The following is a 57,671-nucleotide window of genomic DNA, read 5'->3' as shown; positions in this document are numbered from 1 at the left end:
GGCGCCCACGGAAATATCGATGCCGCGCGTGGCGATCACCAGGGTCATGCCCAGCGCCGCCAGCATCAGGGGTGCGGCGCGGTTGACGATGTCGATCACGCTGCCGTACAGGTGGCCGTCGCGGATTTCCAAGTGAAAAAAGCCGGGGATGGCAAAGAAATCGACCAGCAGCAGCAAGAACAGCGCGGCCAGAGGCCGGCTCAGGGGGTGATGCAAGACACTGTGCAACATGGAAGCATTCGTAAGGGAAGCCGCACGCGCCAGTGGCGCGTTCGATGGCGTGGATAAACTCATGTGGCGTCTCCGGCGATCACTTGCAGCACGGAACTGTCGTCGAGCTCGCCGCGCGCATAGTCGCCGCAGGCTTTGCGGTCGCGCATGACCAGGATACGGTCGCTGCAGCGCAGCACTTCCGGCAATTCCGACGAGATGAACAGAATCGCCATGCCCTTGCGGCAGAGTTTGCTCACATAGCTCATGATTTCCTGCTTGGCGCGCACGTCGATGCCGCGCGTCGGTTCGTCCAGAATCAGCATGGCCGGCGAGGTCACCAGCCAGCGCGCCAGCAAGGCTTTCTGTTGATTGCCGCCCGACAAGCTGCCAATCGGCGTTTCGATGCTGGCCGTCTTGATGCCGAGCGCCTTGACGTACTCGTCGGCCAGCGCCTGCTGGCGTTTGAACGGGATGGCGCGCAGCAAGCCCGTGCGGGCCTGCAAGGCCAAGATGATGTTTTCGCGCACGGACAGCGACAAAATCGCGCCCTCGTGCTTGCGGTCTTCCGAGCAAAAGCCGATATCCTGGGCGATCGCATCGCGCGGCACGTTGAACTGGCGTATCTTGCCTTGCATGACGATGCTGCCGGAGTCGGCCTTGTCGGCGCCGAACAGCAAACGCGCCAGTTCCGTGCGGCCCGAACCGAGCAAGCCGGCCAGGCCCAGCAATTCACCCTGGCGTATCTGGAAATCCATGGGCAGCAAGGCGCCCTTGCGGCCCAGTCCCTGCGCTTCAAGCACAGTCGGACCAAAGCTGGCGGCGCCCGCTTCTTGCGCCAGATCCAGCGCCTGTTCCTGCGTGTCGGCCGCCACGCCGATCATTTTATTCACCAGCGCCAGGCGCGACAGTTCGCTGCACGCATACTCTCCCTCGCGCTCGCCATTGCGCATGACGGTGATGCGGTCGGAAATGGCGTAGGTCTGGTCGAGGAAGTGGGTCACAAACAGAATCGCCATGCCCTGCTCGCGCAGGCGGCGCAGCACGGAAAACAGCAGATTGACTTCCGCCTCGTCCAGGCTGGACGTGGGTTCGTCGAGGATCAGCACGCGGGCCGAAATGTTCAGCGCGCGCGAAATGGCCACCATTTGCTGGATGGCCAGCGGAAAGCTGGACAATTGCGCCGTGACATCGATATCGATCTGCAACTGCTGCAGCAAGGCACGCGCCTGTTGCTGCATGGAACGCCAATCGATGGCCCCGAAGCGGCGCGGATAGCGGCCGATAAAGATGTTTTCCGCCACCGACAGGTTCGGGCACAGATTAACTTCCTGGTACACGGTGCTGATGCCGAGCAACTGCGCATCCGAGGTGGATGCGGGGGCGATGGGCTTGCCATCGAGCAGAATCTGGCCGCTGTCGGGCGTGTAGACACCCGTCAGCACCTTGATCAGCGTCGATTTCCCGGCGCCATTTTGTCCCATCAGGGTGTGCACTTCGCCCGGATACAGGCGCAGGGCAACGTCGCTGAGAGCTTTGACGCCAGGAAAGGATTTGCTGATGCCGCGCAACTCCAGCAAGGGAGCTGGCGCGGCATTGTGTTGCGCTTGCGTATTCATCATGCGGCAAGCTTAGTACTTACGGTTCGGGAATTCCTTGGCGGCCACCTCGGCAGGGAACACGCCTTCCACCGTCGTGATGCGCGCTGGCACGGGTTTACCGGCCACGACGTCGCGGGCAATCGACATCAGTTGCGGGCCCAGCAGCGGGCTGCACTCGACGGTGACGTTCAGCTTGCCAGCGATCATGGCTTCGAACGCGCCTTTGACGCCATCGATCGAGATGATGATGATGTCCTTGCCCGGTTTCATGCCCGCTTCTTCGATGGCCTGGATGGCGCCGATGGCCATGTCGTCATTGTGCGCATACAACACGTTGATCTTCTTGCCCTCGGCCTTCAGGAACGCTTCCATCACTTCCTTGCCCTTGGCGCGTGTAAAGTCGCCCGTTTGCGAACGGATGATCTTCAGCTTCGGGTTCTTGCCGATGACTTCCTGGAAACCTTCCTTGCGGTCGATGGCTGGCGCCGAACCGACCGTGCCTTGCAGCTCGACGATGTTCAGTTGCGCGTCCGGGGTTTTCTTGGCGTGCTCGAGCAGCCATTGGCCGGCGCGGCGGCCCTCTTCCACGAAATCGGAACCGATAAAGGTCACGTACAGCGATTTGTCGGCCACGTTGACGGCGCGGTCCGTCAGGATGACGGGAATCTTGGCAGCCTTGGCTTCGCGCAAGACGGTATCCCAACCGGACTCAACGACCGGCGAGAAGGCGATCACGTCGACCTTTTGCGCGATGAACGAGCGCAGCGCCTTGACCTGGTTTTCCTGCTTTTGCTGCGCATCGGCAAATTTCAAGGTGACGCCATCTTTCTTGGCCGCATCCTTGATGGAGACGGTATTGGCGGTGCGCCATTCGCTTTCGGCGCCCACCTGCGAAAAGCCCATGACGAGGGGCTTGGCGGCAAAAGCGGAAGAAGTAGCGGACAGTGCGAGCAGCATGGCGCTGGCGAGGAGTGTGCGGCGTGTCAATTTCATTCTTGTCTCCAGTTTTTTTTGGAATACCATCACAGCCGGATGCCGGATGGGCGGTTTTTTATGAACCCATGGTAGGAGAAAGCAACATAGCCATCCAATCAATTCTTTTTCGCTTGCGATACCGATTTGCGTATCGGTAGAACAAGCAAAGTCGCCTCTTCCCTCAGCGCAGCAGGCGCAAGCCGTACAAGCCGCCCGCCACGGAATCCTTGCCGGCGACAAATTTCACGGTCAATTTGCCCTTGGCGGCCGCTACCAACGCCGCAGGCACGGCAATATCGACCGTATGCAGCTCTTGCGGCGCATCGGCCGCCACGGCGACTGCGTCAACCTTGACCCCGTTGAGCAAGACGTCGAAGACGCGGCCCGCATCCAGGGTGGACAGGGTCAGGCGCAATATCTTCGCTTCGGCTTGCGGGTCGCTCAGTTCATAGCTGAACCAGCCTGTGGCATGGCGCCAATGCCTGCCCTTGTTGACACCGTTTTCTCCACCTTCGGCCTGGAAGAAATGATCGGATTCCGGCTGCTGTTGTCCCGGCGCCACCTGGTCGATGGTTTGCGCATCGAGCGCCAGCCGCTGCGCTTCGGCTTGCCGTGTGGTTTCCTGCAGCTGCGCCAGCCTGGCCGGCGTGGACACGGGCCAGTACAGCATGTAGCGAGAGTCATGCAGGCGGAAGAACGGGATCAGTTTGATCTTCGCCGCATCCTTGCCCTGGATCAGCCCGGGCGCCGTAAACGTCAGCGGCTGGCCCTTCACGGGTTTGATCTTGTGCATGAACTCTTTTGTGTCGCTGACGAACAGCGGTGACGATTCCAGCGGACACACTTGCCCCTGCGCGATATGGCCCATGCGCGAGTCGTCGGCAAAATAGTTCAAGGCTTCGTTGGCGAACGGCTGCGTCCTGGCCGCCAGCACGATGGGGCCATGCAGCACGGCATAGTAATTCGACTGGTCCGGCATCTGTTCCAGACGCGTCGTCATGGGTAGCGTGACATCGACGGAGTCGCCGGACTTCCAGGCGCGCGTGATGGTCACATAGTCGCCCGGTGCGCCGTTCACACGCAGGGCCTTGCCATTGAGTTTGACGCGCAGCTTGCCCTTGGCTACCCACTGGGGATAGCGTATCTTCATGCTGAAGGTTTTATTTCCCTGCACTTTGATGCGCGTCGTGTCCTGGTCGGGAAACCGGGTCGATTGCACGATCTTGACGCCCCGCTCTGCCCAGTCCAGGGTGGACGCCATGAACAGGTTCACGTACAGGGCGTCGCCGTCATGCGCATAGATGAACTCGCCATACTTGGCCTGGCTTTCGATGCCGGAACCCACGCAGCACCACATGCCCTTGTCCACTTGCGAATATACGCGGTAGTGGTTCGGGCGCATGGGCGTGAAATACACGAAGCCGCCCGTGCCCGGGCGCTGCGACGACAGGATATGGTTGTACAGGGCGCGCTCGTAGTAATCCGCGTAGCGCACTTGCTCGTCACGCTTGAACAATTGCTCGGTGAGCTTGAGCATATTGTAGGTATTGCAGGTTTCCGGCCCTTCGACCTCTTCCACCATCGACGAAAAATCGTGTTCGTCGTGGAAATGCTCCTTGACGCTATTGCCGCCGATGGCCACCGTGCGCTTGTCGTGCACGGTTTGCCAAAAGAATTGCGCCGCCTGCTGCCAGTCGTGCCGGCCCGTCAGCGCACCGATGCGCTCGAAACCGATCACCTTTGGAATTTGCGTATTCGCATGCAAGCCCGTCAGCTTGTCCTGTTGCTCCACCAGCGGCTGCAATACCGCCTGGTGCGAGAAGCGCACGGCCAGGTCCAAGTAGCGCTGTTCGCCCGTCATCGCGTAGACGTCGGCCAGCACTTCGTTCATGCCGCCGTGCTCGGCGCGCAGCATGGCTTGCATCTGTGCGTCGCTCAAGGACCCCGACAGTTTCACGGCCCAGTCCGACAAGGCGATCAGCATGGCTTTCGCTTCAAGATTGCCAGCGTAGCGATAGGCGTCGCGCAAGCCCGCAAACACCTTGTGCAGGTTGTACCACGGCACCCATTTACCGTTGACGGAGAAGGTGTCCGCCTGCAACTCTCCCTTGGCGATAGCTTGCCAGGCCGCATTGCCATCGGGGATGCCGCCCAGATAACCATTGCCATTGGCGTCCTGGCATTTTTTCAGTTCCGCCACCACATAGTTCAGGCGTTCGCGCGCCTGCGCGTCGCCCGTGGACGCCACCATCAGCGCCAGCGCGGACACATAATGCCCGCCCATGTGACCATCGAGCCCTGTCGATTCCCAGTTGCCATAGCTGGGCTGCACCTGCGGCAAGCCCGCCTCGCGGCGAAACGGCGCCAGCAATTTTTCCGGTTCGAAGGCCAGCAGATAGTGCAAGTCCGTCGTTTGCGCGTCGAGGAATGGCCCCGCTTTCAAGCGCACGGACGAGAGGGGAAACAGCTCGGCTGCCTGCAGGACAGGCGTGGCAAGGCCGCTGGCGGCCAGCGCCAGCGTCAACAAGGTCTTGTGCATGGCGCGCCCTTAGGGTTTTGCGGCCGGCAATTGGCGGCTTTGATAGCGGTTCAAGTCGCGCGCATCGACCTGCGGCCAGCCATCCTTGTCCCACGTCATCGGCAGGATCTTGAGCTTCTGCAAATAATTGTCCGCCGTCTCATACGCGTGCAGCACCAGGTAATCCTTGCCGTCAAAGCTGTAGGCGCTGTTGTGGCCCAGGCCTTGCCAATCCTTGTCGCCTTTCAGCAGCACCGTGCCGCCGCCCTGCGCCATGTCGCGGCCATCCTTGTCCAGATACGGACCCGTCACGCTCTTGGACCGTCCCACGGCCAGGTGATAGGTGCTTTTTTCCTTCTGGCAGCACAAGCCCCAGGAAACGAAGAGGAAGTAATCGCTGCCGCGCTGGAAGATGAAGGGCGCCTCGATTTCCTCGGGCGCGGGCTTGAATTCGCCAGCCCTTGGCGGCAGCGGCACGCGGCGCGCGAGGGAGTGCCACTCTTGCGGTTCCGCAATGCGGGTCCAGTCTTTGTTGAGTTTCACCAGCTTGATGCCGTTCCAGAACGAGCCGAACGACATCCATGGCGTGCCCTTGGCATCGGTGATGATGTTCGAGTCGATGGCGTTCCACTCGTCGCGCTCGGGCACGGATTGCAGCAGCATGCCCTGGTCGACCCAGCGGTAATCGGGCGAGCGGGGGTTCAAGGTCGTGTTCACGGTCACGCCGATGCCGGACGTATTCTTGCCGAAACCGGACACCGAGTAATACAGGTAATATTTTCCGTCGTGAAATTGCACGTCGGGCGCCCAGATATGGTCGTCAAAGCTGGGGGCAGCTGTTTTTGCCCACGTGGGCTGGCCCGCGAAGACGCGCCCTTCCGGCTGCCAGTCGACCATGTTTTTCGAACTGTAAAAGGTGATGCCGGGACCTGTGCTGTACAAATAATACGTGTCGCCTTCCTTGGCCATCACGGGGTCGTGCACGCTGACCTGGGCCGCCTGGACGGAGCTGAAGGCAAGCATGGCCGCCAAGGCCATCGTTATCGAAAATCGCATCGTGTTCTCCACATGACCAGCCGGCCCGTCATGCGGGCCGGCTGGATACATCAACATCGGCAGGTTTATTCGACCGCCACCACCACAACGGCCTTGGCGGGCACCGACACGGTCAGCTTGCCGCCTTGCGCCTTGGCATTGAACGCCACCGGCTGCACGGCTTGCGGTTGCGCAAAGCTGTTGACGGCGTCCATCTTGCCTGCGGTCAGCACGCGGCCCGTCACGCTGGCCACTTGCTTGCCCGCCAGCGCCACGCTCACGTCGACGGCCTTGTGCGGGTTCGTGTTGACCAGCGACAGATACACCTTGCCATCCTTGGCGCGCGCGGCCGAGGCGCTCACTTCCGGAATGCTGACCTTGCCCAGGCTGTATTTGCCATTACCCTGGATGGCGACCGGCAGCGAGGTGGCGTCCTGGAAGGGCACATACATTTCAAACGCGTGATACGTGGGCGTGAGGAAATATTTGTCCTTGTCCGTGATGATCATCGCCTGCAGCACGTTGACCATTTGCGCGATATTCGTCATGCGCACGCGGTCCGCGTGGGCATGGAAAATATTGAAGTTCAGGGCGGCGACGAGCGCGTCGCGCAAGCTGTTTTGCTGGAACAAAAAGCCCGTGTTGGTGCCCGGCTCGACGTCGTACCAGGTGCCCCATTCATCGACGTACAAGCCCGTCTTTTTCGAGGGGTCGTTCTTGTCGATGGCGGCGATATTGTTCTTAATCAAGCTATCGATGCGCAAGGTGCGGCTCAGGGTGGAAATCCACTCATTTTCGCCAAAACCCGTGGCCGCGCCCTTCTTTTCCCACACGCCGGTCGGCACCGTGTAGTAGTGGAAACTGATGGCGTCCATCATGTTCGGCTTGATTTCGCGGCTCAGGGTGCTGGACCAGCTGATGTCGTCGTCATTGCCGCCGCTGGCGATGAATTTCGGGCGCGCGCTTTCCGGCGTTTTCATGAAGGTGTGATAGTGCTTGTACAGGTCGGCATAGTACTGCGGGCGCATATTGCCGCCGCAACCCCAGGCTTCATTGCCGATGCCAAAGTAATCGACTTTATACGGCTGGGCGCGGCCATTCTTGCGGCGCAGCTCGGCCAGGGTCGATTTGCTGTCCGAGGTCATGTATTCGAGCCATTCGGACATTTCCTGCGGCGTGCCGGAACCGAGGTTGCCGTTGATGTAGGTCTGCGCACCCAAGAGTTCGGCCAGGTCGAAGAATTCATGCGTGCCGACGGCGTTCGATTCTTCCACGCCGCCCCAGTTGGTGTTGACCTTGGTCGGACGCTGGGCGCGCGCGCCGATGCCGTCCTTCCAGTGGTATTCATCGGCAAAACAGCCGCCCGGCCAGCGCACCAGGGGCACGTGCAACTGTTTCAGCGCGCCCAGCACGTCATTGCGCCAGCCTTTGGTATTCGGAATGCTGGACTCCGGCCCCACCCACATGCCTTCATAGATACCGGTACCCAGATGCTCGGCGAACTGGCCGTACACGTTCTTGTTGATCACGGAACCGGGCTTGGCCACGTCGATGGTGACGCTGACGGGCGCGGCAAAGGCGCTGCCGGCCATGGCCAGGCTGAGGGCCACGATGCTGGTATGGATGAATTTCATGCTGTCTCCTGTTTTTGAGTGAAAAGCAAGGGCCGGGATCAACCCGGCGATGGAATGGCGAGGCCTCTCCTGCCGCGGGGTTGGGGCGGCAAGAGGGTATTTCTAGATCGGAGGTGCCGGTCAGTCCCGGCGCGGATTGAACGATGCGCTAAGGCTTAGATCCAGCCGGCATCCACAATGAATTCCTGGGAGGAACACATAGCACCATCGTCCGAGGCAAGGAACAGCACCATGGCGGCGATGTCCTGTGGCATCAGCTTGCTTGGCAAGCATTGGCTTTTCTTGATTTCCACTTCGGCCGCGTCGTCGACCCACAGGTCGATCTGGCGCTGCGTCATGACCCAGCCCGGTGTGACGGTGTTGACGCGGATATTGTGGGCGCCATAATCGCGCGCCAGGCCCCGCGTGAGGCCCACGACGGCCGCCTTGGTGGTGGCATACACAGGGTAGCCGCCCGACTTCATGTGCCAGGAAATCGAGCTGACGTTGATGATGGAACCGCCACCCTTGCGCTTCATGCCCTCGAAAACGGCCTGGCAGGTGAAGAACATGGGACGTTGATTGATCGCAATGCGCTCATTCCAGTATTCCAGGGTGACGTCCTGCGCCTGGTGGCGCTGGTCGTTGGCGGCATTGTTGACGAGGATATCGAAGTCGCCCAGCTTGTCGGCCAGTTCGGCCATGACGGCTTGCAAGGAGGGAATATCCGTGATGTCGCAATGGCGGAACAATGGCGCCGTCAGGCCCGCTTCAGCCAGGCGGCGGCACAGGGCCTCGCTCGCTTCTACGGCGATATCGACAAACGCCACCAGCGCGCCCTGGGCGGCAAACTCCGCCACCAAAGATTCGCCGATGCCGCTGCCGCCACCCGTGATGAACACGCGCTTGCCCTGCAAGCTGCCATATTTCGCCAATTGCTTCATTCTCGTCTCCGCCTGTGTATTTTTATTTTTTGATGATTAAAGTTTGCCCAGCACGCCATCGTGACGGCGCCAAATCCCCAGCGGATTATCGTCGTGCAGCGACTCTGGCAGCAAGTCTTGCGGCAGGTTCTGGTAGGACACAGGACGCAGGAAACGGTTGATGGCCGCCGTACCGACCGAGGTGCTGCGGCCGTCCGAGGTGGCAGGGAACGGTCCGCCGTGCACCATGGCCGTCGACACTTCCACGCCCGTCGGGAAACCGTTGGCCAGGATGCGGCCCACGCGGCGTTCCAGCACGGGCAGCAAACGACGCGCATCTGCCACGTCACCGGCATCGAGCTGCAAGGTGGCCGTCAGCTGGCCTTCCAGGCTTTCCGTGATCGCCAACAATTGCTCGATGTCGCGGCAGGCGACCAGCAGCGAGGCCGGGCCGAAGACTTCGTCGCGCAGATCGTGCTTGGCCAAAAACGCCTCGCCCGAAGTGACGAACAGGGCGGCGGCGCCCTTGCCTTCGTCGCCCGTGTTTTGCACCAGCGGCGTCACATCGGCATGCTGCGCCAAGGCGGCAACGCCCTTGGCATAGCTGCTGGCGATACCGGCCGTCAACATGGTGGCGGCCGGCGCCGGCGCCAGCGCTTCGGCGGCAGCGGCGGCAAAGGCCGTAAAGTCAGCGCCTTCCAGGCCCAGCACGAGGCCCGGATTGGTGCAGAACTGGCCCACGCCCATGGTCAGCGAGGCGGCAAAACCGCTGGCGATCGCCGCGCCACGGGCGGCCAGCGCTTGCGGCAGCACGAACACAGGGTTGATGCTGCTCATTTCCGCATACACGGGAATTGGCTGTGGACGTTCCGCCGCCACCTTCATCAGGGCGATGCCGCCCGAACGCGAACCCGTAAAACCGACGGCCTGGATGGCGGGATGGGCGACCAGGGCCTGGCCGATGCCATTGCCCGTGCCCGTCAGCAAGGCGAACACGCCGGCCGGCAGCTTGCAGATGGCAATCGCTTTCACGATGGCGCGCGCCACCAGCTCCGACGTGCCCGGATGGGCCGAGTGGGCTTTCAGCACGACAGGGCAGCCGGCAGCCAGGGCCGAGGCCGTATCGCCACCGGCCACCGAGAAGGCCAGCGGGAAGTTACTGGCCGCAAACACGGCGACGGGGCCGAGGCCGATCATGCGCAAGCGCAAGTCAGGACGCGGTGGCGTGCGGTCAGGCAGCGGGCTGTCGATGCGCGCATCGGTCCAGGATCCTTCGCGCAGCAAGCCGGCGAACAGTTTCAATTGACCCACCGTGCGGCCACGTTCGCCTTCCAGGCGTGCGCGCGGCAAGCCGCTTTCCGTCATGGCGCGCACGATCAGGTCGTCGCCCAGTTCGCCGATTTGCGCGGCGATGGTGTCGAGAAAATCGGCGCGCTGCGCATCCGTGGTGGCGCGGAACGGGTCGAATGCGGCTTGCGCCAGGCGGCATGCCTCGTCGATTTGCGCTACGTCAACCATGTGGAAGGCGGGCGCGATGTGCGCGCGCGCGGCCGGGTCCCACGCTTCGAAGGAGCCGCCATTGCCCTTGACGGCGACGCCGCCGATCAATGCATCACCGGTGATATTGAAACTCATAATGTGCTCACTTTCGCAAATTCGGTTGGGAAGACATCGAGGCGGTTGCGCAAGGCAGGGCCAAAGGCCGGCGCTTCGATTTCAAAGGTTTCGCCCGGCGCCACGCTCACGCCATCGGCAAAGCTTAACGTTGCCGTGCCGAAGAAGTGCACGTGCACGTCGCCAGGGCGCTTGAACAGCGGATACTTGAAGTGATGGTGTTCCAGGTTGGCAATCGTGTGCGACATATTCTCTTCGCCGCTGACAAATGCCTTTTCCCAGCGCACATTGCCAGCCGCGTCCAGCACGCGCGAGGCGCCGGCGATATGCGCGGGCAATTCGCCCACCAGCAGGGCCGGGCCCACGCTGCAGGCGCGCAGTTTCGAGTGGGCCAGGTACAGATAGTTCTGGCGCTCCGTGATGTGGTCCGAGAATTCATTGCCGATGGCGTAGCCGACCCGGTAGGGCTGGCCGTCATCGCCGATCACGTACAGGCCGGCGATTTCCGGCTCTTCGCCGCCATCGAGGGCAAAGTCCGGCATGCGCAGCGGCTGGCCGCCGGCGCGCACGATGGAGCCGTCGCCTTTATAGAACCATTCGGGCTGGGCGCCGGCCGTGCCGTCAGCCGGCTTGCCGCCTTCCACGCCCAGGCGGAACATTTTCATCGAGTCGCTCAGCGACTCCGCATCGCCGCCTATCTTCTTGTGCATGGCGTCGCGCGCGCCGGCGCTGCCCAGGTGCGTCAGGCCCGTGCCCGTCACGTAGCAGTGTGCTTCATCGGCGTGGTCGAGCGGCGGCAGCACGCGGCCGGCAGCGGCCACTTCGGCATAGGAATGCGTGGTGTTGCCAACGGTGGCATTGACCAGGTCCGCCAGACTGACCTTTTTGCGGATGGCGTCTTGCGCCAGCGCATACGTCGTGTTGTAGCCTTCGATGACGCGGATGACGTCGTCTTGCAGCAGGCCGACGAGGCGCCCGCCGTGTTCATTCGTAAATTGCAGCAACAGCATGGGATTCTCCGCTTAATGTGAGTGGCGCGGCACGGCGGAACCGCGATTGCCGACCAGGAAGTCGAAATCGCAGCCTTCATCGGCTTGCAACACGTGTTCGATGTACAGCTGCTGGTAGCCGCTCTTCGGCCCGGGCGCGCTGCCCAGTTCGCGCTTCGCCAGGCGCTCGGCGATTTCCGCGTCGCTGATGTCGATGTTCAGGCTGCCGTTGTGGCAATCGAGGGCGATCATGTCGCCATCCCTGACGATGCCCAGCGGGCCGCCGGCCATGGCTTCCGGCGCCACGTGCAGGACGACGGTGCCGTAGGCCGTGCCGCTCATGCGCGCATCCGAGATGCGCACCATGTCGGTAATGCCTTGCGCCAGCAGTTTCGGCGGCAAGCCCATGTTGCCCACTTCGGCCATGCCGGGATAGCCTTTCGGGCCGCAATTTTTCATGACCAGCACGGAGTTCGCATCGACATCCAGATCCGGATCAACGATGCGCGCCTTGTAATGTTCAAAGTCTTCGAACACGACGGCCTTGCCGCGGTGCTGCATCAGATGTGGCGAAGCGGCCGACGGTTTCAGCACGGCGCCGCGTGGCGCCAGGTTACCGCGCAGCACGCAGATACCGCCATCGGCCAGCAATGGGTTGTCCAGCGTGCGTACCACCTCGTCGTTGTAGATCGGCGCTTCGACGCAGTTGTCCCACAGCGACTTGCCGTTGACAGTCAGCGCATTCTTGTGCGGCAACAAATCGCCCTCGCCCAGGCGGCGTATCACGGCCGGCAAGCCGCCCGCGTAGTAAAACTCTTCCATCAGGAAACGGCCCGACGGCAGCAAGTCGACGATGGTCGGCGTGCCGCGGCCTACCTTGGTCCAGTCTTCCAGCTCCAAAGGCACGCCAATGCGGCCGGCAATCGCTTTCAGGTGGATCACGGCATTGGTCGAACCGCCGATGGCGGCATTGACCTTGATGGCGTTTTCAAACGCTTCGCGCGTCAGCACTTTCGACAGGCGCAGGTCTTCGTGCACCATCTCGACAATGCGGATGCCCGACATGTGCGCCAGCACGTAGCGGCGCGAATCGACAGCGGGAATGGCCGCGTTGTGCGGCAGCGAGGTACCCAGCGCTTCAGCCATGCTGGCCATCGTCGAGGCCGTGCCCATGGTGTTGCAGGTGCCTGCCGAGCGCGACATGCCCGATTCGGCCGACATGAACTGGTGCAGGGTGATCGATCCCGCCTTCATCTGCTCGTGCAACTGCCACACGGCGGTGCCGGAACCGATGTCCTTGCCATTGAGTTTGCCGTTCAGCATGGGGCCGCCGCTGACGACGATGGTCGGGATGTCGACGCTGGCAGCACCCATCAGCAGCGCTGGCGTGGTCTTGTCGCAGCCGACCAGCAGCACGACGGCGTCCATCGGGTTGCCGCGGATCGATTCTTCCACGTCCATCGAGGCCAGGTTGCGCGTCAGCATGGCCGTCGGGCGCAAATTCGATTCGCCATTCGAGAAGACAGGGAATTCCACTGGGAAACCTCCCGCTTCCAGGATGCCGCGCTTGACGTGTTCGGCCAATTGGCGGAAATGCGCGTTGCAAGGGGTCAGTTCGGACCAGGTATTGCAGATGCCGATGATGGGCTTGCCATGAAATTCGTGGTCAGGTATGCCCTGGTTTTTCATCCAGCTGCGGTACATGAAGCCATTCTTGTCCTGCGAGCCGAACCACTCGGCAGAGCGCAGGGCAACCTTCTTTTTTGTCTCAGACATGCCATTCTCCTGGTTGTGCCATGCCGGATCTAAGGTCGTCGGCCCGGGCAGCGATGTTGGAATACTAAAGAATCCTGCCATGCCTTTCCAATCAATTTTTAATGCGTTCCGATATCGAAAACGATATCAGCAGGTCCCAATGAAAACGCCCTGCGAGCGCGTGGCGGCAGGGCGTGGAAGGTTTTCAGTCCGCGTTACCCCAGCAAAGGCCGGGGTCGTACCCTAAGGGTACGACCCCAGATTTCGTTTGGGGTTAAACGATTATTCTGCGGAAAACCGATATACCGTTTCCGTCTGATACACCTGACCCGGGCGCAAAATGGTGCTGGGGAAGTGCGGCTGATTCGGCGAATCCGGAAAATGCTGGGTTTCCAGGCATAGCGCGCTGCGATAACTGTTGGCGCACAGCTTGCCGGGCTGGCTGCCATCGAGGAAATTGCCCGAATAAAACTGGACACCGGGCTCCTGCGTGTACACCTGCATCACCCTGCCCGATTGCGGATCGCGCACGGTGGCGGCCAGGCTCAGCCCGTCATCTGCCTGATTATTGAGCACAAAGTTATGGTCGTAGCCGCAGCCGATGCGCAGTTGTTCATGCGGCAGGGCGATGTTGTCGCCGATGACGGTGCTCTGGCGCAAGTCGAACGGCGTGCCGGACACGTCCGCCAGTTCGCCCGTGGGTATCGACCCCGCGTCCACGGGCAGGTAGCGGTCGGCGTTGATGGACAACTCGTGGCCAAGGATAGTGCCCTGCCCCGCCAGATTGAAATAGCTGTGGTTGGTCAGGTTGATCGGCGTGGCCTGGTCCGTCACGGCGTGGTAACGCAAGCTCAGCGCATTGTCGTTGTCCAGTTCGTACACGACGGTGACGTCCAGCTTGCCCGGATAACCGTCTTCGCCGTGCGGGCTGCTGCGCGTGAATGTCACGCCGACGGCATCGTCCCGGGTGAACGGCTCGGCTTGCCACATGACCTGGTGAAAGCCCTGGTTTCCACCATGCAAGTGATTCGGCGCATTATTGACGGCCAACTGGTAATCCTTGCCGTCGAGGCTAAAACGTCCCTCGGCGATGCGGTTGCCGTAGCGGCCGATGACGGCGCCCAGGAAAGCGCCGTTGGCCAGATACGGCTCGATGCGCTCGAAACCGAGCACCACGTCGGCAAAGCTGCCATCGCGGTCAGGCACGTGAATTTCACTGATGATGGCGCCAAAGTCGAGCACCTTGACTTGCATGCCCTGGCGGTTCGTCAGGGTAAATACGCTGACGGGCTGGCCATCGGGCAGGATGCCAAACGGCGCTTGCGTCACTGAAACAGAGTCAACTGGGGTCATGGCGTCGGATCCAGGGTTTACAGGGTCGATGAACGGCCAAACACGGGCATGCCTTGCGCATCCCAGCGCAGCGGTTTGACAAACGTGTGGCGGTCCGGGTTCCACAAAGGGTCGCCAACGATTTCCGTGTAGGTGCGGGCATGGTACACCAGCAATACGCCATCGCCGTCGCCATCGCCGGCCGTGGTGAAACTGTTATGGCCGGGGCCATAGATGCCGTGCTCGTAGCAGGTGGCAAACACGGGCTCGGGCGACTTGGTCCACGCCGCTGGATCGAGCAAGTCGGCGGACTCGTCGGCCCACAGCAAGCCCATCGCGTAGTTTTCATCAGTGGCGCTGGCCGAATAGCTGATGAATATCTTGCCGTTGCGCTTTAGCACGGATGGCCCCTCGTTGACCCAGAAGCCGCGGATTTCCCAGTCGAATTCAGGTTTGCTCAGCATCACGGGCGGGCCGGCCAGCTGCCACGGCGTGGCCATCGGCGCGATGTACAGGTTCGAGTTGCCCTCGATGGCCACATCTTTCTGCGCCCACAGGTAGTACAGCACGCCGTCGTGCTCGAACGTGGTGGCGTCCAGGCAGAAAGTGTCGATGCCCGTGTCGACCTGGCCCATGAATTCCCACTCGCCCTCAAGCGGATTGGCATTCGTATTGCGGATCGCATACATACGGTGCTGAAACAACTTATGTTTGATCTCGCGGCTCGGCGCGGCGGCGAAATACACATACCAGGCGCCCTGGTTGAAGTGCAATTCCGGCGCCCACACCAGCTCGCTGTACGGCCCCGTCTCCGGCTTGTGCCACACGTCGACCGTTTGCGCGCCGGCCAGGCCGGCGATGCTGTCGGCACGGCGCAGTTCGATGCGGTCGTACTGGGGCACGGAGGCCGTAAAGTAATAGTAACCGTCGCTGTGACGGTAGATATGCGGGTCGGCGCGCTGTTCGATCAGCGGTTTCAAGATGTCAGCCATATTGCTTGCTCCATTCAATTATTCTTAGGCGGCCACGTAGCCGCGCTTGTGCATTTCCGACTTCACGCCGCTGTAGTATGTATCGCTGATGCGGTATTTGAACATCAGCAAGCCCATCAGCAAGTGGAAGAAGCCGGGGATGACCGACAGCATCAGGGCGATGCCGTTCAGGGCGAATTGCGTTTGCTCATGGTTGGGCTGGTAGTCGAAATACGCCAGCAGCATGCCGACCAAAAAGCCGGCGACCGCCATGCCGGCCTTCTGGCACACGGAGATGCCGCCAAAGGCGAAGCCGGAGACGCGCTTGCCCGTTTTCACTTGGCCATAGTCGATGGTCTCGGCGATGGCCGACCAGAACACGGGCGCATGCAAGTCGACCACAAAGGACAGCAGGAAATACAGGGCGAAGGCCAGCACGGTGTCGCTCGGTGTGACGAAGAAATAGATCGCCAGGCTGATCAGCGCGACGCCGATCTGCGTGTAGCGGAACAATTTTACCTTGCAATAAAACTTGGTGATCCAGGTCGAGGCGATCATCGCCAGGATGGCGGCCACCACGCCCGTGGTCAGAAAAGCGGCCACGGTTTCCGTGCTGCCACCCAAGTAATATTTCGCATAATAAATGGCGACGGAGCCGCGCACCACGTAGCCCACCGTGCCCGTGACGCACACGCCGCACAGCACCAGCCACTGGTCGTTCTGCAGCAGCACCTTCAATTGCGCCAGCAGCGATTGCTTCTCCACCACATGCACGACGCGCTCGGTGGTGGTGAAATAGCAGAACAGGAACAGGGCCACGCCCATCACCGCCATCACGGCCATGGCGGCCTGGTAGCCGACGGCCGGGTTGCCACCGCCCCAGCGCTGCGACAGGATCGGCACGACGATGGTCACCATGAAGGCGCCGATCTTGGCGAAGAACAAGCGGTAGCCATTGGCCGACAGGCGCTCATGCGGGTCGCTGGTCAGGCCGCTGATCAGCGAGATATAGGGAATGCCCACGCCGGCCGTCATGATGGTCATCAGGATATACGTGGAATATGCCCAGATCAGCTTGGCGTCATAGCCCCATTCCGGCGTGGTGAAGACGAAAAACACGCTAATGCCGAAGGGCACGGCCAGCCACAGCAGGTATGGGCGGTAGCGGCCCGAGGCGAAGCTGTAGCGGTCGGTGATCTGCCCCATGACGAGGTCGGCGATGGCGCCCACCACTTTCACGGCCACGAACAGCAGGGCCAGGTCGCTGGTTTTCAAGCCATAGATATCGGTATAGAAAAAGGTGATGATCAACATCATCGACGAGATGACGACATTGAGCGCCATGTCGCCGGCGCCGAAGCCGACCTTTTCAACGGTAGATAATTTTTGCGTCTCCATGCTTTCCGTCCATTCTTTTTATGATGAATCGTGCGTGACTGCCCAACTGACACGGGCGTTGCCGGCCGAAACCATGGCAACGCCCTTAATTTTTTACGATGCGATCAAGCTACATCTTCCAGCGCAGTGATACGCCAACTGTCCGGTCATAGCGGCGCGTATCGCGCGCATACACGCCCGGCTCGTTCCAGTAATCCTTGAACTTGGTGTCGAGCAAGTTATTCCCATCGAGGGTCACGGTGAACTGGTCGTTGATCTTGTACGACAGCGAACCGTCGAGCTGGGCCGTGGCCGCCACTTTCAAGTCCAGGCCAGGGCCGCCCTGGTTGTAGCTGTCGATGAATTTCGAGCGCCAGTTGTAGGCCAGGCGGCCCGACCAGGCGTCTTTTTCGTACAGCACGACCAGGTTGTAGGCATAGCGCGACACGCCCGTGATGGCATGGCTGCCCGTCTCGTCATCGGTAGTGCCGCTCATGTAGGTGCCGTTCGCTTGCAAGCCCAAGCCGCTCAACAGGCCCGGCAAGCCGTCATAAAACTGCTGGTAGCCAATTTCCAGGCCTTGCAGCTTGCCGGCGGCCGTGTTGTACGGGCGATCCACGTCATAGGTCTTGCCGGCGATGGTTTCGCTGGAAATGCGTTGCTGGATGTAGCCGTCGAATTTGTGGTGGAACACGGTGGCCGTCACGGAACCGGCTGGCGCGAAATACCATTCCAGCGCCGCGTCAACATTGTCGCCCGTCACCGGTTTCAAGTTCGGATTGCCGCCCGCGCCCGTCGCCTTCACCGTTTCCGTCGAGTTGACCAGAGCCACGCCAGGGTTCAGCTGGGAAAAGCCCGGACGGCTGATGGTGCGGCCCGCAGCGAAGCGGCCGACCAGGTCCGAACGCAGCTTGATTTTCAGAGCCACGCTCGGCAGCACGTCGGTGCTGGCCGTGTCGCTGATGACGGGCGTGTAGACGTCATCTTGCGAACTGTTGCCTTGCAAGCTTTGCTCGGTGCGCACGACGCGCACGCCCAGGGTGCCGTCGACGGGGTAGGCGCCCAGCTTGAAGGCGACCTTCGCCTTGGTATAGATGGAATACGTCTTTTCCGTATCCTTGAAGAAGGAGCCCGGATCCATGGCGCGCGCCGCACTGCTGCCCGTGACGGCTTCGCGGATGGTGCCCGTGTTATTGAGCAGGAAGCTGGCGCACGGCGTGTACCATTGCTTCAAGCCATAGTCGGGGCCGCCGCTGGACATCGGTTCCGACAGGCAATTCAAACCGGGAATCGACGTCACGCTCTGGCGGCTGAACGGAAACGCGGCGCCGGACACGTCCGGTGCTTCCGCATTGCCCTCGAAACTCTTGATCGATTCGGCTTCGCGCTTCACGCCGCGCAAGCCGACGCTGATTTCCTTGAAGATGCCGCCGGCACTCGGCGTGTACGCCAGGTCGGCGCGCACATCGTTCGAGCTGCCCTGATCCCGGCCGTAGCGGTCGAAAAAGCCCTTCAGATAGTAATTCGACGGGTCTTGCAAATCGACGCCCGTGTAGTCGACATGCAAGGTGCCGTTCTGATTGGTATTGATGCGGGCATTCGGCACGACGGTAATCGCATCGAGAATCGGGTTGCGCCAGGCATAGGTGCTTTTGGTGCTGGCCACTTCCGACGTGAAACGCCATTCCGGGTTGATATCCCACAAGCCACCCACGGCAAACTGATGCGTCTTCGTCTGGTTCTTGTTCGCCTGCGTCGACATGATGGTGTTGACATTGGTGGACGTGAGCGTTTGCAGCTGGTCGGTGCCGGGAATTTTTGTTGCCGACACGGGCGTGCCCCACCACGGCAAGCCGACGAAGTAATCGGACTCGGCATCGAGCAGGAAGCGCGTGGCCATGCCTTCCGCATACAGTTCGACGTCGGCGTCCGGGCGCCATTGCAGCACGGCATTGGCGGTCGTGCGGCGGCGGTCGCCCTTGATCGGGAGCAAGCCCACCTGGTCCGGCCCCGTCAAACCGGGCGCCAGGAAACTTTTATCCACGGGCGCCGTATTGAATGCGCGCTCTTCATGGTAGCGGTGCTGCTGTTGCGACAAGCCCAGCAGCGCGCCCACTTCGCCAATACCCGTCTTCCAGCGGTTCGACAGCATGCCGCTGATGTTCGGGTCGGTGGCTTTCGATTTATCGCTGTAGACGGCGCGCGTATTCACGCTGGCCGTGAAATCCTTGAAGTCGAACGGGCGATTCGTGCGCACGTCGATGATGCCGGCCACGCCGCCTTCGACCTGGTCCGCGCCCTGCGACTTATAGACGTCCACGCGCTGCAGCATCGTGGCGGGAATGTCGGCCAGATTGACGTAGCGGCCCGTGGTGGTGAACAGTTCGCGGCCATTGAGCAGGGTCGTGACATCGCGCAAGCCGCGGATCATGACGGCGCTCGCCTCGCCCGAATCGCGGCGGATCTGGATGCCGGAAATGCGCGCCAGGGTTTCGGCCACGTTGTTGTCAGGGAATTTGCCGATATCATCGGCCACGATGGAATCGATGACCTGGTCCGAGCGCATCTTGATCTGCTGGGAATTCTGGGCCGAGCGGCGCACGCCGCTGACGGTCACGACCGACACTTCCGCAGCCGGCTCGGCACTGGCATCGGCAGCCACCGCCTCCTGCGCCCACACTGAAGCCGTGCTCAGCAAGCCAATACCGGCCAGTGCCGCAACGGCTGCCTTCAAAGTGAATGGACGAGGGGAAGTGGCCGCGAGCGGGCCGGTGGCGTTGCGCATCATGAATCTCCAGATATTGTATTGATATTTTTTGTATCGCTTGCATGTCGTTCGCATGCTCGGCGTTTATCTTAGGGGCTGGGCGATAATCTCTCCAATCAATTTTTCCACTGTTTCGATATCAATTTTGATATCGGCGCTGGAAGGACTTTGGAGGTTGTAAAGCGACAACGGCAGGGGCGTCAGGGATGTTTCAGGCAGGATCATGCCTGAAAAAAAAGCCGTACAGGCTTCAGAAAAACGCAGGCATGTATTTCAAGGGTAGCAGCGGAGCGGTGGGAGCGGGCGCTAGAGCAAGGCAATCGCGGAACGCAGCAACTTGCCCAGTTGCGGCAAGCCTTGCGCTTCGTAAGTGGCAATCAGTTCGGCGGCGGATCTGGTTGGTTTTCGCAATCGCGCCCGGTTTTCCTTGACGACACTGAGCATGCGTATCGGCGCGAGTTCATACTGCGCTACCAGAAAATCATCGGGGTGCAAGACTTCAATGTTGTGCCCTCGCATGATCGCGTCCGGGAAGTCTTTGAGATTGAATGTGACGATAGCGTCTGCATGCCCCACGATGGCTGCCGCCAACACGTGCCGGTCATCGGCATCGGGCAAGACCAAGGCATCAATCAGATATTCGTATGACTCGATTACGCCGTCCTCCACTGCCTCGGCCATCAGCGCGCTGGTGCGCGCCAAGGCCGAAGGGTCCAGATCAGGCCGCTTGAGCAGCAAGTTGCGCTGCCACTCCTCCTGTATCTGCGCAGTCCAGCGTGCGCTGAAGATACCGTCCGCCGCCAAACTCAGCAATAAATCGCGCAAGGGTGCCGGGTACAACACACAGGCATCGAGGACGGCAGTGTAACGGTAGTATCCGGCCATCAGTACCCCAGTTCAAGCTCCTGCGCCTGATCTGCCAAGGCCTGCAAGGCCTGTTGCGAACGCCGTTTGCGCTCATCCTTGTATTGCACCACATCCTCAAAGCGCAACCGGCGGTGCGTACCCACCTTATGATGGGGAATCTTCCCAGCCTCGAGCAGCCGCACCAGATAAGGCCGCGACATATTCAAATACATCGCCGCTTCCTGCGTCGTCACATCATGTTCCTTCGGCATGACCGTCACGGCCTTACCTTGCGCCAGGGTACCCAGGACATCGGCAAACAGGCGCAACACATTCGGCGGCAAGCGCAGCAAGGGGGCATCGCCCAAGTCTTGCGCTCCCTCTTCCAGAACGGCAATCTGCACGGCACGCGAATGATCCAGCGCACTGACCAGACAGCGTTGCGCCGCTTTCGCCAGTTCCAGATCTTCTTTATTTTCCAGACGATCGATTACATTCGACATGGCATTCCTCCCTGCTTTTCATTCAAGCTTACGAGTCAAACGCAATAAACGCAACCAAAATAGTATAACAATGTGTGCAGGGACAAGCACGGGGCAAGCCATCAACTGCGAATAGAGGGGAAGAATAATTGAGGAAACGACGAGGGACATCTTGGTGCGGCTGGCGGGGATCGAACCCACGACCCTTGGCTTCGGAGGCCAATACTCTATCCACTGAGCTACAGCCGCGTAGGGGGAATTTCTGAAGTGATGCGAAGGATACCGTTTTTCTTTACCTACGTCTACGGAAACTGTCGTATCGCTGGCAATTGCATGTCACTGCTCAATTTTTGTGCCTATAATTGTGGGTTTCATAAAGGTTTACATCCAAGCATGTAAAAATGCTACCTTACACGGCCATCAGTTTCAAATCTGGACTAAGGACATCATGAGCGACGCACATAACGAACAACAATCAGCGATCAAAACGCCTAAACAATTGCTTGCCGCCGTAGCTGGCTTCTTCCTCATCACCGTCATCGGCATCATCCTGCTGGTGCAGTTCGTCACGGCGCAAAAACTGACGGGCGCCGGTACCGACAGCCAGTCGCCGGAAGCCATTGCCGAGCGCCTGAGTCCGGTGGCCAACGCCGGCTTTACCTTCAAGGATGCCAGCGGTCCGAAAGTGCTGCAAAGCGGCGAAGCCGTGTACACGGCGACCTGCGTGGCGTGCCATGGCGCCGGCGTGGCCGGTGCGCCGAAGTTTGGCGACGCGGGCGGCTGGTCGGCCCGTCTGGCCCAGGGTTACGATACGGTCCTGAAACACGCCATCGAAGGCTTGCGCGCGATGCCGGCCAAGGGCGGCAATCCAGACCTCGACGATGTGGAAGTGGCGCGCGCCGTCGTCTACATCGCCAACGCGTCGGGCGGCAAGTTCAAGGAACCGGAAGTGCCGGCACCTGCCGCTGCCGCTGATGGCGCAGCTCCTGCAGCCGAGCCTGCCAAATAATTCAGCCAGCGCGCTGAATCAGGAACCGCCCGGATGGGCGGTTTTTTTTTCGTCCGCAGTTTGTGCCAGATCACACGGCGTGAAAAAGCCGCCCGGCTTGATAGCGGGGCGGCCCGGTGCTAGCGCGTCAGCACTGCTGTTACCACATGATGACGCGGTCTTTCGGTGGCAGGTACATCTTGTCGCCCGGTTTCACGTCGAAGGCTTGGTAGAAGCCGGGCTGGTTGCGCATGGTGCCGTTGGCGCGGAACTGGCCTGGCGAGTGCGGGTCCGTTTTCAGCAAGACCAGTTGCTGCGCTTCACGCATCTTCATGCGCCATACCTGGGCAAAGCCCGCGTAGAAGCGTTGCTCGCCCGTGAAACCGTCGATGACGGGGGCTTTCTTGCCGTTCAGCGACAATTTATACGCTTTATACGCGATCGCCACGCCGGAATTGTCGGCGATGTTCTCGCCCAGGGTCAGTTCGCCGTTGACGAAGTGGTCCTTGACGGGGCTGAAGCTGTTGTACTGCGCCACCAGCTGCTTGGTTTTCTTGGCGAAGTTTTTATGGTCAGCCTTGGTCCACCAGTCGCGCAGGTTGCCGTCGCCGTCGTACTGGGCGCCCTGGTCGTCGAAGCCGTGGCTGATTTCATGACCGATGACGCCGCCGATGGCGCCATAGTTGACGGCGTCGTCCGCGTTGGCGTCGAAGAACGGCGCTTGCAGGATGGCGGCCGGGAAGACGATTTCGTTCAGTTCCGGGTTGTAATAGGCGTTCACGGTCTGTGGCGTCATGCCCCACTCGTCGCGGTCGATCGGCTGGCCCAGCTTGTTCAATTCACGGTTGTAGTTCAGCAAGTGCGAACGCTGGATGTTGCCGATCAAATCGTCCGGCGCCACCGTCAGGCCCGAGTAATCGCGCCATTTGTTCGGATAGCCGATCTTGGTGGTGAACTTGGCCAGCTTGATCTGCGCCTGTTTCTTGGTGACCGGGCTCATCCAGTCGAGCTTGTCGATGCTTTGCTGGTAGGCCGTCATCAGGTTTTTCACCAGCGCTTCCATGCGCACCTTGCGTTCGGCCGGGAAATATTGTTCCACGTACAGCTGGCCCACGGCTTCGCCCAGCGCGCCTTCGACGGCGCCCACGCCGCGTTTCCAGCGCGGGCGCATTTCCGTCACGCCCGTCAGGGTGGTGCCATAGAAAGCGAAGTTTTCATCGACATACGCTTTTGGCAGGTAGCCGGCGTTCGCGTGCAGCAAGTGCCACTGGAAGTATGCTTTCCACGTGTCCAGCGGCGTCTTGTTGGCGATCTCGGCAAAACCCTTCAGGTAGCTGGGCTGGCTGACGATCACGTAATTGACCTTGCCGGCGATGCCCGTGTCCTTCAGGTAACGGGCCCAGTCGTAGCCTGGCGCCACGCTGGCCAGTTTCGCCAATTCCACCTTGTTGTAGGTCTTGACGGGGTCGCGGTTCTGCACATTGCTCCATTGCGCCTTGGCCAGTTCCGTTTCCAGCGCCAGGATGGCCTTGGCATTGGCGGCGGCATTCGCGTCGCCAGCCAGGCTGAGCATTTTTTCCACGTGGGCCAGGTACTTGGCCCGCGTATCGGCCTTGCCCGCTTCCAGGTAATAATCGCGGTCAGGCAAGCCCAGGCCGCTTTGCACGATGTCGGCCACGTATTTGGTGGAATCCTTGGCGTCCTGGTGGATGCCGAAGTCGTAAGGCGAAGTCACGCCCAGCTTGCTGAAGTGGGCGATCACGGCCGGCAATTCCGCCTTGTCCTGCAGCGCGGCGATCTTCGCCAGCTCCGCGTTCAAGGGGCTCAAGCCCAGGCTTTCCAGCTTGGCTTCATCCATGAAGCTGTTATAGAAATCACCGATTTTCTGTGCATTCGAACCGGCTGCGCGGGCTTTGTCAGCGGCGGCGCCTTCGACGATGCCGCGCAGCTGCGTTTGCGTATCATCAGCCAGCTTGGCAAAGCTGCCCCAGCTCGACTTGTCGGCAGGAATCACGGTTTCCGCCAGCCATTTACCATTCAGGTGCTGGAACAGATCGTCCTGCGCGCGCACGGCAGGATCGACGTACTCGACGGCGATGCCGGACGTCAGCGCCGCGGCGGCGACGGCCGTGGCGGGAGCGGCTTTCTTGGCGCTATCAGCGGCGCCAGCCATGCCGGACACGCCGGCCAGCAAACTCAGGGTCAATGCACTTAACAAATAACGATTCACGGTTGTCCTCTATATTATATTGTGTGGAATATAAGGGTCAGAAGGCCCAAGGCTTCTGGCCCGGTTTTTGACTGTAGCATACCGGCCGAAACGACAGAAAGAACTTTGGCCAGAATGCAAAAAAGACCACGCAAGTGGTCTTTTTTTGTTGTGACAAGATAACGTTTACATGGATCTGACGTTTACCAGATGATCACGCGGTTTTCCGGGGCAACATACATCTTGTCGCCCGGTTTCACGCCAAACGCTTCATAGAAACCAGGCTGGTTGACCATGGTGCCATTCGCGCGGTACTGGCCCGGCGAATGCGGATCGGTCTTGATTTGCACGATTTGCTGCGCTTCGCGCATCTTGCTGCGCCACACCTGGCCAAAGCCCATGTAGAAGCGCTGGTCGCCTGTCAAGCCATCGAGCACGGGTGGCGGCTTGCCGCCCAGCGAGATTTTATAGGCTTTATACGCGATCGCCACGCCCGAATTGTCAGCGATGTTTTCGCCCAGGGTCAGGGCGCCGTTGACGTTGTAGCCCGGCAATGGGCTGTAGCCATCGTATTGCTTGGTCAGCGCGTCGGCCTTGGCGGCGAAATTCTTGCGGTCGGCCGGGGTCCACCAGTCGCGCAAGTTGCCGTCGCCATCGGACTGGCTGCCCTTGTCGTCGAAGCCGTGGCTGATTTCATGGCCGATGACGGCGCCGATGGCGCCATAGTTGACGGCGTCGTCCGCGTTGGCGTCAAAGAACGGCGGCTGCAGAATCGAGGCCGGGAAGACGATTTCATTCATCGTCGAGCTGTAATAGGCGTTCACCGTTTGCGGCGTCATGCCCCACTCTTCGCGGTCGATCGGCTTGCCCAGCTTGGCCACCTGGCGCGCCGAAGCGAAATTCGCCGCGCGCATCATGTTGCCCACCAGGTCACCCTGGACGATTTGCAGCTTCGTGTAATCGCGCCATTTGTTCGGATACGCGATCTTCGGCGTGAACTTGGCCAGCTTGGCTTGCGCTTCCTTCTTGGTTTCCGGGCTCATCCAGTCCAGAGTGTCGATGCTGTCCTTGTAGGCGGCCAGCACGTTTTTCACCAGTTCCTGCATGTGCGCCTTGCGCTCTGCCGGGAAATATTGCGCGACATACAATTTGCCGACGGCTTCGCCCAGCACGCCTTCGACGGCGCCCACGCCACGCTTCCAGCGCGGCTGGTTTTCCGTCACGCCACTGAGTACCGTGCCATAGAAGGCAAAGTTCTCGTCGACGAAGTTTTTCGACAGATAGCTGGCATAGCTGTTCAGCAACTGCCATTCGAAGTAGGCTTTCACGGTGTCCAGGTCGCTTGCGGCCAGTACCTTGTTGTAGCCGGCCAGGTAACTCGGCTGGTTGACGATGACGTAATCGACCTTGTTGGCGATGCCCAAGGCAGCCAGGCTGGACTTCAGGTCGTAGCCGGGGGTCAGCTCGTTAAGCTTGTTGATGTCGGTCTTGTTGTAGCGTTTGACGGGGTCGCGGTTCTCGACCTTGGTCCATTGCACTTCGGCCAGGGCCGTTTCCAGCGCAACAACAGCCTTGGCGCGGGCGGCGGCATTCTTGTCGCCGGCCATGGCCAGCATTTTTTCCACGTGCGCCTGGTATTTTTCTTTCACGCCAGCCTGCTTGGCTTCCAGGTAGTAATCGCGGTCAGGCATGCCCAGGCCACTTTGGCTCACATACACGGCGTATTTGGTGGAGGCGCGGGCATCCTGGCCCACATACACGGCGTACGGGGTCGACACGCGCGCCTGGCTCAGGTGGGCGATCAGGGCGGGTACGCCCTTCTTGTCGCGCAGCGAGCGGATGCGGTTCAGTTCGCCGGCCAGCGGCTTCGTGCCCAGCGCTTCGAGCTTGGCTTCATCCATGTAACTGGCGTAGAGGTCGCTGATTTTCTGCGCTTCGGAACCAGCTTTCTTGTTTTTGTCCTGTTGCGTAGCGACGATGATGCCGCGCAATTGCGGCGTCGTGTCATCGCGCAACTTGGCGAACGAACCCCAGCTCGACTTGTCGGCAGGAATCTCGGCCGTGGCCAGCCACTTGCCATTCAAATGGGTGAAGAAATCGTCCTGCACGCGCACGGCAGGGTCGATGTACTGCACGTCGATGCCGGAAACGACGCCAGCGGCGGCAGGTGCGGCGCTTGGAGCCACGGTCGGGGCGGCAGCGGCGGATACGGGTTCGGCGGCATGGGCAAACGCAGCCAACAGGGTCAGGGTCAGACTGCTCAAGAGATAGCGATTCACGGATTGTCCTTATGGGGCATGTCAAAAAGACCGGGCGGATAGCTTCGGGCGGATAGCCTGCCGCGCCAGGCGCTGCAGGAATGTAGCACGTGAGCATGCCATTTGGCCATCCTTGCCCCGGAATCGCCCCTCAGTTACCCATGCTCACGCCCGTGCCTCCCATGCGAGGTCATGCAGGCTCCGGATAAAAAAAAGCCTGCGTCCGTGGACGCAGGCAAAACCACTTCGGGTCGAGAATGCGAGTCCACTATAGGGCCGCGGCACACGCTTTTTTTCGACTCTTACAAATGCTTACTCCCCTCAAGAGTAACTATACATCGCATACAAAACCGCAACATATGGCAAGCTGGCAGCCCCGTTTTCGCGCGTAGACTGGGCCCAGGCACGCTTTTTCCATGGCCGGCCCACGCCGGCAGAGATTCAGGTCTATACTTTCAACAAAGCGCCGCTCCACGGGGACTGGCGCTTGTGCAAGACACGCTAGCTGCAAAGGTGCAATGATGGGCAAACTCAAAAATACCGGCTTGATCGGCCTGGGCGTGGTGGCCGGCGTCGCCGTGTCGCTGCAATTTTCCGCCATGGCGCAAAAAAACGTCGAGCCGCCCCTGCCGCTGGAAGAGTTGCGCCAGCTGGCCGATGTGTTTGGCCTGATCAAGTCCGATTACGTGGAACCCGTCGAAGACAAGAAACTGCTGGAAGACGCCATTTCCGGCATGGTTGCCTCGCTCGACCCCCATTCCGCCTACCTCGACAAGAAAGCCTACGCCGAACTGCGCGAAGGCTCCGAAGGCAAGTTCGTCGGCCTGGGCATTGAAATTGGCCTCAGCGAAGACGGCTACATCAAGATCGTCTCGCCCATCGAGGATTCGCCCGCCTACCGCGCCGGCATCAAGGCTGGCGACCTGATCACCCGCCTTGATGGCCAGCCCGTGAAAGGCGTCAGCCTGGACGACAACGTCAAGCGCATGCGCGGCGAACCGGGCACCAAGGTGTCGCTGACGATTGCCCGCAAGGATGAACCACAACCGCTGGCCTTTACCATCACGCGCGAGGAAATCCATCAAAAAAGCGTAAAGGCGAAGATGGTCGAGCCGGGCTACGCCTGGCTGCGCGTGTCGCAATTCCAGGAACCGACCGTCGACGACATGGCCGCACAGATCACGGCCCTATATAAACAAGATCCGAACATCAAGGGCATGGTGCTGGACCTGCGCAACGATCCGGGCGGCGTGCTGCAGGGCGCCATCGGCGTCTCGGCCGCCTTCCTGCCGAAAGACGCGGCCATCGTCTCGACGAATGGCCAGCTGCCGGACTCGAAACAGGTGTTTTATGGCCGCGCCGAATACTATACTTTCCGCTCGGAAGGCGACGCGCTGGCGAAATTGCCGGCCGCCATCAAGAAAGTGCCGCTGGTGGTGCTGGTCAACACGGGCTCGGCCTCGGCCTCGGAAATCGTCGCTGGCGCCCTGCAGGATTACAAGCGCGCCACCATCATCGGCACGCAAACCTTCGGCAAGGGTTCCGTGCAAACCATCCGCCAGCTGACAGCCGACACGGCCGTCAAGCTGACGACGGCCCGCTACTACACGCCGAACGGCCGCTCGATCCAGGCCAAGGGCATCGTGCCCGACCTGCTGGTCGATGAGAATGCGGACGGCGATGGCCTCAACGGCTTGCGCATCCGCGAAGCGGACCTGACCAAGCACCTGAGCAACGACCGCGACAAGGAAAGCACCAAAGCGGCCCCCGTCAACGACGAGATGGAAGAGCAATTGCGCATCATCGCGCTGGAAAAAACCCGCAAGCCGCTGGAATTTGGCAGCAAGGACGATTTCCAATTGCACCAGGCGCTGAACCACCTGAAAGGTTTGCCAGTGCAGCTGGCCAAGGCCGAACCGGTGGTGGTGCAGGCCGACGTCAAGAAAGAACAGAAGAAGTAAGCAGTTTGGGGTCAGACCCGGCGGGTCTGACCCCATCACACGCAATACCCCCAGCACCGCTCCACGCGACAAAAATCAATCTTCCGCCACACTTCCCCTGCCCCGCAACACGAAACTCTCTACAGTCGAGCCTGTTTGTGTAAAATTTGCTTCACTTATCGGCGCCACGTCGATTGCCAAATTTGAAAGTTTAACCATGAAACAAGTCGTCATCAGCGGTACCGGACTGTACACGCCGCCATTTTCGATCTCCAACGAAGAGCTGGTCACCTGCTTCAATGCCTACGCGGAAAAATTCAATGCCGACAACGCCGACGCGATCGCCGCGGGCACCGTGACGGCGCTGGACCTGTCGAGCGTGGCCTTCATCGAAAAGGCGTCCGGCATCAAGTCGCGCTTCGTGATGGAAAAGGAAGGCATCCTCGATCCGGCGCGCATGGTCTCGCGCATTGCGGAACGGGGCGATGACGAACTATCGCTGCAGGCGGAAATGGCTGTCGCCGCCGCGCACGATGCGCTGGCCCGCGCCGGCCGCACGCCGGCCGATATCGACATGGTACTGGTCGCTTGCAGCAATATGCAGCGCGCCTACCCGGCCATGGCCGTGGAAGTGCAGGATGCGCTGGGCATCGATGGTTATGGTTTTGATATGAACGTGGCGTGCTCGTCCGCCACCTTCGGCATCCAGCAAGCCGTGGCCGCCGTGCAAAGCGGCCAGGCGCGCGCCGTGCTGGTGTTGAATCCCGAAATCACCAGCGGCCACCTGAACTGGCGCGACCGCGACAGCCATTTCATTTTCGGCGACGCCTGCACGGCCATCATCGTCGAAGCAAAAGACACGGCCGTGTCGCAGCATCAATTCGAGATCATCGGCACGGAACTCAAAACGCGCTTCTCGAATGCCATCCGCAACAATTTCGGCTTCCTCAACCGCTTTGACGAATCCGGCGTGGGCAAGGCGGACAAATTGTTCCGCCAGCAAGGCCGCAAGGTCTTCAAGGAAGTGTGCCCGATGGCCGCCGAGATGATCAAGGCGACCCTGGCCAAGGCCGGCGTGGAAGTGGCGCAAGTCTCCCGCTACTGGCTGCACCAGGCCAACCTGAACATGAATTTGCTGATCGCGCGCCTGATCCTGGGCCGCGACGCGCAAGAGAACGAAGCGCCCGTGATCCTCGACACCTACGCCAATACGTCGTCGGCCGGTTCCATCATCGCCTTCCATAAATATCAGGATGACATGGCGGCGGGCGCCACGGGCGTCATCTGCTCGTTCGGCGCCGGCTATTCCATCGGCTGCGTGGTCGTGCGCAAGCTCTGAGCGCATGGGTGTAACATCGCCTGACTCCTGAATTAGGCGATGTTCGAGGTGGATGACATGCGTTCGCGGCCACCTGGACGAAGATATAGCACAGGTTTTTTGCAATAAAGCCGCAGGAAATTTTCCGGCAGGGGCTTTGATGCGTTTATACTTGGTCGCTGAGCAACAGCTTTTTCTATCCGCACGTCCCCATAAGGAACCCCACACGCATGCCCCATGACATCAGCCTGATCACCACCATCGCCGCCGCCCTCGGGTTCGGCCTCATCTTCGGCTTCATCGCCGCGCGCCTGAAACTGCCGGCACTGGTCGGCTATCTGGCCGCCGGCATCATCATCGGACCGGCCACGCCCGGTTTCGTGGCGGATGCGGAAATAGCGGGACAATTGGCGGAAATCGGGGTGATGCTGATGATGTTCGGTGTCGGCCTGCACTTTTCCATCGAAGACTTGTGGGACGTGCGCAAGATCGCGCTGCCTGGCGCCATCTTGCAGATCGGTGTCGCCACGGCGATGGGCATGGGCCTGGCCCACTGGTGGGGCTGGACCCTCGGTGGCGGACTGATCTTTGGACTGGCCCTGTCCGTGGCCAGTACCGTGGTGCTGCTGCGCGCGCTGGAAGAACGGGGCATCCTCGATTCCCTGAATGGCCGCATCGCCGTCGGCTGGCTGGTGGTGGAAGACCTCGTCACCGTGCTGGTCCTCGTGCTGTTGCCGGCGTTTGCCGGTGCGCTGGGCGGCAAAGTCGCCCCCGGCGCCGAAACCGTCAGCCTGTGGCAAACCCTGGCCGTGACCCTGGGACAAGTGGCCGGCTTCATCATCTTCATGCTGGTCGTCGGCCGCAAGCTGTTTCCGTGGATTTTGTGGCAAGTGGCGCGCACCGGTTCGCGCGAACTGTTCACCCTGTGCGTGATCGCCGCCGCCGTCGGCATCGCCTACGCGTCCACCAAGCTGTTTGGCGTGTCGTTCGCGCTGGGCGCCTTCTTCGCCGGCATGGTGCTGCGCGAATCCGAACTGAGCCACCGCGCCGCGGAAGAGTCCTTGCCTTTGCGCGACGCGTTCGCCGTGCTGTTCTTCGTTTCCGTCGGCATGCTGTTCGAGCCGAACATCCTCATCGACAAGCCCCTGCAAGTGCTGGCCGTGTGCGCCATCATTATCTTCGGCAAGTCGATTGCCGCCTTTTTGCTGGTGATGGCGCTGCGTTATCCGCCGAAAACGGCCATCATCGTCTCGGCCAGTCTGGCGCAGATCGGCGAGTTCTCGTTCATCCTGGCCGCGCTGGGCCTGTCCCTGGGCCTGATGCCGCTGGAAGGCCAAAGCCTGATCCTGGCCGGCGCCATCCTGTCCATCGCCCTCAACCCGCTCGTCTTCAGCATGGCCAAGCCGCTGCTGCGCGTGATGAACAACAGCGATTTCGCGCGCAAGTTCGAGCGCACCACCGACCCGCTGGCCGAGCTGCCGATGACGGTACCGCAGGAAAAGCTGTCGGGCCAGATCGTCCTGGTCGGCTATGGCCGCGTGGGCCGGCGCATCGCCGCCGCCCTGATGGAACGGGGCATCCACTTCGTCGTGGCCGAGGAAAACCGCGAAATCGTCGACCAGCTGCGCAAGCAGGGCATTCCGGCCGTGGCCGGCAATGCGGGCGAACCGGCCGTACTGATCCAGGCGCACATCACGCACGCCACCATGCTCGTCATCGCCACGCCGGACACCTTCCACGTGCGCGCCATGATCGAGACGGCGCGCGCGCTGAACCCGAGCATCATGACGGTGGTGCGCACGCACAGCGAGGAAGAGGCGGAATTGCTGCGCGCGGAAAACGCCGGCAAAGTGTTCATTGGCGAGCACGAGCTGGCCAATGGCATGGCCGAACACGTGCTGCAGAGTTTTGATGCGGCGAAGAAGGGGCATGGCGGGCATTAATGCCGGCGCCCTTTCCGTCCAACAAGCCTGCCCGCTACCCAGCCGGCAGGCTTTCTTTTTACAGGCTGGCCGCCAGCTCCGCCCCTTCCCGTATCGCCCGCTTGGCATCGAGTTCCGCCGCCAGCGCGGCGCCGCCGATCTTGTGGAAGCGCGGGCCGCCCGCCTGCAGGGGCTTGCCGTCCTTGTCCGTTTCCGGCATGAGTTCCGTCAGGCTGTCCTGGCCCGCGCAGATGATCACGTTGTCCACCGCCAGCAGGCGCTGCTCGCCGCCCACGGTGATGTGCAAGCCCTGCTCGTCGATCTTGTCGTAGCTTACGCCGGCCAGCATGGCCACGCCGTTTCTCGCCAGCGCCGCGCGGTGCACCCAGCCCGACGTCTTGCCCAGCCCCGCACCCACTTTCGACGTCTTGCGCTGCAACAGGAAGATTTGCCGCACAGGATGGGGTGCTGCGGGCGGCACCAGGCCGCCGCCGGTCGCCGCATTCAAGTCCACGCCCCACTCGCCCGCCCACGTGGCCACGGGTTGCGGCAGCGGATGCGCCGGGTCGTGCAGCAGATACTCGCCCACATCGAAGCCGATGCCGCCCGCGCCGATGATGGCCACGCGCGCGCCCACGGGCTTCTTGGCTTGCAGCACATCGAGGTACGACAGCACCTTCGGATGGTCGATGCCGGGAATGGCCGGCAGGCGCACCTTGATGCCGGTGGCGACGATGACGTCGTCATAGCCGCCGGCCAGCAATTGCTCGCGCGTGACGCGCTGGCCCAGGCGCAGCTTGACGTCCAGCAGCGCCAGCCGGCGCGCAAAATAGCGGATGGTTTCCGTAAATTCTTCCTTGCCCGGTATCTGCATGGCCACCTTGAACTGGCCGCCGACGCTGTCGCTGCTGTCGAACAGGGTCACCGCGTGCCCGCATTCGGCGGCCACGCAGGCGGCGGACAAGCCGGCCGGTCCCGCGCCGACGACGGCCACCCGGCGCGGCACGGCCTTTTTCGCGTAAACAAGTTCCGTCTCATGGCAGGCGCGCGGGTTGACCAGGCAGCTGGCGCGCTTGTTGGCGAACGTGTGGTCGAGACAAGCCTGGTTGCAGCCGATACAGGTGTTGATCTCGTCGGCGCGGCCGGAGGCGGCCTTGGCGACAAAATCGGAGTCGGCCAGGAAAGGGCGCGCCATCGACACGAGGTCGCAGTCGCCCCGCTCCAGGATGGCATTGGCTTCGTGCGGCATGTTGATGCGGTTCGACGCCACCACGGGAATCGTCACTTCGCGGCGCAATCGGCCTGCCACGGAAGCGAAGGCGGCGCGCGGCACCGAGGTGACGATGGTGGGCACCCGCGCCTCATGCCAGCCGAAACCCGTATTCAAAATCGTCACGCCGGCCTGCTCCAGGGCCTTGGCCACCGTCACCACGTCGTCCCAGGTATTGCCGCCCTCGACCAGGTCGAGCAGCGAGTGGCGGTACATGATGATGAAGTTGGGGCCGACGGCGGCGCGGATGCGGCGCACGATCTCCACGGGCAGGCGCATGCGGTTCTCGATCGTGCCGCCCCAGCGGTCCTGGCGCAGATTCGTGCGCGCGCACAGGAACTGGTTCAGCAAATATCCTTCGCTGCCCATCACTTCGATGCCGTCGTAGCCCGCCTTTTGCGCCAGGCGCGCGCAGCGCACGTAGTCGCAGATGGTGCGTTCGATGCCACGCTCGCTCAGGGGACGGGGACGGAACGGCGAGATCGGCGACTTCTTGGCCGATGCCGACACGACGAACGGCTGATAGCCATAGCGGCCCGCATGCAGGATCTGCATGACGATCTTGCCGCCCTCCTCGTGCACGGCGCGCGTCACCTTGCGGTGGTTCGGCACGTCGCCGAGGAAATTGAGGGTGCCCCCGAACGGCAGCAGCCAGCCCTGGCGGTTCGGCGAGATGCCGCCCGTGACGATCAGCCCCACGCCGCCGCGCGCCCGTTCGCGGTAAAAGGCGGCCAGCTTGCCATAATGATAAAAACGGTCTTCCAGGCCCGTGTGCATGGACCCCATGATGACTCTGTTGCGCAAAGAGGTAAAACCCAGGTCGAGCGGGGCCAGCAGGTGGGGATAGGCAGTCATGGTGATCGGTCCGGTAGAGGTGGTATGCAGGCCGTACGGTAGCAAGCATTGCCGATCGCCGCAGTGTATTTCTCTAGACCGGGAGTTCTAAATCGCCCGGCGCGCGGGCCGGCGATGGGTACAGCTTGTGCCGGGCGCAAGTTTCCCGTAGGCTAGGTGCATGACGCGACTCTTCCTTTGCCTGCTGATGCTGTGCGCCGTCCCCGCGACCGCGCTGGCACAGGCGACACGCCTGGACAAGCTGAAGGTCGACGTCAAGCGCATCGAGGTCGACGGGCAGCGCATGTATGAAGTCGATGCCAGCGGCAGCGTGCAGGCGCCGCCGGCGTCCGTCTGGAAGACCCTGACCACCTACGAGCGCATGAATGAGTTCGTGCCCGACCTCAGCTCCTGCCGCGTGCTGTCGCGCAACGGCAATGAAGTCATCATCGAGCAGCAGGGCATGGCGCGCTTCCTGTTCATGAACCACCCCATCCACCTGGTGGTGCGGGCCACGGAAACGCCGTTCACGGCCATCGATATCGCCCTCGTTTCGGGCGACATGCGGCACTACGAATCGCGCTGGAATCTGTATCCCATCCCCGAAACGGGCGGCACGCGCATCGTCTTTTCCAGCCGGCTGATGCCGGGCTTCTATGTGCCCGGCATGCTGGGCACGACCATGATACGCGGCGATATCGAGCGCATGATGGCGGCCGTGCTCACCCGCATCGACAGCCAGTACGCCGACAAATCGGGCTAAAATTACGCCAGATACGTGTCGCGGTCGCGGATTTCCGCGAAGTTTTCCAGGCTGCCCAGCTTGACCGTCACGGGGTTCAGGCTCGCTTGCGGCTGCATCGAGCGCCAGGCGAACAGCCATTCCTGTTCCGCCGCTTCGGCGCGCGTCTTGGTGAAAGCGGCGCCCAGGGCGGCGCGCTGGCCATACTCAACGACGCCATCGATACCGGCCCAGCTGGGCAAGGTGCGCTGCACGGCGCGGTGCAGGCGTTCGCCGAATTCTTCCGTATTGTGGATGATCAGACAGGCGTCGGCCGGGGCGAACAGATCGAACAGTTGCTTGTCCCACACTTGCGAAAAGCTCAGGGTCAAACAATTGCCCGCAGGCGCCAGGCGGAACTGGCCCAGGCTCAGCGCCAGCTCGAGTTCGCTGCGCTGGCCGTAGCGGTGCAGGGTGGGGGGACGTTTGTAATCGTGCATGCTGGACTCGTTCTTCAATAGTAGGGTAAACCGGCGCGCCGCTTAGCGTGGCGGGCGGATATGGCGCCGGATGCGCTGGGCCGTCGCGGCCAGATAAATTTCGCGCAATAAATAGATAAAACAGCCGATCAGGCAAATCACGGCCAGCACAAAGAAGGCCGCGATGTATTTGTCCAGGGTCAGGTTCAGAATATCGCCCAAAAACAGCATGGCGATGATGACGCAGACGAAGAAACCGCACGCCGTGCTCAGCGAAATCGAATAATTGATCAGATGGGTACGCTGATACAAGGTATCTAGCTCATCCATATAGAAATCGTTGTAGCCGATGTCGAGCCGGTCTTCCAGCACGCGCGTGCGGTCGATGATGCGGCCCAGGCGGTTGGTCAGCACCACCAGCATGGTGCCGATACCGGTCAACAGGAAAACCGGCGCAATCGCCAGCTGGATGATATGGCCGATGTCGCCGATCTGTATGTTCATGGATAAAAAGTCGTGGGTTCACACCGGCGCCCGACCCTGGCGCCAGCACAGGCCATAGTGTAGCAGGTGGCGCACGCCGGCTGGCCGCTTTGCCAACCGGCGTGGTCTGGCGTCATGCGAAGCCGCGCCCCGGCACGAAGCGCTCGGTGGCGCGCACCAGCGCCGAAGCGATGCCGTGTTCGAGCGCGCCATGGCCCGCGTCCGGGATCATTTCCAGCTGCGCGCCGGGCCAGGCTTGCTGCAAACGGTAGGCCGACAGCGGCGGGCAGATGGCGTCGTAGCGGCCCTGCACGATGACGGCCGGCAAATGCGCGATGCGCCCCATGTTGCGGATCAGCTGGTCTTCCTCGAAAAAACCGAGATTGGCCATGTAATGCGATTCGAGCCGGCCCACGCCCAGGTCCAGCGCATCGTTCGGCGCATCTTCCGGCTGCGGCATCAGGTACACGCGGCGCCCTTCGAAGCGGCTCCAGGCGCGCGCGGCCGGCCAGTACACGGCCGGATCGCTGCTGAGGATGCGTTGCACGTAGGCCGCCAGCAAGTCGCCCCGCTCCTCGGCCGGAATGGGCGCGGCAAATTCTTCGTACAGTTCCGGATAAAACCAGCGCACGCCTTCGATGAACCAGTCGATTTCCGCCTGCGTGCACAGAAAAATGCCGCGCAACACAAAACCGAGGCAGGCTGCCGGATGCGCCTGGCCATACGCCAGCGCCAGGGTCGACCCCCAGGAGCCGCCAAACACCAGCCATTGGGCGATGCCGAACTGGGCACGCAAGCGTTCGATGTCCTCGATCAGCAACTGCGTCGTGTTGTTGCGCCATTCGCCCAGCGGCGTGGACTTGCCGGCGCCGCGCTGGTCGAACAGGATCACGCGGTAGCGCTGCGGGTCAAAAAAGCGGCGGTGCTGCGGCGACAGGCCCGCGCCGGGGCCGCCATGCAGGAACAGCACGGGAATGCCGTCGGGATTGCCGCACTCTTCCCAGTAAATGGTGTGGATGTCATCGACCGCCAGCATGCCGTGCCGGTTCGGCGACAGGGCGGGAAACAGGGGTGACAGGGTATCTGGCATGGCGGTCCTTGGAGTGGCGGTCAGGGCGCCAGACGCGAGTCCTGGCAACTATTCCAATTATAGTGCGCCCCCGGCGCCTCAGGCCAGCAGCAAAGGCAGGCGGTTCGACGACTTGATTTCGCGCATCGACAGGCTGGACTGGATCTCCGCCACGCCAGGCAGGCGGCGCAGCACGGTCGAGACGAATTCGCCATACGCTTCCAGGTCGCGCGCCACCACTTGCAGGAAATAATCGGCTTCGCCGGCCACATTGTGGCACGACAAAATCTCGGGAATCGTCGCGATCGCTTGCTCGAACTGCGACGGCTGTTCGCCGCCATGGTTGGCAAACACGACCCGCACGAAGGCCACCAGGCCGATGCCCAGCTTCTTGCGGTTGAGCAAAGCCTGATAGCCGGTAATGAAACCTTCCTCTTCCAGGCGGCGCAAGCGGCGCCAGACGGGGGTTTCGCTCAGTTTCAAGCGCTCGGCCAGGCGTGCATTCGACAGCCGTCCTTCATCCTGCAACAGCCTGAGTATCTGCAAATCGGTGGCGTCGAGGCTAACTTCTGAAATTTTCATCTAATTTTTGTTTTTATACGAGTGGAATCTACCCGAATACTAGGGCATGCAGGGCAGGAAAAGCAAGCACATTTCATCGCAGCAAGAACATAATGGAAACCGGCGAGCAGGCTGCACCGTGCGCATGCTCCCGCTTTCTTTTCGACTGGCCCATGTCCGATTCTACCTTCCTGATGTACCTGCTGGCACTGGCTGGCGCCTTTTTATTACCGGGCCCCGATATGGCGCTGGTACTGGCGACGGGCGCCGCGCGCGGCGTGGCCACGGCGCTGGTGACGGCCGTGGGCATTGCCGGCGCGCGCGCCGTGCATGTGGCGCTGTCGGGCGCGGGCCTGGCGGCGTTGATGGTGACGCATCCGCAAGCCTTGCAGTGGGTCAAATGGGCGGGCGCCGCCTACCTGCTGTACCTGGCGCTGCGTTTGCTGCAGTCGGCCCTGTCGAGCAAAACGGCGCAGGAAGCAGCCGCTCCCGCCACGGCGCATGGCGCCCGCGCCAGCCTGGTGCGCGGCTTCCTGACGAATCTGCTCAATCCGAAGGCACTGCTGTTTTGCAGCATGTTCCTGCCGCAATTCGTCGTCGGCAGCGAGCAGGTCGGCATGCAATATCTGCGCCTGGGCGCCGTGCTGGTGCTGATGGGCCTGCTGTTCGATGCCCTGTATGCGGTCCTGGCCGCGCGACTGGCGCGCCGCCTGCGCGGCAAACCCTCGCCTTACGGCAAGTTCGTGCTGCCCACCGTCTTCGTCTTGCTGGCCGGGCGGCTGGTGCTGGGCTGACCTTCAGGCGGAAGCGTCGCCCCGTCGGCAAAGAAGGCGGGATAATCGTTCAGCAGGCTGCGCTCCAAATCGTTGACCTTGCGAAATTGCCGCAGCGACGGCGCCATGGCCCGCCCCGCATCCCAGCTGCGCCAGGCATTCGGCGCATCGAACTGCGCCAGCAAGGCGTCGCCCAGGTCCTGGTACGCGGCCGCCATCTGCGGCCTGGCCTGCAGCACTTGCAGATACAAGGCGGTTGCTTCCGGCCATTGCCCCAGCTTGGCACGCAAATTTCCCTCGAACAAGGCCAGGACGGGCTGCGCCATCCCCGTTTGCCTTCTCAATTCCTGCACGGTAGCCAGCGCGTCCGCGATGCCCTCCTTGTCCTTGGCCAGCAATCCCCGCGTCAGATCGTGGATGGGCTGGCATTCCTGCATGGCCCGTATCTGCTGGGGCGACAGCTTGTCGACCAGTTCACCCGTGGAAAAATGGTCTTCCAGCATGGTCAAGAAAGCCTCGAAGGGCTTTTCCGCGGCAAAGAGCTTTTCCGCTTCGCTGCGCAGCGCGAGATGTGCCTGGGGGCCCAGCGGCGGCAGCGACGCCGCCTGCGCCAGCACGCTTTCGAGCGGCGGCGCATTGGCCGCCAGCGCGCGGGGCCGGTAGCCGGCCAGGGAATACGTGGCGGGCGCCCCCACCGTCATGGCGCTGATGCGGAAATGGCGCGCGACCTTGCCGCCCACTTCCTCATAGTGCAAGGTGAGGTCGGCGGGAATGCGCTTGCCATCGGCCAGCAGCTTCAGCACCAGCGGATGGCCGCCCCAGGTGTAGCGCAAGTACTGGGCAAACGCCGTCGCATCGTCATTACTGACGGGGCTGCCAGCAATGCCCAGGCGCAGCAGGGGGTGTCCGTCGAGCGACCACAGCACTGCGCCGTCGAGCACTTGCGGCGCCAGCGCGTTGCGCCGCCTGGCCGCCGGCACGGACAACGCCTGTTCTTCATACACAGGCGGCGTGACGTGGGCTTGCAAGCCGCCAGCCTGGAGCGCGCCAGCCATGCCCTGGCGATGCGCGATCTCGATGCGGCGAAAACCCGCCACGTCGAGCAGTGAATAGCTATCGTAGGTGGACGCCGCCATATCGATCAGGTGGCGGCGGCGCGTGGCAAAGTCGAGCACGGACAGGCTCTTGCCGTCACGCACGCTCAGGTAATGTTCGCCCAGCACGACGTCGCTTTCCTGCGTAGCACGCGCGGGCAAGCTGGTTTTCACGCCGGGCTGGTTGACACGCTCGGTCGTCACCGTGACGTGGAAGGCGACGCTGGCCTGGGCCGCGCTGGCGCCCAGGAAAATGATGGCGGCCACGCTGGCGCGGCGCAAGGCGGGAACAAGAATCATGGAGATGATGCAGTGGAGAAATACTGATTTTAAGGCAAATCCGGCCATCCCCTTGTTTTGCTGGCCAGCATAAAAAAAGACAGCCGCAGCTGTCTTTTTCGTTTTACCTCAACAACGATTACGACATGTGCTGGCCGCCGTTGATGGAAATGTTGGCGCCCGTGACGAACGCCGCTTCATCGGAAGCCAGGTAAGCGACCAGGCCGGCCACTTCTTCCGGCTTGCCCAGGCGCGCCATCGGAATTTGCGGGATGATTTTGCTGTCGAGCACTTCCTGTGGAATCGCCATGACCATCTTGGTGCCGATGTAGCCAGGCGAGATGGTGTTGACGGTCACGTTCTTGCGCGCCACTTCCAGCGCCAGCGACTTGGTGAAACCATGCATGCCGGCTTTCGCGGCCGAATAGTTGGTCTGGCCGAAGGCGCCCTTCTGGCCATTCACGGACGAGATGTTGATGATGCGGCCCCAGCCGCGTTCCACCATGCCGTCGCAGACGGGCTTGGTCATGTTGAAGACGGAATCGAGGTTGGTGCCCATCACGGCGTCCCAGTTCGGCTTGTCCATCTTCTTGAACGTCATGTCGCGCGTGATGCCGGCGTTATTCACCAGCACGTCCACAGGACCGATTTCCGCTTCCACGGCCGCCACGCAGGCAGCCGCCGAATCGTAATCGGCCACGTCGCATGGGTAGGCCTTGAAGTCATAGCCCATGTCCTTCGTCGTCGCCAGCCATTCCGCGACCTTCGGATTGCCTGGGGAATATGTGGTCACCACGCGATAGCCGAGCGCCGCCAGCTTGAAACACACCGCTTCGCCCAGACCGCCCATGCCACCAGTTACCAATGCAACTCTTGCCATTTTCATCCCCTCAGTGTCGTTCTATTGCTAAAAAGTTAATTATTTAAATAAAGCAGCACAAAACCGCCGCATGACGGCGGCGTACCGCATCGAACCAGGCCGCCGCGCGTATGCGCAACAGCCTGGGTTCGTGCCAGCTACTTAATCGCGCTCGATCGCGAGCGCCACACCCATGCCGCCGCCGATGCAAAGTGCTGCCAGGCCTTTCTTGGCGTCGCGGCGTATCATTTCGTGGATCAGGGTGACCAGGATGCGTGCGCCGGACGCGCCGATCGGGTGGCCGATGGCGATCGCGCCGCCGTTCACGTTGATCTTGCTGGTATCCCAGCCCATTTCCTTGTTGACGGCAATCGCTTGCGCGGCAAACGCTTCGTTGATTTCCATCAGGTCCAGCTCTTCATGCGTCCAGCCGGCTTTTTTCAGGCACAGACGCGATGCGGAGACGGGGCCCATGCCCATGACGGCCGGGTCCAGGCCCGACGAAGCGTAGGCCTTGATGCGCGCCAGCGGCTTCAAGCCCAGTTCCTTCGCTTGCGAAGCGGACATCATGATGACGGCGGCGGCGCCGTCGTTCAGGCCCGACGCGTTGCCGGCCGTGACAGTACCGTCCTTGGCGAACGCGGGGCGCAGGCCGGACAGCGATTCCAGGGTCGAACCAGGCTTGATGTATTCATCGCTGTCAAAGACGACGGTGCCTTTTTTGTTGGCGATTTCCAGCGGCAGGATTTCATCCTTGAACTTGCCCGCTTTTTGTGCCGCTTCCGCCTTCAGTTGCGACTGCAGCGCGAACTCATCCTGCTCGGCGCGCGTCACTTCGTATTTCTTGGCGACGTTTTCCGCCGTGATGCCCATGTGGTACTGGTTGTACACGTCCCACAAGCCGTCGACGATCATGGTGTCGATCATCTTGAAGTCGCCCATGCGGAAACCGTCGCGCGAGCCGTTCATCGCGTGCGGCGAAGCGCTCATGTTTTCCTGGCCACCAGCGATGATGATGTTGGCGTCGCCGCACTTGATCGCTTGCGCCGCCAGGTGCGTGGCCTTCAGGCCGCTGCCGCATACCTTGTTGATGGTGAATGCCGGGATGGAGCTGGGCAGGCCAGCCTTGATGACGGCCTGGCGCGCGGCGTTCTGGCCGACGGCGGCCGTCAGTACCTGGCCCAGGATCGCTTCGCCGATCAGGTTCGGGTCGATGCCGGTTTGTGCCAGCAAGCCCTTGATTACATGCGCGCCCAGTTCGGACGCAGGAATCTTGGCCAGACTGCCACCGAATTTGCCGACTGCGGTACGGCCGGCGGCCACGATTACGACATCATCCATTTATTTCTCCGATATGCAGGCCACGAGGGCCAAGGTCAAGGTGCTAATAGAATCCAATGAGAATCCGGGGAAGACACAGCAAGCTGCGTTTCATTCTAGCGCGGCATGCGCCGCAGTTCCAGCGCCGCACCGCAGGCGGCGGCGATGACAACCTGCTTGCGGTACTGGCGGGCGGACTGGCGCGGCGGATAGCCGCTGCCGGGCCGCAAAACGCTTACGCCTGGCGAGCAGGACGCGTGTTTTTATTTTTATCATACCCTTCATCGGCGCCGCCGAAAGTGGTTTTTAGAAAATTATTGAAGGGAATAATCAAGGGCACGGGCGTTTGCTTTACCACCTGCAACAGCTCGCCAAATTTTTGACGCGATGCAGCAAACTCACCCTTTGTCACAGTCTCGAATTTCTCCTGGGTTTCTTGAGCAACATCCTTTGCCTGGCGGCCATATGCACCGATGCGCTCGATGGCCAGTTGCGACTGCGTGCGCGACAGTTGCAGCAGCGCTTGCGTATCCTTCACGGACAGCAGCTGATTGCCCGCTACCGTAGCGGCGGCCAGCGCCGAGCGGGCCGTATCGAGCTGCAATTCCAGCACGCTGGCACCGCTGTCGACGACGGCCTGGGCATACGCTTGCGCGCTGATCAATTGTGCTTCCACCACGGCCTTGCCGGCCAGTGCCCATTGTTCGGAAAATGAAAACATGTCGTTTCTCCCCAAAGAGTAGGCGACGCCATGTTGCGCCGCACAGTGCTCAACTGTAAGCGGTGGTTCATTGCTGAACCTTGATATTTATCAAGCTTTCCTGTTGGTTTGTTTCCAACTCAACGTTGATCAAGACAACAACTTGATACCGTCGAGCGAGGCCGCGCACTGCTCGCGTATCACGCTGACGAAATCGCGCACGTACGCCTTGTCCTGCAGATGGTCCGGCACGGACACGTACAAATCGCTCCACAAGCCGTGCTCGCCCACCGGGCGCGCCACCACGTAATCGTAATCGACGTAATTCTTGATGGCCCAGTTCGGCAAGGCGGCGATGCCGCGCCGGCTCGCCACCAGCTGCAGCACGGCGACCGTCAATTCGGCCGTACGGCGTTCAAACTGGATGCCGGCCGGCCGCAGCACTTCGCGGATCAGGTCGATGCGCTCTTCCGGCACCGGATAGGTAATCAAGGTCTCGCCCGTAAAGTCGGCCGCCACCAGCCGGCGCTGCGCCTGCAGCCGGTGCTTCTGCGCCATCACCACCAGCATTTCAAAGCGGAACAGGGGAAACACGGTGAAATCGGGGCCATACGGCGAACCGATCACGAGGTCCGCCTCGCCCGAACGCAGCAAGTCCGCCGGTTCGCTGTGAAAGCCGGAGACAAGATCGATCTCCACTTCCGGCCAGCGCTGGCGGAACGCATCCATCACGGGCATGAGCCAGTCGAAACAGGTATGGCATTCGAGCGCCACGCGCAGCTGCCCCTTGTCGCCCTGCGACAGGCGCGCCACGTCGCGCTCGGCCAGCTCGATCTCGGGCAGCAGCTTGTCGGCCAGCTCCAGCAACCGGCTGCCCGTGGCCGTAAAGGCGATCGGCATCGATTTGCGCTCGAACAAAGGGGCCTTGTAGCGCTCTTCGAGCAAACGGATCTGGTGCGACAGGGCCGACTGGGTCAGGTTGAGCAGCTGCGCGGCGCGCACCAGGCTGCCGGACGAACGCAGGGCACTCAGGGTGCGCAGGTGGCGGATTTCTAGCATCGGGAAGTGGGGGGATGTACGTGAATTATTTTCATGTCATTCGATAAAATGTTTCGTTTTGATTATAGACCAAGTTGCCGCACACTCTAGCGCATTCACATTAAATCTCGATGACATCATGACCGTGCACACCCATATCCTTGGCTTTCCCCGTATCGGCGCCGCGCGCGAGCTGACATTGGCGCTGGAAAGCCACTGGCGCGGCGAGCTGTCCGAGGCAGCGCTGGAAGCGACGGGCCAGCAATTGCGCGCGCGCCACTGGGCGCTGCAGCGCGATGCCGGTCTCGATTACGTGACCGTGGGCGACTTCGCCCTGTATGACCAGGTCGCCAACCATATCCAGCTGCTGGGCTGCGAACCGGCCCGTTTCAACTTCACGCCGGAGCAGTCGCCGCTGGCGCGCTATTTCACGATGGCGCGTGGTGAAGCAACGCATGCGGAGCACGCGGGCTGCGGCCACGCGCACCATGCACACGCCGCAGGCACTGCCGCGCTGGAAATGAGCAAGTGGTTTGACACCAATTACCATTACCTGGTGCCCGAATTGTCGCCGCAAACTCAATTTTCCCTGGCCTGCGAGCACCTGCTGGCAGAAGTGGCCGAGGCGCAGGCGCTCGGTCACCAGGTCAAGGCGGCCCTGATCGGCCCCCTCACCTTCCTCTGGCTGGGCAAGGAAAAGACGCCAGGCGAGTCGAGCTTTGACCGTCTGGCCCTGCTGGAACAATTGCTGCCCGTGTACGGCGCCCTGCTCGACCGCCTGAAAGAGCAAGGCGTGGCCTGGGTGCAGGTCGACGAGCCGATCCTGGGCCTGGACTTGCCCGGCGCGTGGCGCAGCGCCTTCGAAAGCACGTACTGGCAACTGAACCAGGTGGGTATCAATATCCTGCTGGCTACATATTTCTCGCCGCTGGAAGAAAACCTCAGCCTGACGTGCCGCCTGCCCGTCGCCGGCCTGCACGTGGACGGCATCCGCGCGCCGCATGAACTGATCAGCGTCACGGACTGGCTGCCAGCGCATAAAGTCTTGTCGATCGGTATCGTCGACGGGCGCAACATCTGGCGCACCGACCTCGACGCGGCCCTGGCCGTGCTGCAGCCGCTGGCGGCCAAGCGCAACGGCCAGCTGTGGCTGGCGCCGTCGTGCTCGCTGCTGCACGTGCCGTTCAGCCTGGAAGCGGAAACGGAGCTCGACGGTGAAATCCGGACCTGGCTGGCGTTCGCCACGGAAAAACTGGCAGAAATCGCCGTTCTCAAGGACGCGCTTGAAGGCCATTCCGATGACAGCGCACTGGCCGCATTGGCCACTTCCCGTCAGGCCATTGCCAGCCGCCGCGCCAGCCATAAGCGGGGCGAACTTGGATCCGCCGAGTATGAAGCACCGACGCGCGCCGAAATCACCCACGCCGTCAGCCGCCAGGAAGCGCTGGGCCTGGACGTGCTCGTGCATGGCGAGGCGGAACGCAACGACATGGTCGACTACTTTGGCGAGCAACTCGACGGTTTTATCTTCACGCGCCACGGCTGGGTGCAATCGTACGGCTCGCGCTGTGTGAAACCGCCCGTCTTCTACGGCGACGTGCAGCGCCCGGCCGCCATGACGGTGGCCTGGACGGTGCACGCGCAAAGCCTGACGAGCAAACCGGTGAAAGGCATGCTGACGGGCCCGGTGACGATCTTGCAATGCTCGTTCGTGCGCGACGACCAGCCGCGCGCCGCCACGGCGCTGCAACTGGCCCTGGCCATCCGCGACGAGGTGCAAGACCTGGAAACGGCCGGCTTCGGCATCATCCAGATCGACGAACCGGCCATCCGCGAAGGCTTGCCGCTGCGCCGCAGCCAGTGGGACGCCTACCTGGACTGGGCCACGCGCGCCTACCGCATCGCCGTCATTCCACCAGCCCAGTTATGGATCAACCCGGACTGCGGCCTGAAGACGCGGGGCTGGGCGGAAACGGAAGCGGCTTTAAAGAAGGCTATGTCACCATTAGATGTGGGAATGCGCCCAAAGTTGCTTTCAATAATGTTTCCGGTGAGCGGATGCGCCTGGCGTCGAGTATCCAGCGCCATCCCAGATAGTTCGGCAGGTAGCGCGTGGCCACGCCATGAAACGGCCGTAGCCAATCCCGCAAGCGGCTGTGATAGGCGTTGACGTTCTGCACGTGGGCCGCGCCCCGCACGCGGATGCCGGCACGCAAGTTGACGGCCTGGTGGCTAACCCCTGCTTCACGGGCGAAGGCGCGGTAGGCGGCATGGCCGTCGGTGACCAGCAGCACGTCCTTGTCGATGACAGGCAACAAACAGTGATGCAACTGCGCCTTCGTCAGCGCCCCTTTGCCCGTGACGAAGTCGAGGGTCTGGCCCGTGCGGTCGCGCGCCACCAGGATGCAGACCTGTTCATTCGATATGCCGCGCTTGTGGGCATGGCCGCCCCGGCGCCGGGGCGGACGCGTCATATTTCTGGATCCCTTTTCCGATTCCAGCAAATATAACTCGTCTGCCTCGGCGATGCCATGCAGGCCATGCGGCCGGTCCGTCTTGGCCAGCGATAAAAACCGGTGACGCCAGCGAAACGTGGTGTTGCGGTGCACACCTAGCTGTGACGCTGCCTTGCGCACGGAATCCGATGCCAGCAGGCAATCGGCATAGTCGAGCCACAACGATTTATGGCGCAAGCGGGCCAGCGGCGTGCCGGTGAGCGCATTGAAGGTGCGTCCGCACGGCACGCAGCGGTAGCGCTGCAAGCCGTGCGCATGGCCATGTCGGTGCAAGCGAGGCGAGTGGCAGGCGGGACAGGTCAATCGCGGCTGCGCCACATTTTCCAGCAGCGCGACGGTCGCGTCGTGTGGCGCGCTGCCACGCAGCAGGGCAATGCCTGCTTGCCGCTGACGCTGGCTCAACTGAGCAAACTGCGCGATAAAGCTGATCCATTCAGCTGGCCGCATGATCTGCTCCCTGTGTGATTGATATGCAGAGTCAGACAGCATGGCCAAGGGAAAATTCCGACATTCCCCTACTTGCCGATGACAGAGCCTTAAAGAATATGCTCGCGGCGGCGCGGCAGATGCGCGCAGCTTGATCTCGGACCGCGCCCTCAGGGCGCATTCTCGGCTGCTTTCGGGGCGGCGCAGCGGTTTTCCGGGGCGCCGTCCGTTTTTTTTGACCTGAAGTAGGTGTTGCCCTGCGGAATAGCACGCGCCAGGCCCCTGATGCTGATTTTTTTGCAGTAGAATGCAAGAAATTTACTGCTCCCATTGTTGCCGTACGGAACATCTGGCCTGCCGCAGTTTCACTTTGATAAATGTTTATGTCCAAAAGCCCGTCGCAGAAGCCTATCGAAATCAAGATTTCCACCGTCGTTGCTGTCTCCGCCATTCTGCATAGCGCCGATACGCAGGCACTCGACGCCGCCCTGCGCGACATGACGGGAGGCGTGGCCGACTTTTTCGAGGACGACCTGGCCGTGCTGGACGTGGCGGCCTTGCCGCCCGGCAGCGTGCCCATCGATTGGGCCGCCCTCGTGGCCTTGCTGAAAAAATACCGTTTGAATGCCGTGGCCGTGCGCAATGCGCCGGCCGACATGCATGACGCCATCCTGGCGCAAGGCTTGAGCCTTGACAGCGGCAAGACGCGCGACGATGCGCCGCCCAAGGATGGCCCCAAGGATACGCCCACGGCCGCCGCCCAGTCGGGCGCCGACGCCCAGGTGATGGTGATCGACACGCCCGTGCGGGCCGGCCAGCGCATTTATGCGCGCGGCTGCGACCTGATCATCACCGCCGTCGTCAACAATGGCGCCGAAATCATCGCCGACGGCAGCATCCACGTATATTCCTCGCTGTACGGCCGCGCGCTGGCCGGCGCCTCGGGCAATGCCCAGGCCCGCATCTTCGCGCTGGCCATGGAACCGGAACTGGTCTCGATCGCCGGCGTGTACCGCACGTTCGAGGATGGTTTCCCCGCAGAAATGGCGCGCGGACCCGCGCAAATTCGTTTGGCTGGCGACAGAATCGATATACACTCTGTCAATCCGGTCACTCCCGTGAACCGCTCTTAAGCTGCACAATTCAAGAGATATCTGAAAAGGATTATTTGTGGCAAGAATTATTGTTGTGACGTCCGGCAAGGGCGGTGTCGGCAAGACGACCTCTAGCGCCAGTTTTTCCACTGGCCTGGCCATGCGCGGCCACAAGACAGCCGTGCTCGACTTCGACGTGGGCCTGCGTAACCTCGACCTGATCATGGGTTGCGAGCGCCGCGTCGTCTACGACCTGATCAATGTGATCAATAAAGAGGCCACCCTGAACCAGGCCCTGATCAAGGACAAGCACTGCGACAACCTGTTCATCCTGCCCGCGTCGCAAACGCGCGACAAGGATGCCTTGTCGGAAGAAGGCGTGGAACGCGTGTTGAACGACCTGATCAACATGGGTTTCGAATTCATCATCTGCGATTCGCCGGCCGGCATCGAGCATGGCGCGCTGATGGCGCTGACGTTCGCCGACGAAGCCATCATCGTCACCAACCCGGAAGTGTCGTCGGTGCGCGATTCGGACCGCATCCTCGGCATCCTGCAAGCCAAGTCGCGCCGCGCGCAGACGGGCGGCGAGCCGGTCAAGGAACATTTGCTGATCACCCGCTACTCGCCGAAACGCGTGGAATCGGATGAAATGCTGTCCTACCAGGACGTGCAGGAAATCCTGCGCATCCCGCTGGTGGGCATCATTCCGGAATCGGAGCAAGTGCTGGCCGCCTCAAATCAGGGTAACCCGGCCATCCATTTCACGGGCACGGACGTGGCGCAAGCCTATGAAGACGTGGTCTCGCGTTTCCTCGGCGAAGAAGTCGAGTTGCGCTTTACCAACTATGAAAAGCCTGGATTACTCCAGCGCATTTTTGGGGCGAAGTGATATGGCCTTGCTTTCTTTCCTCTTCCCCCCCAAGCCGAAGACGGCCACCGCGGCCAAGGAACGCCTGCAGATCATCATCGCCCGCGAACGCAGCGGACGCGATGGTCCGGACTTCCTGCCCGCCCTGCACAAGGAATTGATCGCCGTCATTTCCAAGTACACCAAGGTCAATGCCGACGACATCAAGATCTCGCTGGACCGCCAGGGCAACCTGGAAGTGCTCGACGTCAACGTGGTGCTGCCGGACGCGTAGAACTGGCCAAGCAACAAAGGCGGGCAAAAACAGTACTATAATCAAAGGGTTGACATTCAGTCAGCCCTTTTCGCGTTGTCCCCGACGACATTCACCTATGCTGCACTGGAGCCAACATTGAAAATCGAACGGATCACTCTGCAGAATTTCCGTTGCTTTGAAAATGTGCAGCTCGCTTTCGATCCCCAATTGACCGTCATTGTCGCTCTCAACGGCCAAGGCAAATCATCCTTGCTCGACGCCATCAAGATTGCCTTGTGGCCGTATATCGCCGGCTTTGACCTGGGCAGCATGTCGCTCGACACCACGGGCATACAGATCGACGATGTGTTTCGCGAAAAGCTGGCAGCGCATCAGATGGAATGGCGTTTACCTTGCGTGATTGAATCATTTGGCGCTATTGAGCCGATGGTCCATGATGCAGATGGTACTAATCTGGATTGGCATGGGAGACGCTTGCGCGACAGCGTCAAAAGATCGAGCAAAACAAAAAACAATGCTTTTTCCAATGAAATAGAGCTGTATGGCTATGCGCAGGCTTTGGAAAATGGCGTCTTTGCGAATGGTCAAATTGAAGCAGACGAATTGCCGATGCTCGGTTATTACGGCACGGGCCGATTGTGGAGTCAAAAGAAACTGGCCGGCAAATCGGAGAAAGTGGACCAGGCATCGTTTTCCCGCACCTGGGCCTATCGCGATTGCCTAGCACCTTCGTCAAGCTACAAAGACTTTGCCCAGTGGTACACGCGGGTATTCAAGGCGCTCAGGGATGCGCAGATCCGCAATCTCGAAAAGAAACTCGGGCCCGAAGCGAAGGTCGCCGACGATCTGCTTGCACCGGTACGCGCCGTCCAGCAGGCCATCGACGTGATTCTGGAACCGCATACAGGCTGGCATTGGCTGGAGTATAGCGCCGAACACGACGACCTGGTACTGGAACACCCGGAGCAGGGCAAGCTCAAGGTTAGCCAACTCAGTGACGGCATACGCAATATGCTGGCGCTGGTCGGTGACATTGCCTACCGCTGCTACAAACTCAATACCCACCATGGCGACAAGGCTGCCCTGCTCACGCATGGCATCGTCATGATCGATGAAATCGACATGCACTTGCACCCGGAATGGCAGCAGACTGTATTGCCTGATTTGCAAAGGGCATTCCCAAATATCCAGTTCATCGTCACCACCCACAGCCCCCAAGTACTCAGCAGCATCGACGCACACTGCATACGCCGGCTGGATTGGGAATTGGACGAAGAGAGCGGGCGCAAGCGCATGGTAGTCAATACCATCGATCAACAAACCATGGGCGTGGCAAGTTCGGACGTACTGGCCAGTGTGATGGGTATCGATCCCGTTCCCGATGTCGAGCCGGCTCGCCAACTCAGTCACTACATGGCGTTAATCCAGCAGAATTTGCATGAGGAACCTGGTGGCATGGCGTTACGTGCAGAACTGAACGCGCATTTTGGTGCCAACCATCCAAAAATGCTGGAGTGCGACCGCCTGATCCGCCTGCAAGCCTTCAAACGCAAATTGCCTTTGCGCGAGACGGGCGATGCATAAGCTGCAACGCGGTGCTGCGCCGGTGTGCCTGTCCACCTACCAGCATGGTCGGGACAACTGGCAGGCCGTCAGTGCCGAAGACAAGCGCGAGATATGGGAAAGACTGTATGAGATGCAGCAACATCGCTGCGCCTATTGCGAAGATGCCTTGCGCAACGACAAGAAACATATCGAGCACTTTCGTCAAAAGGGACGCGATCCAAAAGTGACCTTTCTCTGGTCTAATTTATTCGGATCATGCAACCGCATCGACAATTGCGGAAAATTCAAGGATGAGCTGCCACCTTACGATCCTGCCGACCTGATCAAACCGGACGAGGAAGACCCCGAACGTTTTTTCCTGTTCGTCAGCGACGGTAGCGTGGCCGTGCGCGAAGGATTGAACGCCACGGATAAAAAACGCGCAATGGAAACCATACGCATTTTCAATCTCAACGGCGCTTTGCGCCAAATGCGACGCAGTGTGATCGCTGGCTATCTCGACCAAGCAAAGGAGGTCAGGGAAATGGTGGACTCAGGCGATTTCACATTAGCGGAAGGAAAAGCATTTTTAAAAGACGAACTCGCCGCAACGGCGAATCAACCATTTGCGACGGCTATCAAACACATCTTGATCCCTACATAAAAGTATCAGCTTTGACTCGGTCTCACCGCGAGCAATTCCTGCGCCACCGCGGCGCAGGCGTTCACGTGCTGGTTGCCGATCTGGCGGAACACGGCGTAGCCGATGGCTGCCGCCACCGCCTGGCCGGCGAACGGCACGAAGCGCGCCACCTGCTTGGTGGCTATCTTGACGCCACTGCGCTTGAGCAGGTGGAGGATCAGTTCGCGCGACACCAACTTTCCCACCAGCATGCCACCCATGCCCACCGCCGCGCGGTAGGCCATCATCTTGAACTGCGGGTTCAGGCGCTCGATCTGCTCGGGCGTCAGGCCGAATTCGTGGTTGATATCATTGATCAGCATGGAAAACAGGCCCACGTCCGACATCAGGTCGATGCCGGGAATGGGAATGGCCGAGGCGCCCGCCGACATCATGGCACGCCGCTGCACCAGGCGCCGGCAACGCTCGCGCACTTGCTCGATCTCCGCACGACTGGCCGGTATCAGGGTCCAATCGGTAGTGCTCTTGTCTGGCATGGCCGTTTCTCCGCAGTATGAGGTAGATGAACAAGTGTAACGTAAAGGCCTGCGCTGCCGATTTCACTGGACACAGTTGCAATCTCTGTTATATTTCACTTGAGCATTCCTTAACATTACGATAAGCAGAGCGGACCGTCTGTTTGTTGCTACACACTCCAGCCAATTATGCGAATTGCCGTACTCGATAGCGACCATAGCCAGGCAGAACTGATCTGCCAGGTGCTCACCGCCGCCGGCCACGCTTGCCACGAGTTTCAAAGTGGTAAGGAAATGCTGGGCCAATTGCGCAAGGACAGTTGCGACATGCTCATCCTCGACTGGCATGTGAGCGATCTGGACGGTGCTGAAGTCTTGCGCCGTGCCCGGGAAAAACTGGCGCCCAAGGCACCCGTGTTGTTTATGACCAACAGCTCGGGCGAAGACGACGTGGTGGCGGGCATGACGGCCGGCGCCGACGACTACATGATCAAGCCCCTGCGGCGCAGCGAGCTGACCTTGCGCACCCAGGCGCTGCTGCGCGTGGCGTATCCGGCCCAGAATGGCGCCGAGACCTTGCAATTCGGTCAATATACGTTTGAAACCCGCCCCGGCCGCCTGCTGCGCGATGGCGAAGTGCTGGATGTGACGCACAAGGAATTCGCCCTGGCGCTGCTGTTTTTCCGCAACCTGGGCCGTCCCCTGTCGCGCGCCTACATCCACGAAGCCGTGTGGCAGCGCGACACGGCGCTACCCTCGCGCACCATGGATACCCACGTCTCGCGCGTGCGCAACAAGTTGCAGCTGAAACCGGAACACGGCTACAGGCTCGTGCCCGTCTACAGCTACGGTTATCGCCTGGAAAAACTGGGCGGCTGAATGGCGGCAAACGGCTGACCTGCTCAAAGCGCGGGCACAAAGCGTTATAATGTCGGCATAAGTCACCCCAACAGCCCTGAAATGCAACTGCTCGCCGTCGGCCTCAACCATACCACCGCTCCAGTGTCGCTCCGCGAACAGCTGGCGTTTGCGCCTGAGCACTTGGGTTCGGCGGTGATGGCGGCGCGCACCTGGTTCCAGCGCATCGACTTGCGCGACAACGACGAAGCGGCCATCCTGTCGACCTGCAACCGCACCGAGCTGTATGCGGCCAGCCACGTGCCGAATCCGCTCGACGCGGGCGCGCATTTCCTGGCCGACTATCACAAGCTCAACTACAGCGAGCTGCGCCCCCACTTATATATGCTGCCGCAGCACGATGCCGTGCGCCACACCTTCCGCGTCGCCTCCGGGCTCGATTCGATGGTGCTGGGCGAAACGCAGATCCTGGGGCAGATCAAGGACGCCATCCGCACGGCCGACGAGGCGGGCGGCCTGGGCACGTATCTGCACCAGTTGTTCCAGCGCAGCTTTTCCGTCGCCAAGGAAGTGCGCAGCAGCACGGAAATCGGCGCCCACAGCGTGTCCATGGCGGCCGCCGCCGTACGCCTGTCGCAGCGCATCTTCGACAAGATCGCCGAGCAGAACGTGCTGTTCATCGGCGCCGGCGAAATGATCGAATTGTGCGCCACGCACTTCGCGGCGCAAAACCCGAAAAGCATCACCATTGCCAACCGCACCATGGAGCGGGGCGAGGAACTGGCGCACCGCTTCAACGGCAAGGCCATCCGCCTGGCAGATCTGCCGGAGCAGCTGCACCAGTTCGACATCGTCATCTCGTGCACGGCGTCGTCCTTGCCGCTGCTGGGCCTGGGCCTGGTCGAGCGCGCCATCAAGGCGCGCCGCCACAAGCCCATGTTCATGGTCGATCTGGCCGTGCCGCGCGACATCGAAGCGGAAGTGGGCCGTTTGAACGACGTCTTCCTGTACACGGTCGACGACCTGGGCAAGGTCGTGCAGACGGGCCTGGAAAGCCGGCAAGCGGCCGTGGCGCAAGCCGAATCCATTATCGAGACGCGCGTGCAATCGTTCATGAGCTGGGTCGACGACCGTGCTATGGTGCCCGTCATCCAGCATTTGCATGAAAACAGCGAATCGTTGCGCCTGATGGAAGTGGAACGGGCGCGCAAAATGCTGGCCAAGGGCGCCGACATTGACGCCGTCCTGGAAGCGCTGTCGAAAGGCTTGACGGCCAAGTTCCTGCACGGTCCGCAGCAGGCGCTGCACCACGCGCAAGGCGACGAGCGCAAGCAGCTCGTCACCCTGCTGCCGAAACTGTTCCGCCCCCGCCGTTAGCGCAGCCCCGCTGGCCGCCCGCGCGGCCACCCCCTGCCCGCCTGCCGGGCCTGCTTCATCCCCACACTCTTTTACCGCGAATCGCTATGAAACCATCCATGCTGGCCAAACTCGATCAACTGGCGAACCGCCTGGTCGAACTCGACGAACTGCTGATGCATCCGGACGCCACGTCGAACATGGACAGCTACCGCAAGATGACGCGCGAGCACGCCGAGCTGGGCCCGCTGGTGGCTCTGTACCGCTCTTACCAGGAAGCGGGCAACGATATTACGACGGCGCAAGAGATGCTGGGCGATCCGGACATGAAGGAATTCGCCCAGGAAGAAATCGAAGCGGCGAAAGCCACCATGGCGCGCCTGGAACGCGAATTGCAGACCATGCTGCTGCCGAAGGACGTCAATGACGAGCGCAATATCTTCCTGGAAATTCGCGCCGGCACGGGCGGCGATGAATCGGCCCTGTTCGCCGGCGACCTGCTGCGCATGTACACGCGTTTTGCCGAGCGCAACCGCTGGCAAGTGGAGCTCGTGTCCTCGTCCGATTCCGACCTGGGCGGCTACCGCGAAGTGATCGTGCGCGTGGTGGGCAATGGCGCGTATTCGAAACTGAAATTCGAGTCGGGCGGCCACCGCGTGCAGCGCGTGCCGGCCACGGAAACGCAGGGCCGCATCCACACGTCAGCCTGCACGGTGGCCGTGATGCCGGAAGCGGACGAAGTGGAAGACGTCAACATCAACCCGGCCGACCTGCGCATCGACACCTACCGCGCCTCGGGCGCCGGTGGACAGCACATCAACAAGACGGATTCGGCCGTGCGCATCACCCACTTGCCGACCGGCATCGTGGTGGAATGCCAGGATGACCGCAGCCAGCACAAGAACAAGGCGCAGGCGATGAAAGTGCTGGCCGCGCGCATCAAGGACGTGCAGTTGCGCGAGCAGCAGTCGAAGGAAGCGGCCACGCGCAAGAGCCTGATCGGCTCGGGCGACCGCAGCGAGCGCATCCGTACTTACAATTTCCCGCAAGGCCGGCTGACGGACCACCGCATCAATCTGACCTTATATAAACTCGACTTCATCATGGATGGGGATTTGACGGATTTGACGAATGCCTTGGCGGCGGAGCACCAGGCCGAGCTTTTAGCGGCGCTGGGCGACTAAATGCTGACGCCGTTGCGTCGGCTTACGCTGCGCTAAGCCGACCTACGCCGACCTACGCCGCAGTGGTAGGTCGGCTTAGCGCGCAGCGCGTAAGCCGACAGCTTTAAGTAGCGGCTAAGCAATAAAAATCCAGCCTTGTGCGAAAATGATCAGCTCGATTCCATCCACCTCACCGTGTCGCCCATGAAAAATTCACGCACCGTCCTCCTGTTGATCGCCGCCCTGTGTTTCCTGATGCTGGGCGTGGCCATGTATTTGCAGCATGCCATGAACATGGCGCCGTGCCCGCTGTGCGTGATCCAGCGCTACCTGTTCCTCGGCATCGGCATCGCCTGCCTGGCCGGCGCGGCGGCGAACCGGCCCAAAATCGGCGCCAGCGTCGGTTTTCTGGCGGCCCTCGGCGGCCTGGGCGTGGGCGCCAAGCATTTGTACGTGCTGGCCAACCCCGGCTTCTCGTGCGGCATCGATCCGGTGGAAACGGCGCTGAACAAGGTCTTCACGGCCGAACTCATGCCCTTCATGTTTGAATCGTATGGCGCCTGCGAAAGCGCCGGCGAGCCGTTTTTCGGCCTGTCGATCCCGCAATGGGCATTCGCCTGGTTCGCCATCTTCGCCATCGCCATGCTGTGGACCTTGCTGCGCCGTCAGAAATAATTGAAAGCACCATGACAGAAACCTTGATTCCCGCCGGCAGCACTGTCGGCGCCCTGCAAATCCATCCACTGCTCGATCCGCTCGACAACCGCATCCTGCTGGGCCACGCGCTGGGCCTGTCGCGCGTGAGCCTGATCACGCAATCGGAGCGCGTACTCACTCCCGCTGAAGCCGAACGTTTATCGGGCTTGCTGGCGCGCCGCCTGCAGGGCGAGCCGATCGCCTACATCGTCGGCCAGCGCGAATTTTTCGGCCTGCCGTTCGAAGTGAACGACGCCGTACTGATCCCCCGCCCCGACACGGAAGTGCTGGTCGAACTGGCGCTCGAACGCCTGCCGCCCGGCGGACGGGTGCTCGACATGGGCACGGGCAGCGGCGCCATCGCCGTCGCGCTGGCGCATACGCGGCCCGACGCCGTCGTCACGGCCCTGGACGTCAGCAGCACGGCGCTGGCCGTGGCGCGCCGCAACGCCAGCGCCAACGGCGTCAACATCACTTTCATGGCCAGCGACTGGTTCGAAGCGCTGGGCACGGAAAAGTTCGACCTGATCGTCTCCAATCCCCCCTACATCGCCAGCGGCGACCGCCACCTGGCCGAAGGCGATTTGCGCTTCGAGCCGGCGGGCGCGCTGACCGACCATGCGGACGGCCTGTCGGCCCTGCGCAGCATCGTCTCCGGCGCCGCGCGCCATTTGGCAACGGGCGCCTGGCTGCTGATGGAACACGGCTATGACCAGGCCGTATCCGTGCGCGGCTTGCTGGCCGACGCCGGCTACAACAAAGTGCAAAGCTGGCGCGACCTGGCCGGCATCGAACGGGTCAGCGGCGCCCGCCTGGGCTGACCGCCGCCACCTGCGCAAAGCTTGATCCGGCGGCGCGCCAGATGCCATCGCAGTTTGTTAAAATATCAAGCGAATTCCTGACCGAAGCGCCGCCCCCGTTCCCCGGGGCGGACGCTGGCGACGCGGCGTTTTTTGGGCCGGCGCCGACGCATTTGCCAAAATTCGGTTAATCTCAGCACAAATTATTTATATGCTGCACAAGAAAGGAAGCTCAAATTGCCCAACCTGTTGACTCGCCGCCTGGCATTGCTGACTGAAGATGCCAACCGCGCGCTGCTGGGCGGCTTGCGCGGCATCGAGCGTGAAACCCTGCGCGTCGACCACGCCGGCCATCTGGCTTCCACGCCCCACCCGATAGCCCTGGGCTCGGCGCTGACGCACCCTGAAATCACCACCGACTACGCCGAAGCGCTGCTCGAATTCATCACTCCGGCTGAAGCCGACATCGGCGTCACGCTCGACAAGCTCGACACCGTGCACCGCCATGCCTACAGCCGCCTCGGCGACGAGTTGCTGTGGAGCCAGTCGATGCCATGCCAGCTGCCGCCCGAAGCGGACATCGAGATCGCCAACTACGGCACGTCGAACATGGGCATGCTCAAGCATGTCTACCGGCGCGGCCTGGCCTTGCGCTACGGCAAAGCCATGCAATGCATCGCCGGCATCCATTACAACTACTCGCTCGACGAACAGCTGTGGCAAGTGCTGGCCAGCAACCCGGACACCAGCGCCAGCGCCAGCGCCACGCAGGCAGCTGCCACGCCGAAAGACGTGCAGTCGGAAAGCTATCTGGCAACGATCCGCAATTTCCGCCGCTACAGCTGGCTGCTGATGTATCTGTTCGGCGCCTCGCCGGCCCTGTCCGCCGGTTTCCTGCGCGGCCGCGCGCACAAGCTCGAGACCCTGTCCGACGACACCCTGTTCCTGCCCTACGCCACCAGCCTGCGCATGAGCGACCTCGGTTACCAGAACGATGCCCAGTCCGGCCTGCGCCCGCACGAAAACAGCCTGGAAGACTACGTCAACGCGCTCACGCACGCCGTCAACGACCCATATCCGCCGTACGAAACGCTGGGAACCAAAAAAGATGGCGAGTGGATTCAGCTGTCCACCAACGTGCTGCAGATCGAAAATGAATACTATTCGACCATCCGCCCGAAACGCGTGATCCGCACGGGCGAGCGCCCGATCCAGGCCCTGTGCCTGCGCGGCGTGCAATACATCGAAGTGCGCTGCATGGATGTCGATCCGTTCGAACCGGTCGGCATCAGCCTGGAAACGGGCCGCTTCCTCGACGCCTTTTTGCTGTTCTGCGCGCTCGACGACAGCGGCCCCATTTCGGCCGAGCAAAGCGCCTGCTACACGAACAATTTCGCCCGCACGGTCAAGGAAGGCCGCAAGCCGGGCCTGACCCTGCGCCGCGATGGCGAGGAAATCAGCTTGCAGGCCTGGGGCGAGGAATTGCTGGCGCGCATCGCCCCCGTGGCGGCCCTGCTCGACTCTCGCCATGGCGGCACGCAGCACGCGGACAGCCTGGCGGCGCAAGCCGTCAAGCTGGCCGACCCCGATGCGACGCCGTCGGCGAAGGTATTGGCCGAGCTGCGCGCCAATGGCGGCTCGTTTGCCGCCTTCGGCCTGCAGCAAAGCGAACGCCATGCGGCGTTTTTCCGCGCGCATCCGCCAACATCGGAACAAAGTGCGTATTTCGACGAAATGGCCGCCAGCTCGCTGGCCGAACAGCGCGCCATGGAAGCGGCGCCAGCCGGCAGCTTCGACGATTTCGTCGCC

At 61.5% G+C, this 57,671-nt stretch carries 47 protein-coding genes, 1 tRNA gene and 1 pseudogene (2 of these 49 only partly in view); 18 read left to right on the top strand and 31 right to left on the bottom strand.

Annotated elements, in window-relative coordinates:
* The 17 genes from FG13_RS19930 to FG13_RS19850 form a co-directional block, all read right to left on the bottom strand.
* Positions 1–294: the beginning of an ABC transporter permease gene (locus tag FG13_RS19930; protein WP_035823668.1), read on the bottom strand. Its footprint begins 789 nt before the window's first position; the window shows 294 of its 1,083 coding nt (coding positions 1–294); its start codon is at positions 292–294; its stop codon lies beyond the left edge, outside the window.
* Complete coding sequence (locus tag FG13_RS19925; RefSeq protein ID WP_051959268.1) at positions 291–1,832, bottom strand: sugar ABC transporter ATP-binding protein; 1,542 nt, start codon at positions 1,830–1,832, stop codon at positions 291–293. Before FG13_RS19925 ends, FG13_RS19930 begins: the two co-directional genes overlap by 4 nt.
* A gap of 9 nt (positions 1,833–1,841) precedes the next feature.
* On the bottom strand, positions 1,842–2,804 hold the full coding sequence (locus FG13_RS19920) for an ABC transporter substrate-binding protein (RefSeq protein WP_035823666.1): 963 nt from the start codon (positions 2,802–2,804) through the stop codon (positions 1,842–1,844).
* Between the two features lie 163 nt (positions 2,805–2,967).
* The gene (locus FG13_RS19915) at positions 2,968–5,325 is read right to left on the bottom strand and encodes a glycoside hydrolase family 127 protein (protein ID WP_035823664.1); all 2,358 of its coding nucleotides are present in this window, start codon (positions 5,323–5,325) and stop codon (positions 2,968–2,970) included.
* Between the two features lie 9 nt (positions 5,326–5,334).
* On the bottom strand, positions 5,335–6,360 hold the full coding sequence (locus FG13_RS19910; protein WP_035823662.1) for an arabinan endo-1,5-alpha-L-arabinosidase: 1,026 nt from the start codon (positions 6,358–6,360) through the stop codon (positions 5,335–5,337).
* A 65-nt stretch (positions 6,361–6,425) separates the two neighbouring features.
* Entirely contained in the window at positions 6,426–7,973 is a 1,548-nt protein-coding gene (locus FG13_RS19905) for an alpha-N-arabinofuranosidase (protein WP_035823657.1), read from the bottom strand.
* A 155-nt stretch (positions 7,974–8,128) separates the two neighbouring features.
* A complete protein-coding gene (locus FG13_RS19900) occupies positions 8,129–8,896 on the bottom strand; it encodes an SDR family NAD(P)-dependent oxidoreductase (RefSeq protein ID WP_035823655.1) in 768 nt (255 codons plus the stop codon).
* 36 nt (positions 8,897–8,932) lie between these two features.
* Entirely contained in the window at positions 8,933–10,510 is a 1,578-nt protein-coding gene (locus FG13_RS19895; RefSeq protein ID WP_035823652.1) for an aldehyde dehydrogenase (NADP(+)), read from the bottom strand.
* Positions 10,507–11,499 carry an AraD1 family protein gene (araD1, locus tag FG13_RS19890; protein ID WP_035823650.1) on the bottom strand — a complete coding sequence of 331 codons (993 nt, stop codon included), beginning with the start codon at positions 11,497–11,499 and terminating at the stop codon, positions 10,507–10,509. The genes FG13_RS19895 and araD1 overlap by 4 nt, the downstream gene beginning before the upstream one ends.
* Positions 11,500–11,511: 12 nt before the next feature.
* A complete protein-coding gene (locus tag FG13_RS19885; RefSeq protein ID WP_035823649.1) occupies positions 11,512–13,254 on the bottom strand; it encodes an IlvD/Edd family dehydratase in 1,743 nt (580 codons plus the stop codon).
* A gap of 261 nt (positions 13,255–13,515) precedes the next feature.
* Positions 13,516–14,586: an aldose epimerase family protein gene (locus FG13_RS19880; protein ID WP_035823647.1), complete on the bottom strand. Its 1,071-nt coding sequence runs from the start codon at positions 14,584–14,586 to the stop codon at positions 13,516–13,518.
* 17 nt (positions 14,587–14,603) lie between these two features.
* Complete coding sequence (locus FG13_RS19875) at positions 14,604–15,557, bottom strand: glycoside hydrolase family 43 protein (protein ID WP_035823645.1); 954 nt, start codon at positions 15,555–15,557, stop codon at positions 14,604–14,606.
* A gap of 24 nt (positions 15,558–15,581) precedes the next feature.
* Positions 15,582–16,934, bottom strand: a complete 1,353-nt coding sequence (locus tag FG13_RS19870; RefSeq protein WP_035823644.1) for an MFS transporter — start codon at positions 16,932–16,934, stop codon at positions 15,582–15,584.
* A gap of 109 nt (positions 16,935–17,043) precedes the next feature.
* On the bottom strand, positions 17,044–19,701 hold the full coding sequence (locus tag FG13_RS19865; protein ID WP_035823643.1) for a TonB-dependent receptor: 2,658 nt from the start codon (positions 19,699–19,701) through the stop codon (positions 17,044–17,046).
* Between the two features lie 285 nt (positions 19,702–19,986).
* Complete coding sequence (locus tag FG13_RS19860) at positions 19,987–20,565, bottom strand: PIN domain-containing protein (protein ID WP_035823641.1); 579 nt, start codon at positions 20,563–20,565, stop codon at positions 19,987–19,989.
* A complete protein-coding gene (locus FG13_RS19855; RefSeq protein WP_035823639.1) occupies positions 20,565–21,029 on the bottom strand; it encodes a helix-turn-helix domain-containing protein in 465 nt (154 codons plus the stop codon). The genes FG13_RS19860 and FG13_RS19855 overlap by 1 nt, the downstream gene beginning before the upstream one ends.
* Positions 21,030–21,181: 152 nt before the next feature.
* Positions 21,182–21,257: transfer RNA gene (locus FG13_RS19850), tRNA-Arg, on the bottom strand.
* A gap of 199 nt (positions 21,258–21,456) precedes the next feature.
* Between FG13_RS19850 and FG13_RS19845 the strand changes: the two genes are divergently transcribed.
* The gene (locus tag FG13_RS19845; RefSeq protein WP_035823637.1) at positions 21,457–22,017 is read left to right on the top strand and encodes a c-type cytochrome; all 561 of its coding nucleotides are present in this window, start codon (positions 21,457–21,459) and stop codon (positions 22,015–22,017) included.
* A gap of 139 nt (positions 22,018–22,156) precedes the next feature.
* Here FG13_RS19845 and FG13_RS19840 read toward each other — a convergent pair whose 3' ends face one another.
* Together FG13_RS19840 and FG13_RS19835 are read right to left on the bottom strand one after the other, a co-directional pair.
* Positions 22,157–24,226, bottom strand: coding sequence for a M13 family metallopeptidase (locus FG13_RS19840; RefSeq protein WP_035823635.1), 2,070 nt, complete (start codon positions 24,224–24,226; stop codon positions 22,157–22,159).
* Between the two features lie 182 nt (positions 24,227–24,408).
* The gene (locus FG13_RS19835) at positions 24,409–26,484 is read right to left on the bottom strand and encodes a M13 family metallopeptidase (protein WP_035823634.1); all 2,076 of its coding nucleotides are present in this window, start codon (positions 26,482–26,484) and stop codon (positions 24,409–24,411) included.
* A 497-nt stretch (positions 26,485–26,981) separates the two neighbouring features.
* Between FG13_RS19835 and FG13_RS19830 the strand changes: the two genes are divergently transcribed.
* The 3 genes from FG13_RS19830 (at position 26,982) to ybaL (ending at position 31,664) form a co-directional block, all read left to right on the top strand.
* Positions 26,982–28,424: a S41 family peptidase gene (locus tag FG13_RS19830; protein ID WP_035823632.1), complete on the top strand. Its 1,443-nt coding sequence runs from the start codon at positions 26,982–26,984 to the stop codon at positions 28,422–28,424.
* Positions 28,425–28,620: 196 nt separating this feature from the next.
* A complete protein-coding gene (locus FG13_RS19825; protein ID WP_035823630.1) occupies positions 28,621–29,742 on the top strand; it encodes a beta-ketoacyl-ACP synthase III in 1,122 nt (373 codons plus the stop codon).
* 209 nt (positions 29,743–29,951) lie between these two features.
* Positions 29,952–31,664, top strand: coding sequence for a YbaL family putative K(+) efflux transporter (gene ybaL, locus FG13_RS19820; protein ID WP_035823628.1), 1,713 nt, complete (start codon positions 29,952–29,954; stop codon positions 31,662–31,664).
* Positions 31,665–31,722: 58 nt separating this feature from the next.
* Here ybaL and FG13_RS19815 read toward each other — a convergent pair whose 3' ends face one another.
* Positions 31,723–33,768, bottom strand: coding sequence for an NADPH-dependent 2,4-dienoyl-CoA reductase (locus tag FG13_RS19815; RefSeq protein WP_035823626.1), 2,046 nt, complete (start codon positions 33,766–33,768; stop codon positions 31,723–31,725).
* Between the two features lie 160 nt (positions 33,769–33,928).
* Here FG13_RS19815 and FG13_RS19810 point away from each other — a divergent pair, with 160 nt between their 5' ends.
* Positions 33,929–34,510, top strand: a complete 582-nt coding sequence (locus FG13_RS19810; RefSeq protein WP_235211776.1) for an SRPBCC family protein — start codon at positions 33,929–33,931, stop codon at positions 34,508–34,510.
* Positions 34,511–34,512: 2 nt separating this feature from the next.
* Here FG13_RS19810 and FG13_RS19805 read toward each other — a convergent pair whose 3' ends face one another.
* From FG13_RS19805 to FG13_RS19790, 4 genes are all read right to left on the bottom strand, one after another.
* A complete protein-coding gene (locus tag FG13_RS19805) occupies positions 34,513–34,968 on the bottom strand; it encodes a hypothetical protein (protein WP_035823624.1) in 456 nt (151 codons plus the stop codon).
* A 42-nt stretch (positions 34,969–35,010) separates the two neighbouring features.
* Entirely contained in the window at positions 35,011–35,451 is a 441-nt protein-coding gene (locus FG13_RS19800; protein ID WP_035823621.1) for a DUF2721 domain-containing protein, read from the bottom strand.
* A 112-nt stretch (positions 35,452–35,563) separates the two neighbouring features.
* On the bottom strand, positions 35,564–36,520 hold the full coding sequence (pip, locus tag FG13_RS19795; protein WP_035823619.1) for a prolyl aminopeptidase: 957 nt from the start codon (positions 36,518–36,520) through the stop codon (positions 35,564–35,566).
* Positions 36,521–36,598: 78 nt separating this feature from the next.
* Entirely contained in the window at positions 36,599–37,081 is a 483-nt protein-coding gene (locus FG13_RS19790) for an Lrp/AsnC family transcriptional regulator (RefSeq protein ID WP_034752896.1), read from the bottom strand.
* A 152-nt stretch (positions 37,082–37,233) separates the two neighbouring features.
* Between FG13_RS19790 and FG13_RS19785 the strand changes: the two genes are divergently transcribed.
* The gene (locus tag FG13_RS19785; protein WP_035828500.1) at positions 37,234–37,854 is read left to right on the top strand and encodes a LysE family translocator; all 621 of its coding nucleotides are present in this window, start codon (positions 37,234–37,236) and stop codon (positions 37,852–37,854) included.
* On the opposite strand, the gene FG13_RS19780 is transcribed toward FG13_RS19785, so the two are convergent.
* The 5 genes from FG13_RS19780 to FG13_RS19760 form a co-directional block, all read right to left on the bottom strand.
* On the bottom strand, positions 37,791–39,227 hold the full coding sequence (locus FG13_RS19780; protein ID WP_152598813.1) for a hypothetical protein: 1,437 nt from the start codon (positions 39,225–39,227) through the stop codon (positions 37,791–37,793). The two genes, FG13_RS19785 and FG13_RS19780, sit on opposite strands and share 64 nt — an antisense overlap.
* A 118-nt stretch (positions 39,228–39,345) precedes the next feature.
* A complete protein-coding gene (gene phbB, locus FG13_RS19775; protein WP_035823615.1) occupies positions 39,346–40,086 on the bottom strand; it encodes an acetoacetyl-CoA reductase in 741 nt (246 codons plus the stop codon).
* A gap of 141 nt (positions 40,087–40,227) precedes the next feature.
* Entirely contained in the window at positions 40,228–41,406 is a 1,179-nt protein-coding gene (locus FG13_RS19770) for an acetyl-CoA C-acetyltransferase (protein WP_035823614.1), read from the bottom strand.
* Positions 41,407–41,620: 214 nt separating this feature from the next.
* Positions 41,621–42,106, bottom strand: coding sequence for a phasin family protein (locus FG13_RS19765; protein ID WP_035823613.1), 486 nt, complete (start codon positions 42,104–42,106; stop codon positions 41,621–41,623).
* A 129-nt stretch (positions 42,107–42,235) separates the two neighbouring features.
* Positions 42,236–43,144 carry a LysR family transcriptional regulator gene (locus tag FG13_RS19760; protein WP_035823611.1) on the bottom strand — a complete coding sequence of 303 codons (909 nt, stop codon included), beginning with the start codon at positions 43,142–43,144 and terminating at the stop codon, positions 42,236–42,238.
* A 118-nt stretch (positions 43,145–43,262) separates the two neighbouring features.
* On the opposite strand from FG13_RS19760, the pseudogene FG13_RS19755 reads away from it, so the two are divergent.
* Positions 43,263–45,113, top strand: a pseudogene (locus FG13_RS19755) (5-methyltetrahydropteroyltriglutamate--homocysteine methyltransferase); the annotation flags it as partial.
* A 4-nt stretch (positions 45,114–45,117) separates the two neighbouring features.
* On the opposite strand, the gene FG13_RS29595 reads toward FG13_RS19755, so the two are convergent.
* Positions 45,118–46,086 (bottom strand): IS1595 family transposase, encoded by a 969-nt coding sequence (locus tag FG13_RS29595; protein ID WP_152598812.1) that lies wholly within the window; start codon positions 46,084–46,086, stop codon positions 45,118–45,120.
* A 362-nt stretch (positions 46,087–46,448) separates the two neighbouring features.
* Between FG13_RS29595 and minC the strand changes: the two genes are divergently transcribed.
* From minC to ptuB, 5 genes are all read left to right on the top strand, one after another.
* Positions 46,449–47,198: a septum site-determining protein MinC gene (gene minC / locus FG13_RS19740; protein ID WP_035828495.1), complete on the top strand. Its 750-nt coding sequence runs from the start codon at positions 46,449–46,451 to the stop codon at positions 47,196–47,198.
* Positions 47,199–47,235: 37 nt separating this feature from the next.
* Positions 47,236–48,051, top strand: coding sequence for a septum site-determining protein MinD (gene minD / locus FG13_RS19735; protein ID WP_034752889.1), 816 nt, complete (start codon positions 47,236–47,238; stop codon positions 48,049–48,051).
* Between the two features lies 1 nt (position 48,052).
* Positions 48,053–48,304: a cell division topological specificity factor MinE gene (gene minE, locus FG13_RS19730; protein ID WP_034752886.1), complete on the top strand. Its 252-nt coding sequence runs from the start codon at positions 48,053–48,055 to the stop codon at positions 48,302–48,304.
* 117 nt (positions 48,305–48,421) lie between these two features.
* Entirely contained in the window at positions 48,422–49,870 is a 1,449-nt protein-coding gene (locus tag FG13_RS19725; protein ID WP_051959266.1) for an AAA family ATPase, read from the top strand.
* Complete coding sequence (gene ptuB / locus FG13_RS19720) at positions 49,863–50,495, top strand: retron Ec78 anti-phage system effector HNH endonuclease PtuB (protein WP_035823606.1); 633 nt, start codon at positions 49,863–49,865, stop codon at positions 50,493–50,495. Before FG13_RS19725 ends, ptuB begins: the two co-directional genes overlap by 8 nt.
* Before the next feature lie 5 nt (positions 50,496–50,500).
* Here the strand turns inward: ptuB and FG13_RS19715 are convergent, their stop codons facing one another.
* The gene (locus tag FG13_RS19715; protein WP_035823605.1) at positions 50,501–51,010 is read right to left on the bottom strand and encodes a hypothetical protein; all 510 of its coding nucleotides are present in this window, start codon (positions 51,008–51,010) and stop codon (positions 50,501–50,503) included.
* Positions 51,011–51,178: 168 nt separating this feature from the next.
* Between FG13_RS19715 and FG13_RS19710 the strand changes: the two genes are divergently transcribed.
* From FG13_RS19710 to gshA, 6 genes are all read left to right on the top strand, one after another.
* On the top strand, positions 51,179–51,868 hold the full coding sequence (locus FG13_RS19710) for a response regulator transcription factor (RefSeq protein WP_035823604.1): 690 nt from the start codon (positions 51,179–51,181) through the stop codon (positions 51,866–51,868).
* An 81-nt stretch (positions 51,869–51,949) separates the two neighbouring features.
* Entirely contained in the window at positions 51,950–53,224 is a 1,275-nt protein-coding gene (gene hemA / locus FG13_RS19705) for a glutamyl-tRNA reductase (protein WP_035823603.1), read from the top strand.
* An 86-nt stretch (positions 53,225–53,310) separates the two neighbouring features.
* Positions 53,311–54,387, top strand: a complete 1,077-nt coding sequence (prfA, locus tag FG13_RS19700; RefSeq protein ID WP_035823601.1) for a peptide chain release factor 1 — start codon at positions 53,311–53,313, stop codon at positions 54,385–54,387.
* A 183-nt stretch (positions 54,388–54,570) separates the two neighbouring features.
* Complete coding sequence (locus FG13_RS19695) at positions 54,571–55,041, top strand: disulfide bond formation protein B (RefSeq protein WP_035828492.1); 471 nt, start codon at positions 54,571–54,573, stop codon at positions 55,039–55,041.
* 11 nt (positions 55,042–55,052) lie between these two features.
* Positions 55,053–55,883 (top strand): peptide chain release factor N(5)-glutamine methyltransferase, encoded by an 831-nt coding sequence (prmC, locus tag FG13_RS19690; RefSeq protein WP_035823599.1) that lies wholly within the window; start codon positions 55,053–55,055, stop codon positions 55,881–55,883.
* Positions 55,884–56,099: 216 nt separating this feature from the next.
* Positions 56,100–57,671 carry the 5' portion of a glutamate--cysteine ligase gene (gene gshA, locus FG13_RS19685; protein WP_035823597.1) on the top strand. 36 nt of this gene lie beyond the right edge of the window, so 1,572 of the gene's 1,608 nt are visible here — the first part of the coding sequence; the start codon lies at positions 56,100–56,102; its stop codon lies off the right edge, out of view.

This window comes from Janthinobacterium sp. RA13 (assembly GCF_000745325.1).
In the GTDB taxonomy this organism is placed as follows: domain Bacteria; phylum Pseudomonadota; class Gammaproteobacteria; order Burkholderiales; family Burkholderiaceae_D; genus Janthinobacterium; species Janthinobacterium rivuli.
The sequence above is the reverse complement of the archived record's forward strand: the minus strand, read 5'-3'. Positions and strand labels throughout refer to the sequence as shown.

Excerpts from the sequence above, each read along its gene's own strand:
- FG13_RS19925 (WP_051959268.1), bottom strand. The coding sequence starts at position 1,832 with ATGATGAATACGCAAGCGCAACACAATGCCGCGCCAGCTCCCTTGCTG.
- FG13_RS19920 (WP_035823666.1), bottom strand. The coding sequence starts at position 2,804 with ATGAAATTGACACGCCGCACACTCCTCGCCAGCGCCATGCTGCTCGCA.
- FG13_RS19915 (WP_035823664.1), bottom strand. The coding sequence starts at position 5,325 with ATGCACAAGACCTTGTTGACGCTGGCGCTGGCCGCCAGCGGCCTTGCC.
- FG13_RS19910 (WP_035823662.1), bottom strand. The coding sequence starts at position 6,360 with ATGCGATTTTCGATAACGATGGCCTTGGCGGCCATGCTTGCCTTCAGC.
- FG13_RS19905 (WP_035823657.1), bottom strand. The coding sequence starts at position 7,973 with ATGAAATTCATCCATACCAGCATCGTGGCCCTCAGCCTGGCCATGGCC.
- FG13_RS19900 (WP_035823655.1), bottom strand. The coding sequence starts at position 8,896 with ATGAAGCAATTGGCGAAATATGGCAGCTTGCAGGGCAAGCGCGTGTTC.
- FG13_RS19895 (WP_035823652.1), bottom strand. The coding sequence starts at position 10,510 with ATGAGTTTCAATATCACCGGTGATGCATTGATCGGCGGCGTCGCCGTC.
- araD1 (WP_035823650.1), bottom strand. The coding sequence starts at position 11,499 with ATGCTGTTGCTGCAATTTACGAATGAACACGGCGGGCGCCTCGTCGGC.
- FG13_RS19885 (WP_035823649.1), bottom strand. The coding sequence starts at position 13,254 with ATGTCTGAGACAAAAAAGAAGGTTGCCCTGCGCTCTGCCGAGTGGTTC.
- FG13_RS19880 (WP_035823647.1), bottom strand. The coding sequence starts at position 14,586 with ATGACCCCAGTTGACTCTGTTTCAGTGACGCAAGCGCCGTTTGGCATC.
- FG13_RS19875 (WP_035823645.1), bottom strand. The coding sequence starts at position 15,557 with ATGGCTGACATCTTGAAACCGCTGATCGAACAGCGCGCCGACCCGCAT.
- FG13_RS19870 (WP_035823644.1), bottom strand. The coding sequence starts at position 16,934 with ATGGAGACGCAAAAATTATCTACCGTTGAAAAGGTCGGCTTCGGCGCC.
- FG13_RS19865 (WP_035823643.1), bottom strand. The coding sequence starts at position 19,701 with ATGATGCGCAACGCCACCGGCCCGCTCGCGGCCACTTCCCCTCGTCCA.
- FG13_RS19860 (WP_035823641.1), bottom strand. The coding sequence starts at position 20,565 with ATGGCCGGATACTACCGTTACACTGCCGTCCTCGATGCCTGTGTGTTG.
- FG13_RS19855 (WP_035823639.1), bottom strand. The coding sequence starts at position 21,029 with ATGTCGAATGTAATCGATCGTCTGGAAAATAAAGAAGATCTGGAACTG.
- FG13_RS19845 (WP_035823637.1), top strand. The coding sequence starts at position 21,457 with ATGAGCGACGCACATAACGAACAACAATCAGCGATCAAAACGCCTAAA.
- FG13_RS19830 (WP_035823632.1), top strand. The coding sequence starts at position 26,982 with ATGATGGGCAAACTCAAAAATACCGGCTTGATCGGCCTGGGCGTGGTG.
- FG13_RS19825 (WP_035823630.1), top strand. The coding sequence starts at position 28,621 with ATGAAACAAGTCGTCATCAGCGGTACCGGACTGTACACGCCGCCATTT.
- ybaL (WP_035823628.1), top strand. The coding sequence starts at position 29,952 with ATGCCCCATGACATCAGCCTGATCACCACCATCGCCGCCGCCCTCGGG.
- FG13_RS19815 (WP_035823626.1), bottom strand. The coding sequence starts at position 33,768 with ATGACTGCCTATCCCCACCTGCTGGCCCCGCTCGACCTGGGTTTTACC.
- FG13_RS19810 (WP_235211776.1), top strand. The coding sequence starts at position 33,929 with ATGACGCGACTCTTCCTTTGCCTGCTGATGCTGTGCGCCGTCCCCGCG.
- FG13_RS19805 (WP_035823624.1), bottom strand. The coding sequence starts at position 34,968 with ATGCACGATTACAAACGTCCCCCCACCCTGCACCGCTACGGCCAGCGC.
- FG13_RS19800 (WP_035823621.1), bottom strand. The coding sequence starts at position 35,451 with ATGAACATACAGATCGGCGACATCGGCCATATCATCCAGCTGGCGATT.
- pip (WP_035823619.1), bottom strand. The coding sequence starts at position 36,520 with ATGCCAGATACCCTGTCACCCCTGTTTCCCGCCCTGTCGCCGAACCGG.
- FG13_RS19790 (WP_034752896.1), bottom strand. The coding sequence starts at position 37,081 with ATGAAAATTTCAGAAGTTAGCCTCGACGCCACCGATTTGCAGATACTC.
- FG13_RS19785 (WP_035828500.1), top strand. The coding sequence starts at position 37,234 with ATGTCCGATTCTACCTTCCTGATGTACCTGCTGGCACTGGCTGGCGCC.
- FG13_RS19780 (WP_152598813.1), bottom strand. The coding sequence starts at position 39,227 with ATGATTCTTGTTCCCGCCTTGCGCCGCGCCAGCGTGGCCGCCATCATT.
- phbB (WP_035823615.1), bottom strand. The coding sequence starts at position 40,086 with ATGGCAAGAGTTGCATTGGTAACTGGTGGCATGGGCGGTCTGGGCGAA.
- FG13_RS19770 (WP_035823614.1), bottom strand. The coding sequence starts at position 41,406 with ATGGATGATGTCGTAATCGTGGCCGCCGGCCGTACCGCAGTCGGCAAA.
- FG13_RS19765 (WP_035823613.1), bottom strand. The coding sequence starts at position 42,106 with ATGTTTTCATTTTCCGAACAATGGGCACTGGCCGGCAAGGCCGTGGTG.
- FG13_RS19760 (WP_035823611.1), bottom strand. The coding sequence starts at position 43,144 with ATGCTAGAAATCCGCCACCTGCGCACCCTGAGTGCCCTGCGTTCGTCC.
- FG13_RS29595 (WP_152598812.1), bottom strand. The coding sequence starts at position 46,086 with ATGCGGCCAGCTGAATGGATCAGCTTTATCGCGCAGTTTGCTCAGTTG.
- minC (WP_035828495.1), top strand. The coding sequence starts at position 46,449 with ATGTCCAAAAGCCCGTCGCAGAAGCCTATCGAAATCAAGATTTCCACC.
- minE (WP_034752886.1), top strand. The coding sequence starts at position 48,053 with ATGGCCTTGCTTTCTTTCCTCTTCCCCCCCAAGCCGAAGACGGCCACC.
- ptuB (WP_035823606.1), top strand. The coding sequence starts at position 49,863 with ATGCATAAGCTGCAACGCGGTGCTGCGCCGGTGTGCCTGTCCACCTAC.
- FG13_RS19715 (WP_035823605.1), bottom strand. The coding sequence starts at position 51,010 with ATGCCAGACAAGAGCACTACCGATTGGACCCTGATACCGGCCAGTCGT.
- FG13_RS19710 (WP_035823604.1), top strand. The coding sequence starts at position 51,179 with ATGCGAATTGCCGTACTCGATAGCGACCATAGCCAGGCAGAACTGATC.
- hemA (WP_035823603.1), top strand. The coding sequence starts at position 51,950 with ATGCAACTGCTCGCCGTCGGCCTCAACCATACCACCGCTCCAGTGTCG.
- prfA (WP_035823601.1), top strand. The coding sequence starts at position 53,311 with ATGAAACCATCCATGCTGGCCAAACTCGATCAACTGGCGAACCGCCTG.
- FG13_RS19695 (WP_035828492.1), top strand. The coding sequence starts at position 54,571 with ATGAAAAATTCACGCACCGTCCTCCTGTTGATCGCCGCCCTGTGTTTC.
- prmC (WP_035823599.1), top strand. The coding sequence starts at position 55,053 with ATGACAGAAACCTTGATTCCCGCCGGCAGCACTGTCGGCGCCCTGCAA.